Below are 56186 nucleotides of genomic sequence, written 5' to 3' on the forward strand. Positions count from 1 at the left end.
AGATGGCATCGCTCAACATGGGATCCATGAACTTTGGTATCTTTCCGATGCTGCAGAAATACACCGAGTTTCAGCACGACTGGGAACGGCCATTTTTGGAGATGACGGAAGACTTTATCTTTCCCAACACTTTCAAAACAATTCGTTACGCCATCGAAAAACTTGGTGGAGATCACGGCACCAAGTTCGAGTTCGAATGCTATGATCTTGGACATCTCTACAACGTCAAATGGTTCGTGGATCAGGGCCTGATCAAACCGCCATTTTTCATTCAGATGGTATTTGGCATCTTGGGTGGCGTTGGCGCAGATGCCGACCATCTGACCCACATGCACAACACAGCCGATAAGCTGTTCGGAGCAGAGAATTACGAATGGTCGGTCCTTGCCGCTGGTCGTCACCAAATGCCATTTGCGACCCAAAGCGCCATGCGGGGCGGTAACCTGCGTGTCGGTCTCGAAGACAGCCTGTTCATCGGCAAGGGTGAGTTGGCAAAATCTAACGCGGAACAGGTCACGCGCATCCGATCAATCGTTGAAAACCTTGGCCTTACGGTCGCGACGCCAGCAGAAGCGCGCATGCGGCTCGCACTAAAAGGCGGCGATCAGGTTGGCTTCTGAGGAGACGCATATGCAGACGAACATGTTGATCAACGGTGAAATGGTTGAAGGCACCGGCGATGCCTTGAACATCCTGAACCCTGCAACAGGAGAGGTTATTGGTACCGCAAAAGAAGCCAGCGATGCACAGATCGAGGCGGCGGTGCGCGGCTCAGCAGAGGCATTTGAGACCTTTTCGGTTACGACCCCTGCAGAACGCGCTACAATCTTGCTTCAGATAGCTGATGTTATCGAGGCGAACAGCCATGAGTTGGCAGAACTTGAGAGCCTAGATGTGGGAAAACCCTGGCCATCGGCTCATGATGATGAAATGCCGCTTACGATTGATGTCTTTCGCTTTTTCGCCGGGGCTGCGCGCACCATGATGGGGTCTGCCTCTGGAGAGTATGTCGCGGGTCATACGTCGATGATCCGGCGCGACCCCATTGGCCCTGTCGCCGCCATCGCCCCTTGGAACTACCCGCTGATGATGGCGTCCTGGAAGATTGCTGCACCAATTGCGGCAGGATGTTCGGTGGTGTTGAAACCGTCCGAGATCACGCCGCTATCTACTCTGCGACTTGCAGAACTGTTACAAGATGTTCTGCCAAAAGGCGTGCTAAACGTGATCCATGGTCGCGGGCCCGGCGTGGGGAATACCCTGATGAACAGCCCACAGGTGGAAGGGATCAGTGTTACGGGTTCTCCGGCGACAGGCATGGCTGCAATGCGGGCTGCTTCCCAGAAAATTAAACACGTTCATCTGGAATTGGGCGGCAAGGCGCCAGTCATTGTCTTTGATGATGCTGATCTCGATGCTGTGGCCGAGACGATCCGATATGGCAGCTACTTCAATGCCGGTCAGGACTGCGCACAGCCTTGCCGCGTGATGGTTGCAGACAGAGTTTACGACAAACTTGTGGCCGCGATTGCCGATCAGGTTGGCCAGATCCAGATCGGTGCACCGAAAGCTCAAGGAACGGAAATGGGCCCGCTTGTCTCTGCGACACAGCGGGATCGTGTAGCGGGTTTTGTGGATCGCGCACGCAGCAGCTCTGAAATCGTTTCCGGTGGGGCGTCTGGCGAAGAAGACGGCTTTTTCTACCAGCCGACAGTCATCGCCAATGTCGACAACACTGCAGAGATTGCCTGCAATGAGGTTTTTGGACCCGTTGTAACTGTCTCTCGGTTTTCTGAGGCAGAAGATGCGTTGAAGATCGCCAACACCGGAGCTTACGGTTTGGCCTCTTCGGTCTGGACACGAGATGTTGGGAGAGCAATGCAAATGACGTCCAAGTTGCGCTATGGATTCACCTGGGTAAACACGCATGGGGTTGCGACCCCCGAGATGCCATGGGCCGCGATGAAGGGCTCGGGCACGGGCAGCGATATGTCGGTCTATGCGCTGGATGCTTACACCGCAGTCCGTCACGTTATGGTGGCACACTGATGCGGTTAGCTGAGAAACGCGCCTTTGTTACAGGCGGCAAACAGGGCATTGGTCGCGGCATCGTTGAGGCCTTCGCAGCCGAAGGTGCGGCTGTCGCCACCTGCGGGCGCGGCCCTCAACCAGATGATCTACCTGATCAAGTAACCTGGTACACGCTGGATGTATCCAATCCCGAAGCGGTTGCACGTACTGCCCGAACAATCGGCCTGGTAGATATCCTGGTAAACAACGCCGGCGTTCAGGTCGAAAAAACAGTGACCGAAAGCACAGACGCGGATTGGGATTTGGTGATGGGAGTAAACGCACGAGGCGTTTTTAACTGTTGCCGCGCCTTTATTCCGAAAATGTCTCAGGGTGGTTCGATCATCAACATTGGTTCTATCTCGGGCAATGCCGCTGACCCATCGATGGCGCTCTACAATGCTTCAAAAGCGTTTGTGCATGGGCTTACACGCTCTATCGCGGTGGACCATGGACCTGCGGTGCGCTGCAATGCAATCTGCCCGGGATGGATTGAGACGGGCATGCTGGACGCAGCATTCGAACTCGCCCATGACCCGGAAAAGGCTAGAACAGACGCGCTGGCACGCCATGCGGTCAAACGCTTTGGTAAGCCCGCAGACATTGCTGCGATGGCTGTTTGGCTAGCTTCTGACGAGTCGTCTTTTGCGACTGGCCAACTGTTCACTGTAGACGGTGGTATGACTGCGGCCTCCCCCCTGAATCCGGGACTGTTCTGATGTCGGAAATCGAAAGAACCGCCATTCTCGGAGCCGGTGTCATCGGGGCAAGCTGGGCAGCGCTGTTCCTCGCGTCGGGTCGCAGTGTGACCGTATTTGATCCCGATCCGAACGCTGAGGCATCCGTCCGTAAATACATTGAAATGGCGTGGCCTGCGTTGGAAGAATTGGGCCAAGTTGGCCACGCCACCCGAGATGCGATCACCTTTGCACCGACCGCAGCTGAGGCCGTGCGAAACGCGCAGTTCATTCAGGAGAATGTGCCCGAGCGGTTGCCGATCAAACATTCCACCTATGCGGAAGTTGAGCCAGAGTTGAGCGCTGATGCAATAGTTTCAAGCTCAACATCCGGCCTAACACTCGAGGCTCTCCAACAGGGATGGCGCGATCCGAGTAAGCTCATCTTAGGTCATCCGTTCAACCCGCCACATCTCATTCCGCTGGTCGAGTTGACGGCGAACGACGCCACCGGTTCAGATGTTCTGAACCGAACAGAGACGTTCTACGAAGACCTGGGCAAAGTCACGATCCGGATCAAGAAGGGCATGCCCGGACACGTCGCAAACCGCTTACAAGCTGCAGTATGGCGCGAGGCCGTCCATATGGCGATTGAAGGCGTTGCCAGTGTCGAAGACATCGATAAAGCGATGTGGGCCGGCCCCGGATTGCGGTGGGCCGCGATGGGTCCGACGACGCTTTTCCACCTGGGTGCAGGCGACGGCGGTCTGCGGGCCTTCTGTGACCATTTCAAGGATACATTCAATGGCTGGTGGGACGACCTGGGCAACCCTCGTCTTGATGAGGATGTCATCAATAAACTGGTCGATGGCATTAACGATCAAACTCAGGGGCAAAGTACCGAAGAGTTATCAGCGCAACGCGACAAGATGCTTACCGCGATGCAAAAAGCTACCCAACACCTTCGGACTTAATATCAGGCTTGAACATTGGCCAAGCGCGGAACTCGAATGGAGTACGGCCTTCAATACGGTCTGCAGTTGGTGTGAGGCCAAAACGGCTTCGATATGCCCGGCTGAAATGAACTTGCCCGTTAAATCCTGATGCTTCTGCAATCTCGCTGAATTTCAACTCTGTTTGGGTTACTAGTCCACGCGCGCGATCAAGGCGTATGTCACGGTAGTACTCGATCGGCGACTTCTGGACATATTGCTGAAACAATCTGCTAAGTTGTCGTTGCGAAATCTTCAACCTCGCTGATATTTCAGGGATCGACAAAGTGGCTTCCAAATGTGCCTCCATCAAGTCGATCGCGTCCCTTACCACCCCAGAGGTGACATACCCCAGTGGCTCCACGTCTTTGGGGTTCTGTGATTGGCCCTCACCGCGTACATTGTGATGAAAAAGATATCGCGCAGATGCATTGGCGATACTCTCACCATCGACAGAGTGCACAAACCGCAAACCCAGATCAGTCGCTGCGGAACCCCCGCAACAAGTGAACATCTTTCCATCCATAACAATCATGTTCTCTGACACTGTGGTATCATGGGCCATTTCAGCAAAGGCATCGATGTGCTCATAGTGTACCGTCGCTGTCTTGCCTTTAAGCAGTCCAGCAGCCGCAAGAACAATCGCACCAGTATCCAAGCCGCCAACGATTGCTCCGCACGCCTCCCACTTCTGAAGGGCCACCTTAAACTGAGATGTTCCGTGACGTTCAGGTGACCAACTTGTACTCACCAGAACCAGCCAGGGCTTGCGCCCCGTCACGGCCGCCAATGGGGCAGTATCAACGACTAGGCCGCTACTAGACTCAACTGGTCCACCGAGGTCCGAGACATAGGTCCAAGAAAATCGAGCCGAACCTGTCAGGTAATTGGCTATTCTGAAAGGATCCACGAAAGACGTAGTCGCCGAAACATTGAAATGCGGACTCACCAGGACAACGATATCTAGCTTGCGATCAATTGGATGGATCATGGCCGATTCTGTAAAATGGAGTCCAAAATTGTCAATTGTGTTTCGCAGGAGTGCAAAAGTTACCAATTCACGGGCTCAGTGTCGTGATGCACACCATGACGGAATGCCTCAAATACATTGATGACGTGAAAGCGTTTGCTTGCACGCAACCCGCGTCCATCAATGTCATGTCAAAGGTATCGATGGACGCGATGGGGCTGGCTGCGTTTCATAACGTTCTGGCCGAAGAGATTGAAAAGATTAGAGGCTTGCCCTTGGACAAAATGACCCCTCATCTTCACGCCAAAAACGTCACCATGCCGACATACACTTTGCAGAATAAGGATGATGTCTGGACGATCCCCGAAGACTTTCAGACCACTTATGATCTGATCCCGGGCGAAGACAAGAAGCTACACTGGATTGAAAGCGGCGATACGCGACGCTTCATTGGATACAATTTCTTCGATGAACATCCTGAAACAATGATCGAGTTTTTCGACAAGTACATGCAGTGACGTCAAGGTTCTTTCGGAACCGGCCAAGCGATCCCGAAATTCATCATTCAAAATGGCAGAGGTCACGTAGTGACCTCTGCCTTATCAGTTTATCTGCCAAAGAACTCGGCAACTGCATCGGTCGACGCTTTCACAGCCTCCGGCTTGTAGTAAAAGTCCACGTGGCTGAATTCATCGAAAGCCAACTCCTCATGTTCATTCGTCAACTTCGCGACAAATTGGGTGGAGCACGGCGCTGTAAAGGCCGTGCTGCTGTAAATTGTCAGGGACGGCTGCACGATCTTATCGGCATAAGCCTCTCCAATGGAAATCAGAGACTGCATGCCCTGATCGCCGATATGCATGTTGGTATAGGTCGGAACCGCAACCGGGCCTTTGACTCCATCGCGCCCGTAGTAGTCATAGGATTCTCCGGCCATCGGGTTGACACCCGATCCAACAAATTCTTCTCGGGTTTGCTCATCATTCAGCCCAAATGGTGCGACATAATCCGGCTCGCCGGTTTCATACATCTTCTGCATCGAGGCGTTCGAGGCCGCGATTTGCTGATTAACCATGTTGCGGTCGGTCCACTGGAAAGCGTCCGCGGCCATCATGCCGGAAACCATGGCAATCTTCTTGATCCGGTGATCGGTCACGGCGGCGGATGCGATGATCGAGCCGCCTTGGCAAACACCCAGACCGTAAATCTCGTCAACGAACGGCAGAGTGCCGAGGTAAGACACGGCGTCCCAGGTGTTTTCGATCAGCCGGAACATGTAGCGGGATTGCTTGTACTCTCCGGGCAGTGCAGGGGACGAGCCCATGCCGAGGTAATCGAAACCGAGGTAAATGAAGCCCCGTGCTGCCATTTCCGGCCCGTAAGTAGCCGGGATCTGATCTTTGACCTGAGGGAACGGGCTGGCCCCCACGATGGCCTTGTAGGTCTTGGTCTCATCAAAGCCTTCGGGCAGGTAGAGATCGCCCGCCAAATCCACGCCAAAGGATTTGAAGGTGGCTTCGTTTTTACCCGCTGTGAGATTTTGGGTCGTCATGGTCTTGGTCCTTTCGGGATCAGGCAGCATTGCGCCTTGCTAAAGTAAATCGTTGTGTTTACTTATGGTGGCAAGCAGTGTTTTGTAAACACTTCTTTTTACTTTTGGAGCTGAATTCGTGAAACGCACTGAAAAGAAACGTAAAGATATCATCGATGCGGCCATCGATGAGTTCAAAGAGCAGGGGTTTCTGGGGGCAAAGACCACTTCAATCGCGAAAAAAGCGAACGTATCGAGTCGCACGCTCTACAATCACTTCGAGAGCAAGGAGGCTCTCTTTGAGGCGATCTCACAGATCATGCTGGAGCAGAACCGGAGCATGGAGCCAGTGCCTTATGATCCGGATCGAGAATTCGTTGAGCAACTGAAGAACGCCTTGTGGCGCTACATTGGGGTGATCACCGATGAGACCGCCATCGGATTGAACCGGATGGTCATCTCAGAATTGATCCGTGACCTTGACCGTTCCCGGCAATTCTTCACTGAAACAGCAACACATGATTACCCAATAACGAGGCTAATCAGCGAAGCCATGGATGCAGGCGTGATCCGAAAGGCTGATCCGGTTCTTGCGACCAACCAGCTTCTGGCGCTTGTAAAAAACTTCTTCTTCTGGCCAGAGTTCTTCCTTGGCGAGAACCCGACGCACAAAGATGTATTGGACGATTGCGTCGCGATGTTTCTGGCACACTACAAAGCAGACGTTTGATCGGTCATCACCGAAACAGATCTTGGATGGCGGGTTCTTGCACCCACCGGGTGAATGACGGCATAGTAATGAACCGAGTAGCTCGCCGGTCATAATGTTTGATGCGAGATCTAGTTGTACCTCAGGTAAAGAGCAAGGCATCTGAAAAGCACCCCCAGTTTGAACGCTTAGCGTTTAGTTTCAAAAGGGTTACACTCCCTTTTTGCGATGCGTGTCGTGCCGAGATCATCGTCCTCAGGCTTACCGGTACTTTCAACTGCGACAAATGCGAGACCCTTTGGGATCAAACACTTGATCGATGAACATTTGACTGGATTTCGATCAAACGACTGATAACTTGCCTCGCAGCGGTTTTTGGTTGCAACAGCGTTGCACAGAAAATCTATTGGAGCGCGCTATTGGTAATTCCGTTTCATGTCCGGGAAATGCTTCAACGCATAAAAGCACGATTTGATGCTGACCAGATACCTCAGCAGATGGCGCCAAGCGATGCAGAGTTTTCAACCTTACGCCCATCTCGCAAGCCGACCAAGGAGATGGTCGCACGATTCTGGGAAAAGTTGAAACCAACGGCCAGCGACAAGGATCAGGCACAAATTGCAGATTCGGCGGCTATCGAAGATGCCGAGACCTATGGCGCCAATATCGAGAATTTCATCGGGACGGTTAAGCTTCCAGTCGGGGTTATTGGCCCCTTACGCCTGAACGGAATGAACGCCAACGGCGACTTTCATGTCCCCCTCGCAACAACCGAGGCAGCGCTGGTCGCATCTTATGCCCGGGGCGCCTACGCCGCCACTCGGTCGGGCGGTATCAGTACCGCTGTTTTATACGAAGGCGTGCTGCGGACCCCGGCCTTTGTGTTCGATAGCCTGCTAAGAGCGGGGCAATTTGTGGATTGGGTGGTGACCAATGTTGACAGGCTCAAATCTGCGGCCGAAGCGACGACCCGTCATGGCAAGCTTGTATCGCTGGAGCCATTCATTGACACCAACGTCGTTTTCCTGATTTGCCGCTATACCACTGGTGATGCTGCAGGTCAGAACATGGTGACCATCGCCACCGACGCCCTTTGCCACGCAATCGCGAATAGCTGTCCTGTTGCGATTGAGAACTGGTATGTCGAAGGTAATTTCTCGGGCGACAAAAAGGCCTCGGCTCTGGGGCTGGTGACGGGGCGCGGGCGGAAAGTCAGCGCCTCGGTTACGCTTCCGGCTGAGATTGTCGAAAAGACGCTGGGCACGACGGTCGAGGCGATGCTGGACTATGGCCGTGTCGCCAATCTGGGCGCACATTTGTCTGGCCAGTTTGGCGCACAGGCGCATTATGCCAACGGGCTGGCTGCGTTCTATATCGCAACCGGACAAGACGCGGCCTGCGTTGCCGAAAGTGCAATGGGCGTCACGCGTATGGAACCTAGGGGCGGCAATCTATTCTGCTCGGTCACGCTTCCGAACATCCTTGTCGGCTCGGTCGGCGGCGGAACCGGTTTGCCAAGCCAGGCAGCAGCGCTGAACATACTCGGTCTACGGGGCAGCGGGTGTGGCACGGCTTTGGCCGAAGTTGCTGCGGCCACGTGTTTATGCGGCGAAATCTCCATTGTCGCCGCGATTGCTGCCGGTCATTTCACCCGCGCCCATGAAAGTCTGGCCCGCCACAGATGAGCTTTCAGAACCGATTTTGGATTTACCAATCCGAGCGCTTTCCGCTTAAGAAAACCGTCCCCCTGCTGCTGGTGTTTTCCTCGGCCAGCATTTGTGTGTCTGCCCGTCTGGCAGATCGCCCCTTGCCCGAGTGGCCTGCCTTTGCCGCCGGTTTTGTGCTGGCCATGGCGCTGTTCTTCCAGATGCGGGTCTGTGACGAGTTCAAGGACGCCGAGGATGACCGACGTTACCGGCCCGACAGGCCGATCCCACGCGGATTGGTCTCACCAGGCGAAGTTTTGAGCTTGGGCTTACTGACCATTCCAGTTGCACTTGCGGCTTCCTGGTTCTGGCACCCGTCGGTTTTGTGGCTGTTGGGCGCGGTTTGGATCTGGCTCGCTGCGATGACAGTTGAATTCGGTGTCCCGGCCTGGCTGAAGGCCCGGCCGGTTCTGTACCTGCTAAGCCACATGGCAATCATGCCCTTGATCGATCTATTGCTGACTGGCCTCGAATGGCTGCCGGCAGGCGGCGCAGCACCCTCACTATGGCTGTTCCTGGCGTTGTCCTTTGTGAATGGCTGCGTCCTTGAGATCGGGCGGAAATTGTGGGCGCCCGAAAACGAGATTGAAGGGGTCGACACCTATTCCTCCCTATGGGGTCCGCGCCTAGCAGGACTTATCTGGATCGGCTGCGTTCTGCTATCCTACGCGCTTCTCGTCGGCACAGGACGCGCCACCGGAGTTGGCTGGCCAAGCGCCCTGATCGGCGCGCTGGCGCTGGTCTCCTGCGGGGTTGCTGCATTCCACTACAGTCAGACACCCACTGTGAAAGCACAAAACAGGATGGACACTGTTTCCGGTCTGTGGGTATTTTTCTGCTATGCCACGGCTGGTTTCCTACCCTACCTGATCGGAGCCGTAGCATGACTTTCATCGTCGACCAAATGGATGCCAACGACATCTCTGTGGTTGGAGGCAAAGCGGCAGCCCTGTCGCATCTGACACAGCACGGGTTTTCCCCGCCCGCATTCTTTGTCATCACAAATGACGCGTTTCGTATGGGGCAATCGGGCCCGATCGCGCAAAAAGGCCTGCGACTGGCTGTGTCCACCGCGCTTGAAACACTCGGGTCCGGGCCTTACGCGGTACGCAGTTCTGGCCAGTCCGAAGATGGCGTGGACCACAGCCATGCAGGACAATTCGCAACGGTCCTGAATGTTCCCGGCAGGAGTGTAATCGCGGCGGCCAAGCAGGTTTGGCAATCCGGTTTCTCATCAACGGTCGAAACCTACCGCGCGGTCAAATCCGGCGGCGAGGCCGAGGCCCCCGCGATCATCGTGCAACGCATGATCGATGCCAAAGCGGCCGGTGTCGCCTTTTCTGCCGATCCGGTCAGTGGACGGCGCGATGTGGTCGTGATCTCAGCGATTGACGGGCTTGCAGAGCAGCTTGTGTCGGGGGAAGCGGACGGAGAAGACTGGGTCATCGATGCAGATGGCGTACCGGAAAGCGCTCCTGACGCCCCTGCACATTTGACCGTCACGGAGGCGCGATCCATCGCGGCCCTCGCCCGAAAGGCCGAGGCGTTATTCGGTTCTCCTCAGGACATCGAATGGGCCATTGATGCGCAAGGGCTGCATATTCTGCAGGCCCGCCCGATCACCACGGCCCTGCGCCCTGCCCCGCTCGAAGATCAGACGCTTACCATTTTCGACAATTCCAATATCGTCGAAAGCTATCCGGGCATCATCAGCCCGCTGACTTATTCCTTTGCCCTGCACGTGTATTCTCAGGTATATCGAGCTTTCGTTAGGCTGCTGGGCGTGTCCCGGCACACGGTCGCGCGGAACCCCACTGTGTTTGACAATTTACTGGGGCGGGTGGACGGGCGCGCCTATTACAATCTGATCAACTGGTATCGCGCGCTGGCACTGTTGCCCGGGTTTTCGCTGAACCGCGACTATATGGAAACGATGATGGGCGTTTCTGAACCGATGCCGCCTGAGGTCACGGATGCTCTTGCCCCGCCCCCCACCACCGGCTGGCGCAAGATCGTGGAGTACGCGAAACTGGCCAAGGTTGCGGGCGGCCTGATCTGGCAGGCCATCCGCCTACCGCAGACCCGGCGTGAATTTTACCGCAGGCTGAACGACATATTACAGACGGGGCTGAACGTGGATGCCTCTAACGCGACCCAACTGGCTGCGGAATACCGGCGCATTGAAAGCACTCTGCTGGATCGGTGGGATGCCCCGCTGATCAACGATTTCCTGTGCATGATTGCCTTTGGCAGCTCGCGCAACCTGCTGCAAAAGTGGCTGGGCGAGGCCGGGTTGACCCTGCACAACGACCTCATGATCGGGCAAGGTGATATCGTTTCGGCGGAACCCGCGCAACGCATCGCCCGGATGGGAGAGTTGGTTCGGCAGGCAGGGCTTGCCGCTCCTTTGAAGACCAATGCACATCTGTCGGTTTTGTCAGGACACCGACAAATCGAAGCCGAGGTTGATGCGTATCTTGAGAAGTTCGGCGACCGGTGTACGGAAGAGCTCAAGCTGGAAAGCGTTCCGTTGCGCGATGACCCGACCAGTCTGTTGCTGGCCATTGCAGCCAGCGCTGAACGTCCACCTGCCGGGCGTAAGGACGGCGATGAACCGGACTGGAAGGCTCTGTTTCCGTCAAACCCACTCAAACGGTACTTCGCCAAATGGATTTTAGGCTGGACCAAGGCGCGGGTGCGCGACCGAGAAAACCTGCGCTTTGAACGCACGCGCATATTTGGTTATGCGCGGCGCGTGTTTCTGGGCATCGGCCGCGAATTCGCTGCGCGTGACCTGCTTTCATCGCCAAAGGATGTATTCTTCCTGACAACACATGAAGTTCTCGGAGCAGTCGAAGGTTATAGCCTGTCACCTGATCTGAAAGGCATCGTTGCGCAGCGCAAACTGGAAGACGAAGCCTCGTCCCGACGCCCAGATCCGCCGGAACGCATCGAAATCCGTGGCCCCGCCATCGCCCCGGTTTGGTCCGAGAACGCAGAAGCGGAGGCGGACACTGCACGGATGAAGCAGGGCACGGGCTGTTCCGCAGGTCAGATCAAGGCGCGGGCGCGCGTGATCCGCGACCCGCGCACCGAGGCCTTAAACCCCGGAGATATACTCGTGGCGCGCCACACCGATCCGGGCTGGATCGCCGTATTCTCGAACGCATCCGCCATCGTCGTCGAACGGGGATCTCTGTTGTCACATTCTGCGATTGTCGCACGCGAACTAGGTATCCCCTGCGTGGTTGGCCTGAAAGGCGCCACCAACTGGATCGAAGATGGTGAGATGATCCGGGTCGACGGGGCAAGCGGTGCGGTGGAACGCTGCGATGGGTAGCAGTGAGATTGAGAAAAAGGCGGATTTCGACCATATCCGCTATGCCCAACTGTGGGAAGACGCGGATGTTCTTACCTCCGCCTTGGGCGATTGTGCGGGCAAGACATTGGTCTCCATCTGCTCTGCCGGGGATAATGCGCTGGCAATGCTGACACTCGATCCCGCGCGCATTGTCGTTCTGGATCTTTCACCGGCCCAGATCGCCTGCCTTAAGCTCAGGATCGCGGCCTATAAAGTGCTGACCCATCCCGAATTCATTGAACTCACCGGCTCGCGGCGAAGTACCCGACGGGGCGCATTGCTGAACCAGGTTTTGGAAGCCACAGATGCCGAAACGCGCGCTTTCTGGCGGACTCTGATCACGGAAGTCGAAAAACACGGCATCGGTGGCGTCGGCAAGTTCGAGCGCTATTTTCGCATCTTTCGAACTTGGCTACTGCCTCTTGTGCATTCACGCCGAACGATTGACGCAGTGTTTGTACCCCGCTCGCCCGCAGAGCGACAGTCGTTCTTCGACACACGGTTCAACACGGTGCGATGGCGTCTTTTGCTGAACATCTTCTTCTCTCGCCTCGTCATGGGCCGCATGGGCCGGGACAGTGCGTTTTTCGACCATGTAGAGGGTAGCCCGGCCCAACATGTCGCCCGCCGCATCCGTCATGCGGGAGTCACCACCGATCCCTCGCAAAATCCCTATCTGCACTGGATTCTCAAAGGCGATCATGGCGACGCGCTGCCGATGGCGTGGCGTTCCGAGCATTATGAGACAATCCGATCCCGGTTGGATCGTCTCGACATCCGCCTTGGATCGCTTGAGGCTTTTGTGTCAACCGACGAAAAAGCCAGAGGATTCAACCTGTCCGACATCTTCGAGTACATGTCGCCCGAGACCTTCCATCAGGTTTACGGGTCGATCCTGACCGCTGCGGAGCCAAATGCCCGACTAGTCTATTGGAACATGATGGCACCCCGGAGGGTTCCGCCGGAATTCAGAAACAAGGTTGAAACCCTGACCGAAATCGAAACACAGCAGAAGGCCCGCGACATGGCATTCTTCTATTCGGATTTCGTCGTCGAAGAGTTTCAACCGTGACTGTTATTGGGCAGATTCTGCTGGCGGCGGGGTCGGTGCTGGCTCTGGTCGGCGTAATGATGATTATACGCAATCTGGCTAATACGGCGGGCCTGAAACCCGAAGTGCAGCGCAAGCTTATGCATGTCAGCACCGGCCTCTTTGCGTTGCTGCTGCCCTGGTTGTTTCCCGATCGCTGGCCGGTTTACATGCTGATTGCGGCCACAATCCTGGTGATGCTGGTGCTACGCCTGCCTCGTTTTTCGTCGGGTCTGGGTGCAACTTTGCATGGTGTGGATCGTACGTCCTACGGCGACTTTCTGCTCGCCCTGTCAGTTGGGCTTTGCTTTCTGCTAGCCGGGGAAAACACGCTGTTCTACATACTGCCAATCGCCGTTCTGACACTCGCGGATGCAGCCGCTGCGCTTGCCGGGACCACGTATGGAACCAAACGCTACGTGGTAGAAGATGGCGATAAGAGCTTAGAAGGATCAGTGGTGTTTTTTGTCGTAACACTATTGGTTGCGATCATCTGCTTCTTGTTCTTATCGAAACTCCCGCCATCTAACATCATGATGTTGTGCCTTATGGTTGCGGCTTTTGGCACATTGGTCGAGGCACAAAGCTGGCGCGGGTTTGACAACCTGTTCCTGCCGCTTGGCTTGTTGATTTTCCTAAACGGCCACTATTTCAGCTCTTTGGCAGAGCTCGCCCTGTTGGCCGCCATGTTCTTTGCCGCCCTTGCCAGTTTCGGCGTAGTGGGAACCAAACTGGGCCTGACCAAACATGCGACCCGTGTCTATGTTGTCGCGGTTTTTTTGCTGCTGGCCGCCGCAAAGCTGCAGAACACAGTACTGCCGATCATGGTTCTTGCCGCACATGGCTGGGCGCGTACCGCTTCTCCTTGTGACAGTAAGTACCCCGATCTGGATATCATAGCCGCCTTGGGGCTTTTGGGGTTCGGTTGGCTTGCGGCTGGAAATGCAACGGGATGGGATGCGGTTTCCTTCTTTGGGCTCAGCGCGATGGGGCTGGCTATGGGCCTCGCTGCTGTGGCGCTGCGTCCCATTCCTATTGTGATACCACTTGCTGCGGCTGTCCTGTTTCTTATTCGGACATGGGCTGTTTCCCAGAATTCTGAACAGTCGAACTGGGCCGAGCCGCTGACGGTACTGGTCCTGTTCTCATTAGCTTGTTCAGTCGCTGCGCCGTTGCTCCGACCACATTGGTTCGAAAAAGATAGGGTGCTCAGGCTGACGCTATTGGCCCTCGCGCCGCCGTTGCTTTACTACGTTTGGATCGTTGCTGGATCGCTAAGTGCTGGGTTCTTTGCCGGAGTTTTTTCATGACCAAAGAGATCATCAGAACGGCGGATGCAAAGCTGACCGTTTATCTGAACGGTCCGAACTGGGAAGGCGCGCGCGCCGCGACCTTCGGCGATTTTTCCTGCAAAACGTCCGAAGCCGGTGCCGAAATCCTGCGCAAAGGGATCGAGAGGGTGCAAGACGCAGGCCTGGATCGCATCATCGGGCCGATGTCAGGCGATACCTGGCACAGTTACCGGTTCGTCTCGGACAGCGACGGGTCCGCTCCGTTCCTGATGGAGCCCACCAACAAACCGCATGAGCTTGAGGTGTTCCGATCCGCAGGATTCACCGAGATCAGCCGCTATTTCTCGGCTCGGGTGTCGCTGCAAGCCGCAACCGGGTCAGCACCGCCGGAAAGCGACGGGTTCGTGGTGGAAGAGTGGGACGGAACAGACCCCGAGGCGCTGTTTCGTCAGGTCTTCGACCTGTCAACTCGCGCATTTTCCGGCAACGCGTTCTACAAACCGATATCCGAGGCAGATTTCCTGGCCATGTATATGCCGGTTGTGCCGATGATGAAGCGCGAGCTGATCCTTTTTGCGCGCCGCCATGACGGGACATTGGCCGGGTTTCTGTTTGGCATTCCCAATTATGCCGAAGGCCCCAATCCGGCATCCGTAATCCTCAAGACCTATGCAAGTCTCGAACCGGGCGCCGGACGGCATCTGGCTCACCGGTTTCACAAGGCGGCGCTCAGGATGGGGTACGAAACCGCCATTCATGCGCTGATCCATGATGACAACACCTCCGCCGAGCGCAGTGCAGCGGAAGGTGCGACAATATTCCGGCGCTATACTTTGCTTGGACGGAAACTGAATGGCTGACCTGCTGTCCCAATTCGCCGCGGCGGTTAAACGGGTTCCTGACCGGACAGCCATAGTGGACGGCAAGGGCCGCGAGATCACCTTTCAAACCCTGCGCACGCGCGTTCAGCACTTGGCAGGTCGGTGGCAGGACAAGGGTATCCAGTCAGGTGATCGCGTGTTGTTGGCCATGCCTGTCAACGCGGACCTATATGCGAGTCTGGCTGCGCTTTGGACCCTTGGCGCAACCGTTGTCTTACCAGAGCCAGCCTTGGGGCTGGCCGGTCTGCGCCACGCCGCCCGAACAACGAAGCCAAAAGCGTTCTGTGCAGCGGGTGCGTATTCTTTGCTGAAGTTTCTGGTTCCGGATCTCTGGGCCATGCCCCTGCTGACGCCTGGTAAAAGCCGCAGTAACCCGGTGGCGCAAAAGGTACAACCGGACGATATCGCCCTTATTTCCTTTACCTCTGGTACAACCGGCCTGCCCAAGGCCATTCCGCGCTCACATGCGTTTCTGATGGCGCAGCACGATGCCATCGCACCCCTCCTCGACAGCCGCAAGGCCGAGCGCGATCTGGTGGCCTTTCCGGTGTTCACCCTGATCAATCTGGCGGCCGGGCGCACAAGTGTTCTGCCCAACTGGAGGTTCAGCAAGCCGGACCGCCTGTCGACAGTGCAGTTGGAAAGCTGGCTCCAAACGCAACAGATCACCCGGGCCCTCATCCCACCATCGCTATGTGAAAAACTGGTTCAATCCGACGATACCGGTCCGTTGCACACGGTGTTCACCGGCGGCGGTCCGGTGTTTCCGAGTCTTGTCGAGGCGTTGAGAACCCGGCACAGTCTGTCGGTTGTGTGCGTCTACGGGTCGACTGAGGCTGAACCGATTGCCCATCTTGACGCCGCGGATATCACGGTGAAGGATCACCACGACATGGCTGTTGGAAGGGGTCTACTTGTGGGATACCCGGTGCCCGAAATCACGCTCCGCATCCGCGACAATGAAATTCAGGTCGCCGGCGCACATGTGAATGACGGGTATTTGGACCCGACCCAATCAAAGAACAACAAAATCGCAGAAGGTGGTGTCATATGGCATCGGACCGGTGACGCTGGCACGCTGGATGATGACGGGCGTTTATGGTTATGGGGGCACGTCGGGTCCGAAATTGAAGTCTTTTCAGGTACGCTCTTCCCCTTTGCTATCGAAGTCGCGGCACAGCGATGGCCAGGCGTAGATCGATGCGCGCTCGTCAATACCAAAGCAGGCCCCACACTTTGCGTCCAAGGTTCCGCGGATCACATCGACGATTGGAGTGAATCTGCGCTTGGTTTTGGCGTTCCAAATGTGATTTCGATTAAGAACATCCCTATGGACAAGCGTCATGCCTCCAAAGTCGATCGTACGAAACTTGCACGCATCATAGAAACCTGACGCAATATGGCTCGTAGGCCACTGAGCCTGCACGCCACTACCCAAATTGCGATACAAATTGGGAGAAAGGCCAAGCATAACCTCAGTACGATATGAAGTCCTTCACTTGATCAAAACTATTCTCCGCTCAAGGCAGGGGTCAGAGAACGACGGTATCTCAAAAGGAAAAACTGTTAGTACTTAACATGTTCGTAGGGTCAAACTATATCCCGAACTAAATCTGGATTTCATCCTTCAATTCCGAAACCAATTTCAAGTATCAGCACTAGACTGTTACAGCCTGCAGCAACTCACCGCGTGTCACGTCTTCCCTGGTGCCGTTGCTTATGACTTCTCCTCGTCGCAACGCAATAAATCTGTCGGCAAGTTCATAGGCGAAGTCAAAGTATTGCTCCACTAGAATGATTGCCATTCCTCTCGTGGTTCTGAGGTGTCGGATGACTTCGCCTATCTGTTGGATGATGTTGGGCTGAATACCTTCGGTCGGCTCGTCCAACAGAAGCAATCGCGGTCGTGTTATCAATGCCCGTGCGATCGCCAGCTGTTGCTGCTGACCGCCAGAAAGGTCACCTCCGCGACGGTTTTGCATCTGTTTGAGGACCGGGAACATATCAAATATATCACCTGGAATGAAATGTTCGCTGGCAGGCAGACAGGCATACCCCGTTTCAAGATTTTCGCGAACTGTGAGCAAAGGAAATATCTCACGACCTTGTGGGACATAGGCCACACCTTTCCACGCCATTTGATGAGCAGGCAGGACGCCCAGAATTTCCCCGTCCAGTTCCAGACTGCCGCCCGATCGCGGATGCGTACCTGATATTGCTTTCATCAGGCTGGTTTTCCCGACACCATTGGTCCCCATCACGCAAGTCACTTCACCTTGTCTGGCTTCCATGGAAATCCCGTTGAGGATTTGCGAATGCCCATAATGCAAAGTCAGATCTGTTAGCTTCAGCATTATTTAGCGCCCTAGATATACGTCGATGACGTCCTGGTTAGATGTCACGTGATCAAGACTGCCTTCAGCCAAGGCGGACCCTTCGTGTAAAACGGTGACTTTGCAATTCAGGCGTCGGACAAATTCCATATCGTGTTCCACCACAACAACGGCACGGGTTCTGGCGGCTTGTACTAGCAAGTCGGTGGTGTGTTCGCGCTCCTGCGGTGTCATGCCAGCGGCAGGCTCGTCCACCAGCAAAAGTCGTGGCTCCTGAGCCAGCAGCATGCCAATTTCCAGCCACTGCTTTTGACCGTGGCTCAGTTCACCAGCTTTGCGGCTTAAACTCTGATTCAGACCGATTTCGACAGCCAGATCTTCAACTTTTTGCAAATCGTCAGTGGAGGTTCGATAGAAAAGCACGTGAAGCCAGCCACGTTTGTTCTGAAGCGCCATCAACAGGTTTTCCTGCACGGTCTGGTCTTCGAAAACCGTAGGTTTCTGGAACTTCCTTCCGATCCCAGCCTGCGCGATCTTTGCCTCGGACAGCCCCAACAAAGATACCGATTTCTCCCCCCAGATGACACGTCCTTCATCGGGCCGGGTTTTACCTGTAATGATGTCCATGAACGTGGTCTTGCCTGCCCCGTTTGGGCCGATCACGGCGCGAAGCTCGGCCTCGCCGATCTGAAACGACAAGTTGTTGATAGCACGGAAACCATCGAAAGTGACCGAAACGCCGCTAACCTCAAGCAAAGTGCTCATTCGATGGCCTCCTTCTCGCGCAGAGCGCCGTCATCCGGTCCCAGATTTGCCCCATGCCTGTCCGGGTGGCGGCTGTCGGTCCACAAGTCGAACAATCCTCCGATGCCCTGCGGGGCGAACAACGTAACCAACACAAAAGTTATGCCCAATAGCACCTGCCACCAGTCGACCCATTTGATCGTGTAAAATCCAAGCGGAATATCCGGGGCCTGCCCGCCCGTGAACCACGTGCTCAGAAGACTGACAAAAGCTGCACCAATTACCGCACCATACAATCGGCCTCGTCCACCGATGGCGACCCAGACGGCCAAATAGATCGAGGCGATGGGGGCCATTTCCTCGGGATTGATGATGCCTGCTTGCGGGTAATAAAGCGCGCCGGCAATGGCCGCGATACAAGCAGTCAGGGTGAAGACGGCCAGCTTGAATACCTCGACTGAATAGCCAAGGAAGCGCACCCGTGCCTCGTTATCGCGAATGCCGCGGATGACCGAGCCGAACTTGCCTGACACGATCCAGGCTGCCAGCATATAGCCCAGACCCAAGGCCAGCGCCGAGGCCCAGAGGAACCAGATCGACACCACGTCCTGCGAGGCGGTGACACCCGGCAGGTTCTGCAGGCCGGACAAGCCGTTGTTCCCACGCAACCCGCTGTCGTTCTGAAACAGATACAGTGCCAGTGCCAACGTCATCGCCTGTGTCAGGATCGATAGGTATACACCGGTGACACGGCTCCGGAAAGCCAACCATCCGAAGACCAGCGCCAACAGACCCGGGACCAGCACAACCAGGATCAGTTGCAGGGTCAGGCTGTGGGAGAACGACCAGATCAACGGAAACTCCGACGATCCGACAACGCCAAAGACTTGTGTTCCAATCGCGTCCACCACTTCGGACGACGTCGGTGGAATTTCGGCCTGTGCCAGCGAGTCGACCACGATCAGGCGGGTGCGTTCGTACATCAGCCACATGCCGATCATGTAGCCCCCCAGCCCGAAGAAGGCGAAGTGACCCAGTGACAGGATGCCGGTGAAGCCCCAGACCAGATCCATCGCCACTGCGATCAGGCAAAGGCACAGGGTTTTGCCCAGCGTTTTGACGAAACTGGTCGAGATTACACCGATCCCGAATCCCTCGGACAGGATGGTTACGCTCAGGGTGAACAGGGACAGGATGGCAAGAAAGACCAGCACGGATGGGTTCTTGGCGATAAAGCTGCGTTCCATGGCTCAATCCCCCGCCGCGCGACCCTTGAGGGCGATAATGCCCCGCGGCCGAAACTGGATGAAAATGATGATGAAGATGATCATGTAGGTTTGGGCCGCGAGGGTGTTCGACGGGTTCATCCACTCGATCCCCTTCTGCAAGAAGCCGATCATGCCCGCACCTGCAAGCGCGCCCCAGATGTTACCAACACCACCCACAACCACTGTCATGAAACTTTGCACGATATAGTCGCTGCCCAGATCGGACGTGACCTTGGCGAATAGGCCAATCGCGACCCCGGCGATGCCGGCAATGCCGGAGCCAAGCCCAAAGGTCAGCATATTCACTCGCCCGGGATTAATCCCCATTGACGCCGCCATGCGCGAGTTCTGCGTTACTGCACGCATCTCAAGCCCTAGCCTCGTCCGCTTGATGATGTAGAGGAAAAGTCCCAGAAAAATAAGCGCCAGAACGAAGATCGCAATGCGGATGTAGCTGATTGAAACCACGTCATTCAGCATCCACGAACCATCCAACCAATCGGGAGCAGTCAGCGGGCGCGCCTGCGTGCCAAAGATGTTCTTGGCCAGTTGCTGTAGGGCAATTGAGATGCCGAACGTCGCCAGCAACGTCTCTAACGGGCGAGCGTAAAGCCAGCGGATCACCAACCGCTCCATAGCGACGCCCATCGCGAAGGTGACGGCAAAAGCCATTGGAATAGCAACCATGATCGAAAGCGTATGATCAGGGATAATCTGCTGCACCACGTAGCCGGTATAAGCACCCATCATGATGAACTCGCCATGGGCCATGTTGATCACGCCCATCACGCCGAAGGTGATGGCCAGACCGATGGCGGCGAGGAAATAGATCGACGCCAGTGAGATCGCGTCCAGCGTCAGGTCGAGTGTTTGGCTCAGGCCGACCTTCAGTTCGATCTGTTGCAGGGCTTTCTCTGCTGCTTCAGTGACCTCGGCAGACGGCTCACTGTAGGTTTCGAAGAATACATGCGTGTTAACTGCAGCGTTGACATCCGCGTTCGTGACCAAGGCTGGCACAGTCCCCGCCTCTGCCAGAGAGGTATACGCACGCGCGCGCATTGCATCTGAATTCAGCTGTGCGACGGGAGTACCACCTACACGACCACCTTCTATATTGGCCGCCAGTGCCGATCTGATATCTTCCGCCGAAACACGCGGTGCGGCCAGGTTTCCTGCAACGAGCAAGTCATATGCTTCGTCAGACGTTAAGGCGTCTGACCCCGCTTCAAGAATAACGGCGACGTTCAGGTCCTGGGGCAATTCGGTAGCGGCTTGGCGGGCAGTGACGAGCAACGGGTTCAGAGCCGCACGAACGTCTACGCCCAGATCGCCGGACATTTCTTTGATCGCCGCCACGCGGGCTGCGGTATCTTCGTCAAAACCAATCGTCAGCAACCGTTCCAGCCGCTGCTTTTGCGCCTTCAACTCTGCTTCGGGTTCATCCCCTATCGAAGCGCGAAGTGGCTCCAAGAGTGCACTTTCGGGATCACGTTGGATGGATTGCAATGCGGCCAGACGTTTTGCGCGATCCGGATCGGTCAATTGAAACTGGACCAGAGCGGTCCCGATCATCGCGCGGATACCGCTGTTGGGCTTCAGCTGCCTAAGCTCGGATTTCTCAAACGTACCGACGACTTCTCCGGTATCGAAGTCGGTCAATTCATACGACCGCCCCTCTCCTTTCTGGCCAGAAAAGAACAGACCGTCCGACTTGCGCATCCACATGTTCTTGGCCGCCCATGTCTCAAGCATCACTTGCGCCTGAGGCAAGCCGCTTGACGCAATCGCATCAATCGCCGGTTTGATCGTCTTGCGCGAGCTTTTGGCGATGATCTCCTGATGCTCTTGCAGGATCGGTTGCAGACCGACCTCTTGTGCGTTGGCAGTCAGGCAGGCGCACAGGATTGCGAGGCCCGCAAGGAAAAGTCGTACCATGTGGTGAAACCCGAGTGTATTTTGTGGCAAGGCGGGCAAACAAACCCGCCTTGCGTGGTCTGTTAGTAGTTCGACAGGGTCTGAACGCAGGTCTTGGTCTCGGTGTTGTACATACCGCAACCCAGCTCTTTCCAATCCGAGACGAGCACAGCCGACTCCGGCAGGAAGTCGGTCCAGGCGTCACCCGGCACGACATCAGTCTCACTGATGATATCGAACTGGCCGTCTTCCTGAATCTCGCCGATCAGAACCGGTTTCGCGAGGTGATGGTTCGGCAGCATCACAGCGGTGCCTCCGGTCAGGTTCGGGAATTCCTGCCCATACATCGCGGCGCGCACGGCATCGACCTCGGTCGAACCGGCCTCGGTCGCGGCGTTTACCCACATGTTGAAGCCGATGTAATGCGCCTCCATCGGGTCATTGGTCACACGTTCATCACCCATGGTGGCTTTCCAGGTGTCCACAAATTCCGCGTTGGCCTCAGTATCCGCCGACTGGAAGTAGTTCCAAGCGGCGAGGTGACCGACGAGGTTGGTGGTGTCCAAACCGGACAGTTCTTCCTCACCGACCGAGAAGGCCACGACCGGAATGTCATCTGCCGAAACACCAGCCGCTGCCAATTCCTTGTAAAAACCAATATTGGCGTCACCATTGATGGTCGAGATCACACCGACTTTTTTACCATCCGCGCCCAGCGCGACCACGTCCGCCACGATCTTGGACCAGTCGGAATGGCCGAAAGGCGTGTAATTAACGAAGATATCTGCTTCCGCGATACCTTTTTGCTTCAGATAGCTTTCCAAGATATTGTTGGTGGTCCTGGGGTAGACATAGTCTGTGCCGAGCAGAGCGAATTTCTCGACCCCCAGTTCCTCCAGGAAATAGTCCGTGGCGGGGATGGCCTGTTGGTTCGGAGCAGCACCGGTATAAAAGACGTTTTTAGAGCTTTCTTCGCCCTCATACTGGACCGGATAGAACAGAAGACCGTTTAGCTCCTCGATCACTGGCAGAACCGACTTGCGGCTCACCGAAGTCCAATTGCCAAAGATTACATCCACCTCGTGGACGGTTAGCAGCTCACGCGCTTTTTCGGCAAACAGAGGCCAGTCAGAGGCCGGGTCGACCACGACAGCTTCAAGCTGTTTACCCAGCAGACCGCCCTTGGCGTTTTGCTGGTCAATCAGCATCAGCATGGTGTCTTTCAACGTCGTTTCCGAGATCGCCATCGTACCGGAAAGCGAATGCAGCACTCCAACCTTGATCGTGTCTTCGGTCGACAAGGCGGCGGTGGCCATGACAGCAAATACTGCCGATCCGGCGAGTGTGGATTTGAGCGATTTCATGTGATCCTCCTGGCGGGGCCGGGAGAGAGGGCTTGCACAAAGGCACACTCTTCTTCTACCTGATCCCCGCAACTGTTGTTGCGTTCCGTGTGGCGGTTGTGTTCGAGGTCCAATTCGCGCAGCCGTCACACACCCCCGGGTCATCTCCGCGGTGGCACCCATACGGTTTCTGCATCGCAGCAAGCTTGGCAACTTACCTTTAACCCAATTCGGAAAATCGGCGCGATCCGCCTATTTTTTCATCCAAGACCGAGGTCGCTGTCTAAAATTTAGCCGCGCGATGTCGAATTAAGCAGATTTCGACTCTGTAGATTAGTGTTCCGCCCCTTCAACAGAGAAACAAGTGGCACCAATCAAAGCTCCAAAGGTGCCCTATTACCCACGTTGCAGCCATATTGCCCACGCACAGTGCTATTCCACCGCGCGCTGCAGGTGCCGTCAGTTTGAGTACCAAGCAATTGGGTGACAGGACGGTGCTGAACAAGTTTCGCCAGTCCGGGTCTTATAAATGTCTGTTCCCCAGAACCAACACACCTGATCTTGACGCGGTTCTTCTTAACACGGCAGGCGGCGTAACCGGAGGCGACTCATTTCGACTTTCCGGTAAGGCAGCAAAAGGAACGGCGCTGACTTTGACAACACAAGCCTGCGAGCGCGCCTACAAGGCCAAGCCGCAAGAATGTGGCCAGATTACCAATCATCTGACTGTTGAGACTGAAGCCCGGCTGAACTGGTTGCCGCAAGAGACTATTCTGTTCAATGGCAGCGCTCTGGAGCGACGCCTGAAAATCGAGATGGCGCCAGATGCCGAGATGCTGATGGTAGAGCCGCTGGTCTTCGGCCGCATTGCGATGGGCGAGACGCTGATCGATATCCGTCTAAACGATCGGATCGAGATACGGTACCAAGGAAAAAAGGTGTTCCTTGACGCGATCCAGTTCTCGGGTGATTGGCACAAACATCTGTCCAAACCGCATATTGCAAACGGCGCGGGTGCGATGGCGTTGATCGTCTTTGTATCGGGGTCAGCCGAAGGTCATCTGAATGCCATTCGTCAGATGCTGCCCGACACCGCAGGTGCGACTATGATCCGCAATAACCTGTTGGTTGCTCGTGTTCTTGCCGAAAACAGCTTTGCCCTCCGTGGCACATTGATGCCGATCTTACGTCGGTTGAACAAAGACACGCTGCCTCGATGCTGGATGCTTTGACATGAACCTGACCCCTCGCGAAAAAGACAAACTGTTGGTCGCCATGGCCGCCGAAGTCGCCCGCAAACGGCTGGACCGCGGCGTCAAACTGAACCACCCCGAGGCGATCGCCCTGATCACCGATGCCGTGGTCGAAGGTGCACGCGATGGGCGTTCAGTTGCTGACATGATGCAAGCCGGGGCCGAGGTGATCACCCGAGAGCAATGCATGGAAGGTGTGCCCGAAATGATCCACGAAGTTCAGGTCGAAGCCACCTTTCCAGATGGCACCAAGTTGGTGACCGTCCACCACCCCATTCGCTGAAAAAGGAAACCAATATGACACGCATGCTTTTCCCCGCCCTGATCTTCGCTGGCCCGGCAGCCGCCCATAATGGAACGCATATCCACGCGCACGGCACCGATTATGCGGCGATGGGCGTTGGGCTGGCGGTTGTTGCGCTGGCTGCTGTCGCGCTGATCACAAAGCTGAACAAATGATCCCCGGGGAGCTGTTCCCGGCTGATGGTGAAATTACCCTGAACCCCGACACTGATGCGATCACTTTGATGGTCGCCAATACCGGCGACCGCCCGGTTCAGGTCGGCTCACACTACCATTTCGCCGAAACCAACCCGGCGCTCGACTTTGACCGAACTGCCGCGCGTGGCCTGCGCCTGGACATTGCGCCAGGCACCGCTGTGCGGTTCGAACCGGGGCAGGCCCGCGAAGTTTCGCTGATCCCGATCAGTGGTGCGCGCAGGGTCTACGGCTTCAATCAAAAGGTCATGGGGGCACTCTGATGCCAGCAAAAATCAAGCGCTCAGACTACGCCGCGATGTTCGGTCCCACCACCGGGGATAAGCTGCGGCTGGCCGACACCGATCTTGTGATCGAGGTCGAACGTGATCTGACCAGCTATGGCGAAGAGGTCAAGTTTGGTGGCGGAAAGGTAATCCGCGACGGGATGGGGCAATCTCAGACCACGCGCGCCGAAGGCGCTGTGGATACGGTCATCACCAATGCTCTGATCGTTGATCACTCGGGCATCTACAAGGCCGACGTTGGCCTGAAAGACGGGCGGATCGCCAAGATCGGCAAGGCGGGAAACCCCGATACACAACCCGGTGTCGACATCATCATAGGACCCGGAACCGAGGCCATTGCTGGCGAGGGTCGTATCCTGACGGCAGGTGGGTTCGACAGTCATATCCACTTTATCTGCCCGCAACAGATTGAAGACGCACTACATTCCGGCCTGACCACCATGCTGGGCGGTGGCACAGGTCCTGCGCATGGGACATTGGCCACCACTTGCACCCCCGGTCCATGGCATATCGGGCGGATGTTGCAAGCGGCGGATGCTTTCCCAATGAATCTGGCCTTTGCGGGTAAGGGCAACGCTTCGCTGCCTGCCGCGCTCGAAGAACAGGTCAAAGCCGGAGCCTGTGCCCTGAAACTGCACGAGGACTGGGGAACCACCCCGGCCGCTATTGATTGCTGCCTGTCGGTGGCCGACGCGATGGACGTGCAGGTGATGATTCACACCGACACGCTCAATGAATCAGGCTTTGTTGAAAATACCGTGGCGGCCATGAAGGGTCGCACTATTCACGCTTTCCACACCGAAGGCGCAGGCGGAGGCCATGCTCCGGATATCATCAAGATCTGCGGCGAGAACCACGTTCTGCCGTCCTCGACCAATCCCACGCGGCCCTTCACCGTGAACACGGTTGAGGAACATTTGGATATGCTGATGGTCTGTCACCACCTCGACAAATCCATCCCCGAGGACGTGGCCTTTGCCGAAAGCCGCATCCGGCGTGAGACAATCGCAGCCGAGGATATACTGCACGACATGGGCGCATTCAGCATCATTGCGTCTGACAGTCAGGCCATGGGTCGGGTCGGAGAGGTTTTGATCCGCACGTGGCAAACCGCTGACAAGATGAAGAAACAGCGCGGGCGCCTGCCCGAAGAAACCGGTGAGAACGACAACCTTCGCGTCCGTCGCTATATCGCCAAATATACGATCAACCCTGCTATTGCCCATGGGCTCAGCCACGAGATCGGGAGCATCGAGGAAGGCAAACGCGCTGACCTCGCCCTTTGGAACCCGGCCTTTTTCGGCGTGAAGCCCGAGATGGTTCTGCTAGGCGGCACCATAGCCTGCGCGCAAATGGGCGATCCCAACGCGTCGATCCCTACACCGCAGCCGGTTTATAGTCGCCCAATGTTTGGCGCTTACGGACGGTCGGTGGAAAACTCGGCGATCACATTTGTCTCGCAGGCGGCCCATGCAGATGGGATCGGTGATACACTGGGATTGGCAAAGCAAACCGTCGCCGTCCAAAACACACGAGAAATTGGCAAGCAGGACCTTCTGTTGAACAACGCGACACCGCATGTCGAGGTCGACCCGGAAACCTACGAGGTGCGTGCGGATGGCGAATTGCTGACTTGCCAACCCGCCGAAACGCTGCCGATGGCGCAACGATATTTTTTATTCTGATCAAAAAATGTGCTGCGTTGCGGCGGGTGCAAGGCAGCAATGACCAAATACGCACTTCTAAGTGAGGCCAATATGACAGATATAAAAACCCATGGGAGGACCAACGTTTACGAGGGTCCAAATGGCACACTCAGCAACACATACAAACACGCGCTTTTCGCTAGCCGGTTTAATCGTATCCATCGGGTCGTCAATTTACTCGGCCCTGATCAGCTTAGCCGAAGCTCAATCTCGCGTCCGGCAAGTCGAATTCCTGCAATCGCTCAGCGACGAAGAGCTGAAAAACCGCGGTCTGACGCGCGAACGGATCGTGCACCGAGTGTTCTCGGACTCAATCTGGCTCTGACTATTCCCGCTGCAGAGGAGGTGATGGAATGACCGCCCTGCTCTGTACTGCGCGCCAGTATTCGGATCACACGCATGGCGATCCGGCAGACTGTCTCTCGTTGACCTACGACGACCGTTTTTTGCGGCGTAAGGTTCTTACCTGCGAAAGCGGCGAACAGATTCTCATCGATCTCGCGCAAACGACCTCACTGAACCACGGTGGCGCGTTGGTTTTGGACGACGGTCGCGAAGTGGAAATACAGGCAGCACCGGAAGTGTTGCTGGAGGTAAAAGCACCGGACCTGACACGTATCGCCTGGCATATCGGCAATCGGCACACGCCTTGTCAGATAGAAAAGACCCGCCTGTTGATCCAGGTCGATCACGTCATCCGTGATATGCTTCTTAAAATCGGAGCAAAAGTGCGAGAGGTGAATGAACCATTCACCCCCGAAGGCGGGGCCTATGGCCACGGCAGGACCCATGGCCACACTCACTGACGCCGACATCCTGACGCTGACACAATGGTTGTCCCCTGCCTATCCTGTTGGGGGGTTTGCCTACTCTCACGGGCTTGAAGCTGCGATTGACGGGGGAACTGTCGCGAATTCTCGGGATACTGAAGCCTGGATTTCAGATGTGCTGGAACATGGCTCTGGGTGGAATGATGCTGGGTTCGTTGTGGCGGCCTTCAACGCGCATGACAAAGAAGAACTGATCAACGTCGATATCGCGGCGCGCGCCTTTTGTGCGACATCCGAAAGGCTCATGGAAACCGAGTTGCTGGGACAGGCCTTCGGAAACGTCACCAAAGGTGTCTGGGAATTGGACCTTGGGCAATTCACCTACCCCGTCTCGATTGGACGGGCTGCAAGACTTCAAAACCTTCCCTTGCTGCTGACGACCAAGATGTTTCTGCAAGCTTTCGCAAGCAACCTTGTCGCCTGTGCGACGCGCCTGGTACCACTGGGACAGACCGAGGCGCAGCGGTTGATCCGCCAGCTGACACCGTTGTGCGCCCAGATTGCTGAAAGGGCAAAAAAGGCGAGCCTGGATGAGTTAAGCTCTACCGCGTTCTTGGGGGACATTGCGGCCATGAAGCACGAAACACAATATTCGAGGATTTTCCGCACATGACCAGTATGAACGGCCCGCTTCGCGTAGGTATTGGAGGCCCAGTAGGAGCCGGAAAAACCACTTTGACCGCCGCCTTGTCTGAAGCGCTGCGCGATGTCTGTTCGGTGGGAGTTATTACTAACGACATATATACGCAGGAAGATGCCGAAGCGCTGATGCGCATGCAGGTCCTGCCGCGGGACAGGATCATCGGCGTCGAAACTGGCGGTTGCCCGCATACAGCAATTCGCGAAGACGCCTCGATCAATTTGGCCGCCGTCGCCGAGATGCAGACACGTCATCCGGATCTCGATATTGTTTTGATTGAAAGCGGAGGCGACAATCTATCAGCCACATTCAGCCCGGAACTGGCGGATCTGACCATCTACGTGATCGATGTCGCTGCAGGCGAAGAAATACCCAGGAAAGGCGGGCCGGCGATTACGAAATCAGACATCCTCGTAATCAACAAGACCGACCTTGCACCGCATGTTGGCGCTTCGCTGCAGGTTATGGAACGTGATGCGAAAATGATGCGTAAAGGAAGGCCATTCTTGTTTTCGTCACTTCGTCACAGAAGCGGGGTCGACGCAATTGTGGATCTGCTTGTGAAAGGCGGAGGTTTAAGAATTTCGGAAGCGAATTAGTCCCAGAGACGAAGAGGCTAAGATAGCTCGCCAATTAGCCCATTCCCAAGCCCTTTACACCAGTGCTTTATTAAGAATCCTTGGAGAGCGTGACCAAAAACGCAACTAAGTCTGCAATCTCCTGCTCAGACAAATTCAATTCCGAAAGAATGGCTTCACCGTCGGCGTGCAGCCTTTCAGTATCAATTTTGCTGTAATGCCGTATCACAGATTTCAGATCATCTAAGCTGCCGTCATGCATGTAAGGAGCGGTTTCAGCCACTCCCCGCAGGCTGGGCGTCCGAAAGGTTCCAAAATCAGAATGGCTCCTGCGTACATTTCGCACGGCCCAGGCACCTTTCTTTTCTGGATCGTCGTTCCAATTGCCGTCCAGTGTGTAGGGGCTTGAGACTAAAATGTTCAATCCTCCGAACCGACCTTGGTCAACCTCGGTTTCATTCAGAAAATATGGCACACCAGCGTCATGGAACTCGTTGTTGGAAAACCTCGGACCGTTGTGGCAAAATACGCATTTCCCGCGCCCCAAAAAGAGCTGAAGACCTCGCTGAGCTGCTTCGGGGTATTCCTTAGCCGCTGCAATATCTCGGCGCTCCAAAGCATCGCGAAAATCGTCAAATACCGTCCGGTCGGTGGCTAAGGTCTCCAAGTAAGCAGAAAGAGCTTTTGCGGTATTCACCAGAAAAAGTTCAGGGCTTTGATCCTGGAGGTGACCAAATATGGCTTCAAAATCATCAATGTAGGTACTTTCAGAGATAGCTATCTTTAGGCTTTCGGCACTATGCGCCATCTCTTGTTCTTCGATGATCGGATGCAGGCTGGCTGCCCAAAGACTATCGCTTTTGCCGCCCCAACCATACCAGCGCAGCCCGGCAAGGTTTCGCAGTGATGGTGTGTTTCGATTTAACAAATCACGACCGAGTGCCCGCGCCTCCGGCGTCGTAAATGCCTGATCAGGATCATGACAACTTGCACAGGAAAATGCACCATCGACTGATAACACCGGATCGTTGAATAAAGCCTGTCCGAGCTTGATTGCTCTGGCGTCTTTGGAAAACCTATTGCTTGGATCCGACTGGAAGGATGGTGGCCACGGCCCAAAGGACAACGTTTGTTCAATTTCGTCTTCTGTCAACAAGACATCTGCACGTACTGCCCCGGTCAGAAAAATTAGCGCAGCTGTCATCCACAGCTTCATTTCAGCGCAATTTCTGACGTGTAGAAAACCGATTGGCCACTGACGTCGACATCGATTTGCAGCTCCCACAAACCCGGCATGTGAAACAACATATCATCAATTCGGAACACTCCGCCGTCCAATGCGGTAACCTTGGGAGTATAGTTCATACCATGTTGATGAGCCGGCATGATTGCATCCACACGCATTTGGCCCACAGCAGTTTCACTACAAACTGAAACCGACACCGAAAACGGTTGGGCCAACGGAATTTCGTCGACCGTCAGATAAACCTTGGGTGCGTTTTGAACTTCCGAATTCATGCGTTGCCCCGTCGCTTCACAAGCAACCGCCGCGCTGGACCATATAAGAAACCAAGCAGCGCAGTGGGTCATTCTGATGCCAGCAAACGTTCTGCGTTAGCATAGGCAATGTTGTCTGCGATCTGGTCCGGCAGCAAATCCAACCATTCACGCGAAAAATCGGCATGAGGGCCTACGTAGTACCAACGTTCAGGTGCGAACGTATCCGTACCGACCATGAACCTATCGGGATGGGCTTGGAACGCAGCCCTCCAATCCGGGTCGACACGGCCTCGCGAAACCATGTCCGAACGAAATGCCAGATCGGCCCATAGCCCGGGATAGATGTCTAGCGCATCGACCACACTGGCTGGATCGTCAAACCCAGAATGGGCCCACAATACCCGAGCTTCCGGCCATGTTTCGAAGATCAAATCAACGGCCTCGCGATCACCATGGTGGTGCAGGATTAGGTTCCGCTCTTTCGCCAGTGCAATCATACGTTGGATGACCGGCGTTTTGATGTCATCTCCGTAAGCGTGAAACTCGCCGATGGCCTCGTAGTTGTTTTTTGCCAGGTTTGTTTCCAGATACTCGATTACAGTTTCATCGTGCATCCAGGTGTTGATCTCACCGCGACGACGATAAGGGCGAAGCGCCGGAACAACGATGTCCGGTGCCACGGCCAACAATAGCTGAGTGCCATTGTCATCCGAGCTGGAAATCAGCGCTTTACGCACGCCTGCATCTCGAAGGATTTCGGCCACCTGTTCAGGCGGAACCAGTTTGACGGCATCGTGGCTGTAGTGAATATGTGCGTCAAAGATCGGTCGCTGTTCTGCGACGGCGGTATTGTAAAATAACGCTGCACTTAAAATGGAGATATGTTTCAGCACCTCAAGCCTCCTCAATATCATTCAGACCCTGGCAAGCGTCACGTCGAAATTCACGTGCAAGAAAGGTTCGGCAATCTTACCAGAAAGCTCCATGCCATCGGGAAATTCTGATGCAGGTCGTTCAACATATGTCATTACCAGATCGTCCCGAACGCCAAAGACAGTATCCTGATCTAAATAGGGATCATTGTCCGGAAAAATCTCCGTCACGAGTGAGCGATACCCGGGGGCTTTGACGATAAAGTGCAAGTGTGAGGGCCTCCATGGATGGCGACCACAAGCGCGCAGAATATCACCGACTGGCCCGTCAGACGGCACGGTGTATTCAACTGGTTTAACTGTGGTGAACGCATATCTGCCATCATCGCCAACTGACATCAGCCCGTGGAAAGAATAGGTGTCCTGTTCTTCATCTTGACTGGCGTAGAGGCCGTTGGGTGCCGTTTGCCAGATATCCAGTTCTGCCCCGGCAATAGGGTTACCTTCGGTATCGCGGATCACGCCCTCTGCAAGTAGAACCGGCCCGCCGTAGTGACGCTTCATATCGCCTCCGATTGGCAGCGGGGGGGCGCCCGAGACGTGAAATGGACCTAAAACGGACGAACTGGTCGCATCGGCACTGGAATGCAGCATATCAACCAATGACGACAGGCCCAACACGTCCGAGGCTAGCACGAATTCATGCCTATCCTCGGTTTCCACCGCAGCGCAGCCTTCCAGAAACGCAATCCCGGCCCGCCACTCGTCATGCGTCAGGTTGGTTTCCCGCGCAAAGTCGTGGAGGTGTTTGACCAGGGAGCCCATGATTTCACGCATCCGTGGATCAGTATCTTTGGACAGGTACCCCATGAAGACGTCGGTGATATTGTCTTTGGTGACAGAGCGCATCTTGTCCTCCTTAAATCAGGGCAAGGCTGAGGATCGGGAACTCGATCAGAATGAACAGAACGATCAGCATCACGAACGCAAAGGGAAGTGCGCCCATGAACACGTCCTTAAGTGATATGCGGTCATCGTTAATCGTGGATTTGATAACGAAGCAGGATATACCCAAAGGTGGTGTCAAGAGACCAATTTCAGCCCCGACCACGGTGATAATGCCAAACCATATCAGCGACATATCAAGCGCTTCGGCCATGGGCAGGAACAGCGGTACCACAATCAGAATGATCGACGCGGTGTCGAGCAATGTTCCCAGAAACAGCATCAACAGAACATAGAGCAGCATGATCGACCAGAAAGATGCGGAATTCCCCGCAAGCAGATCCTGTAGTTGATTGGGCAGCCCGGCCAGCCCCAGCATGCGGCTGTAGATTGAAGCGGCCGTGATCAGGAACAGGATCGCGGCTGTGATGTGACCGGTTTCCAGCAACGCGTCCCAGAATGCGCGTGGAGACATCGACTTACGGGCAACCGCGATGATTAGCGCAACGAGAGCTCCGGCGGCCCCTGCTTCTACGGCAGTCAACCAACCTGTGTAGATACCACCAAGGACGATGGTAATGATGAACAGTGTCGGCAGTGTTTTGGAGGCTATCTCGCGCCCTGACATCCACTCGGTGTCTTCGACAACGCGGCCACCGACGAATGCTGGGGTGAAACGACCCATAACCCAAATCGCGCCTACATAAGCGATCGCCAGCATGATCCCCGGAATAACCCCCGCAAGGAACATGTCCCCAACAGATTGCTCGGCGACAAAGGAATAGATGATCAGCATCGCCGAGGGCGGGATGATCATCCCCAAAACCGAAGACCCGGCGACCACGCCAACAGCAAACCGTGGGTTATAAGCCTGCGCCATCATCTGCGGGACCGAGACCTTGGTGAACACGGATGCGGAGGCTATTGACGACCCAGTCACTGCGGCAAAGACGGCGTTGGCTCCAACGGTTGCCATACCGATACCGCCTTTGACCTTGCGAAATCGCATGGTCATGACCTCGTAGATGTCCCTGCCCAACCCGGCTTTTGAGACAATGAGCCCCATGAAAGTAAACAACGGGATGGTTGCGAAGCTGTATTCCATCGCGCTGTCGCCGACCGCCACTTTCAGCAGGTTGAGCGCAAGCGTGAAATTGTCCCGCATCAGCCAGATCGACACAAGCGAGACCACGCCCAATGCGATGGGAATGTAAACGCCTGCGTAAATCAGAAAGACGATGGCTATGACCGAGATCAGGCCAATCTCAATCGGCGTCATTCTGCGGCCTCGTCATGTTCAGGTGCGCGAATTAGATGCGGGCGGTCCTGCGCCGTGACAACCTTGAGCAGGAAGATCACGCAGGCAAGCGCAGTACCGCACGCGATGACCAGTTTGACCGGCCACCATGGCAGAGTAAAAAGACCCGGAACTCCGAAGTAGTCCTGTGTCTCCCACATATGCAGGAACTCGGGAAAGGTTACATAAGCAATCAGACCCATGAAGATTGCGGAGATGGCATTGATAATGCGCCTCAGGTTGGCCGTTAGCCCAGGACGGCGGTGGTGTAGCAGGTTCAGAAACCCGTCCGAGCGCGTCAGCCGATCCACTCTGACTACGTCGGCCAGCTGCAAAAAAACGATCATCACGACCGAAAACTGCACCATTTCATAGGTGCCACGCAGAGGTGCCGAAAACAGACCGCGCGCAATGACGTCGACATTCAGAATGACCACCAACGCAAGGACGACAAGCGTACCCAATGCGTTGGCGGCGATAGCAAGCGAATTGGCGACCCGCGACAAGCCAGCAACTGCGGTCTTCAGCATGAAAGGCCCCTTTCGTGGATCGTCAGACTGTTACTCGGCCGTCCAGTCACGCACTCCGGTAAAACCGGCGTCCTGCAGCTTGCCGAGATAAGCGGCCAGTATCGCGTCGCCTTGTTCACCGTTCTCATTCAGCGTGGCTGCCCATTCCTGTGCTACATTTGGCATTGCGTTGGCCCAGGCCGCTCGGTCTTCGTCCGAAACTTCGACAATCGTCCCGCCGGCTTCGGTGTATGCGTCCCTTGAGGCCGCAGCCCGGTCCATAGCGATGCCAGCCACATGATCACGGTAGTCAATTGCGACGGCCTGCAGAACGCCTTTGACTTCATCCGGCAACTTTGCCCAATAGTCAGAATTCACTGTGATCGTCTTGGAGTTCACGGCACCCAAGTCAGCTTTGAGCATGTAGGGAGCCACTTCGGCGATCTTGAAGGTCTTGGCTGCTTCAGGCCACAGCATCGCACAATCAACAAGGCCGGTTTGCAGCATATTGTAGAAATCGGTCAGGCCACCACGAACCCCCGCTGCATCTTTGATACCTTCGAGATATCGGAGGTTCAGTCCCGCCCCTGCCACTTTTCGGCCTTCCAGATCAGAAACAGCCGAGACCGGCTCTGTACAAAAAACCTGATACGTATCGAGTACTACACCGGTCGCCAGATAGACTTGGTTCTGCGCAGCGAACTCATTTTGCATCGCTGGGTATTCGCGCGCGATCTCATCCACGGCTTTGGCTACCGCGCGAGAGTCCGATGACACGAACGGGGTCGACCCCGATATCCCCTGACTGGGCAACTTGGACGAATGGAAGATAGTTGTGACAATGCCGATGTCGCCAAGGCCAAGCTGGATCCCTTCCAGCACGCCCTTCGGCTTTACGATCGAACCGCCATAGTTCTCTTGCCAGTTCATCTTGTAGTTGCCGGAGTCGGCCAGCCGCTTGTCCACTTCTGGAATGAAGAAGTTGGTGAATTCTTTCACCCACAAGGCCCGATCGGGATAGCCATCAATCACGACGGCGGAAATGGTCTCTTCTGCTGCAAGAGGCAACGCCATGGTGCCTGCCAGAGCAAATCCCATTAGGCTGCGTTTAGTCCAGTTTTTCATTTCTCTCCTCCCAGAAAGTCGGGTCCTGTCGATTTTTATTGGTTGGTTTTGACCCAGTTGACGGTCAGGTCTGTGCCTGCCGCTTGAAACAGTTTTGCGATGGCGCAATACTTGGCTGTCTCCTCGCCCACGCGTGTCAGATCCTCCTGACTGGCGGGCGTATCGCACTTCACAGTGAGTTCGATTTCGGGAAACGGAACATCGATCTCCTCTTCCATCAGGACACCGCGCCGATCCAGCCTGCATTTCGCGTCGATTGTCACGGTGCCAAGATCAATTCCCAAGCGGTGCGCATTCTTGTGCCCGATGACATTCGTGCAGGCGATCAGGGCTGCCATTGCGGCTTCAGTCGGAGACGGACCAAGATTTGTTCCGCCTCGTTCGACAGGCTCGTCGATAATCACGTCCAGATCGCGAATTGGGATCTCGGTGCGCGCGTGTGTCGGGCATTGAGCTGTCGTACGGTAGGTCACGACAGGTTTCACTTTCATCGCCACAGCGTCACCTCCTCATGCATAAGAGCAAACCTTTTCGAATGAGAAGCGAGGCAGCTTGTGAAACAATCCTGTTTCGTCTGCGTAGCCCAGATTGCAAAGAAAGTTCGACTTGAGCGTCGTGCCCGCGAAGAATTCCTCGTCGACGATCTTGTTTGAAAAGCCAGACATGGCGCCGACGTCCAACCCAACCGCACGCGCGGCGATCATGAAGTAAGCGCCCTGAAGCGTTCCATTGCGAAACGCTGTATCGGCTACATATTCGGGATTGTTTTCGAAAAGTGGCCGTCGATCTTCGTGCGGGAAAAGAAAAGGTAATTCCTTCCAGAAGTCCATGTCATAAGCAATGATCGCAGTGACCGGCGCACCCATCATCTTTGGCACGTTCTTCGGCTTTAACGACTTAGCTAAGCGCTGTTTACCTTCCGCACTTTTAACGAAAACGAAGCGGGCGGGCAGCGTGTTCATGCTGGTCGCGCCGTTGATCGTGATGTCGTAGATCTCTTCAAGCAATTCGTTAGAAACAGCCTTGTCGGTCCAGGCGTAATGAGATCTGGATTCGCGGAGGATCAGGGCAATTGCGTCGTCCGAAAGACGTGGAATGCGCTCGCGCAGATCGCGATGATCTTGCTGCGCCTTTGCGCGAAGTGCCTCCAGCTCTGCCCCGGTTGGTGCGCTCATGCTGCGGCCACCTTAGTCTCGGCGTCCTTTTCGTCGATGACGGGGCTGGCGCATATGCCGATGCCCTCAATCTCGACCTCGACGGTTTCACCGGGCTTCAACCAACGTGGATTGGGCTTTTTGGCGTGACCAACACCCGGCGGCGTACCCAACGCAATCAGATCACCGGGTTCGAGAGTGGTATATTCCGAGATCGTGGCGATGACTTGAGGGACTCCCCAGATCATGTTGGCGGTGTTCGAGCTTTGCAGGATTTCGTCCCCCACTCGGCTTTCGATTTTCAGACCTGATGCCCCTTCGGGCAACTCATCCGGCGTTACGGTGAAAGGGCCGATCGCGCCTGTGTCATCGAAGTTTTTGCCGGGCGTCCATTGAACGGTTTTACGCTGATAATCCCGCAGCGACCCGTCGTTAAACACGGTGTAGCCAAAGACATAATCCAGTGCGTCCTCTTCCGAGATATGACGGCCGCGTTTTCCAACGATCAGCATAAGCTCGGCTTCGTAGTCGAGTTTCTCGGAACAGGTAGGCCGCACCATAGGTTGCCCTGCCGCCATGATCGAATTCTTCCCACGCATAAACAGCGTCGGATACTCCGGGATATCATACCCGCCTTCCTTGATGTGGTCCGTGTAGTTCAACCCCATGCAAATGATCGTTCCGGGAGCGGCAACGGGCAATGCCGGAGTGATGGAAGACACGGGCACACTGTCTGCCGCGTCAATTTTGGGGGCAAGTGAGTCGGCCAGTTCAGGCTTGGCTATCAAACCCATCAAATCCGAACCGATTGCAGGATGCAAAGCCGTTAGATTCACTGCATTTTCGCCGTTTACAGCAAAAACCGCTGTGCCATCCAAAGTCTCTCCCACCAGGTATTTCATTTTCACCATCCATGTCAGTTCACTTGATTTTTGCCGACTATTTTGCAATATGTCAAATAATATCGATATTTTTGGAGGACGCAAATGGTTGCCTGGGCGAACTACAAATCAGAAGCAAAAAGCCGTGGTGCACTTGCTTTGGAACTCTACGTAGTACTCAGCACGCCTGCCAAAAAACCCGAAGATGTAAAGGCGTCGCTACCTGACCACCTGGCCTATCAGGCACAGCTTGAACGCGCGGGACAGCTGGCTTTTGCAGGGCCAATGTCGGATGAGACTGGTGAGCACATGCAAGGAATGGGCCTGATTATCTATCGTGCTGACAGTCTTGAGGCTGCCCGAAAACTGGCCGAGGACGATCCGATGCACCAAAGCGGTGCGCGCGAATTTGAACTTCGGCGCTGGATGATCAACGAAGGCTCGCTGAGCCTTTCAGTTGGCCTATCGACTGGAACGAGTGCCCTCAGTTAAGAGCAATCAAAAGTTTTGCCTCGAACAAAGGAACGGTCGGATATGGACGCCATGCTTGATACTGAGGGTAAAGAGACATCAGCCACGCATGGCGCGTATCGAAGGCTGCGCGACATGATCTTGACCGGAGAATTACCTCCGGGACAAAAACTCAAGATCGAGCAGCTTCGGGGGCTTTTGGACACCGGCGCTAGTCCGGTTCGCGAAGCGCTTAGCCTTTTGACATCGGATATGTTGGTCGAGCGGATTGATCAGCGCGGATTTCGGGCAGCACCAGTCAGCAAGTGTAACTTCGAAGAAATACTCCTGTTGCGATGCAACCTCGAGGAAACAGCGCTGCGCGCTTCCATCGTCAATGCAGACGGAGCTTGGGAGGACAGGCTAGTCTTGCGTCACCATCATATGAAAAAGGCCAGTCAAAAAGGCGCGCCTGACTTCGAAGACGCCCACAAAGCGTTTCATATGGCCTTGTTGGAAAATGCAAAACTGCCATTGCTGCTACGGTATTGCTCGCAGCTATACGACCTGAACATTCGCTATCGCTATCTGGCGGCTGGCGGTTCGAGCTACAAGAAGCGGGACATTGCCGCTGAGCATCAGCAAATCTTGGACGCCGCACTAAATCACGACGCGGACAGCGCAACTCGGCACCTAGTTGATCACTATCGTCGAACAGGCGAATACCTGAGTAGTCAGATGGAGCCCTGAAATGCAGCGGAATTGGTTTCTGGGTGATCAATTGAACCAATTTCTGGAGCGTACTGAAATAGGCGTGGCCAAGATGACAAACGGTCCATTGCCGAACTATGTGAAGCGCTATTGTCTGCCGAAGGTGAAGTATCAGGTTTCACGCTAGCGTCTACGATCCTTGAGCGCTACCACACCCTGAATGATGCGGAAAAACTAGACTTTTTTGTCTATTTGAATGACCAACTTGAGTTGGACGCAAATCAGCTTTCTGAAGCAGCCCGCCTCTACGCCAATGATCGAAGTGTCGCGCTTTATCAAAAGCTTAATGAAGTTGCAGAGCCACGGCGGCAAGAGTTATTGCGACGGCTCAACCAGCCGTCTGGTGCGACGCAGGAACTTGTAGCCATGCGCGTTGATCTGCTGTGCTTTCTCAAATCCAAACCGGAGCTCAAGCGAACGGATATTGATTTCGTACATTTATTGCGCAGCTGGTTCAACCGGGGCTTTCTTGTCCTCAAGCAAATCAGCTGGGACACCCCTGCCCGCGTTCTGGATAAGATCGTCGCCTATGAAGCGGTGCACCAGATCAACGATCTGGACGATTTGCGGCGAAGGCTCTATCCTGTACAATCACCAAGTCCTGTATGATTTTATCCATTGCCTATGCGCGCAATGAATCCCTGCTAGGAGCCAGCAGGCCGCGCTACTATTGTCAAATCGCAACTGCTCGCAGCCTAAAACCCGCAGCGTGTCCACCGTTGCGGTGATCAAGGACGTGCCCGCTGGCCCGCGCATTCCCCCTAAGTGCAAGCCTTGGGCGATTGTCACCACAATCGTGCAACCGGACACCCGAAATACCTTGTTTGGTGCCCACAAAATGACGATCACACTGTTGTTTATGATCGGCAACCCTTTGGCGGAAGTGCCGTTCTTCAATCAGTGCCATGATCGTAGGTGCGCGAAAATCTGACATTCGACGTTCGTCAACTTGGCGGCCAAACTTTTTACTCAAGGGTCTTTGGAAACTAGTGCGACCCTATCAACACCACAATACTCGACTTTGTTGTAGCGTCGTCAGATGACCGATTTGTTGCGCGACCCGGCCCTACCCCCTGTGATACTACCGCGCTCTGCATGAATGGTCGCAATGAGAACGCTAGGGTACGGCGGCCGGTTTTGCGATGAATGGCCGGTATGGGCCTCTTTTTTTCTAAATGGGGCGGGTTTTTCTACAAGATGCTGAAGTTACTCCGAGGTCAGCTGAGAGCTCATCTCACGTATGATGCATTTCAAATGAACAACCGCAAAATGGCCCTAAGCCAACATCCTGTTTAGTCCGCGAGCGCTACGACTTCGGCACTAATTTCGAATTCAAGTAACTATGCCCCGAAAGCTTCATGTTTGATCCGGTCAGTCGGGACCCCAGCGGTCTCCAAACCGCTTTTTAGATTCGTCATAAACTCCAGAGGGCCGCAGATCATATAGTGCGCGTCCGGCCCCGCCCTGATCGCCAACAAGTCCTTAGTAGTGATCCGGCCATGGACGTCAAACGTTTCGCCTAGAAGATCGGTCCTTTCCGGTGAACTGAAGAATATCAATCGGGTGGCATTCGGGTTTCCCGCAATCAGCTGATCAACCTCACGGCCAAACGCATGGGCGCGCCCACTTCGAGCTCCATGGACATACCACACTGGCCGATGGTTTTCTTCTGCTGAGGCTTCGTAAAGCATTGCAAGCATCGGAGTCAGGCCGACACCAGCGCTGATGAGAACTAATGGATTGTCATCTTTGGGGAGTACAAAGTTACCAGCGGGCGGCTTTGCCTCGATCACATCGCCCACGTGCACCTCGTCATGTAGGAATTGCGACCCGATACCGCCTGCCTCGCGTTTTACGCTTATCCTGTAGTTCTGAATCGCGACCGAGCCAGATAGTGTGTATGTCCGACGTACCTTCGCCCCATGACCTGGGATATCCAAGGCAATCGGCAAATGCTGTCCTGCAAGAAAAGGTGTCACCGCCTCGCCGTTCGTGGGTGCCAGATGGAAAGAGGTGATGTGCTCGGCTTCTAAGACCTTGTCGATCACGGTCAGTTTTGTCATCGTCGCAGGGTCTGCAGACCACCTCAGAGAAAGCGCGGCTGGTCTGTCGATGACAGATTCTATCTCTACATCAATCACACGAAGGATGCTTGGATCGCGCGCTTCCTCCGGGTCCCACTCGACCGAAGCCCGACCCGTCAAATGCAAAAGCCCGCCGGTTGAGAAGTCGACAAAGAGCAACCCAACACGCGGATCTTCGAGCAGGTTCCCGATCGTGTTGAAGAAGTTATTGCCGGTATAGTCGGGGATGCGCAGGCGCTTCGGCCCAACTACCCGGACGAATCCAGGGTCACCGCCACGATGGGAAGCGTCATAGCCGTCTGAGTGCGCTTCGTTAGAGCTTTGTCGCCCCGATCCGATGAATAGAGTGTCAGCGGCGCCTATGTGTTTGATTTGTTCGGAGCTGAGTTGAGTAGACGTCGTCGCTTCAATCGTCATCGCCCTATCGGCTCGCCACCAATTCCGCTCGTTGATATACTTCGGACAATTCCCAAAGGTCTGATGGATATCGACTGCAAAGCCATCCTTGGTTGGACGCGACTTACCGCTGAAGCGGTTGCGGCGGCGCGTAGCGAGTTCGATGCCAACCACGCCGATATCGGTGCCAGCCATAATCGATTCGCTCAGCGGATCTTGTGGATCAATCCGTGTTGCAAGCGTCAGCGTCTGAGAGTCTGGTGACCCAATAAATCCTTCCTCGCCTTCGATGATCGTCGCCCACACTCGTCCCTGGTTATCGCTGGAGGCAGCAACCAGAAACGGTTGTGCTTGATAAAAAGCGCGGTGTTGATCTGGCATGTGATTTCGGATGAAGGGCGACACGCGTTTGGAAAGCCCCCTAACACCCGCGCGTTCTTGTGCAGCCAGTTCGCCCGGATGAAATGGGGTTTCTTCGTCCAACATCGTTTTGTCCTTCTTTCTCAATCTTGTCATCAAAGTCGCTGTACGCTCAGGTCCGGGTTATCGTCCGCAAGCAACCCCATGACCCAACAGTCCAAGCGACTTTCGGGGTGCTCTGCACGGTTGCGTCAGTTGCCGCCTCGCGTTTATGCGGGCGCGACCTTAGCTACGTTGCGTCCGTTCATGCCGACTTAGTCAAGGCGCGCGTTTTCAATCACGGTTTCCCGAGTCGATGATGAGACGGCGCTTCGTTCGCCTTCGCAAATGTCCATTGAACTACTCGGCAGCAAGACCAACGGCGGTGGCTGGCATCGCTTGAAAACCGGTCAGCGCTTCGAACCTTGCAATCCAGGCACGGACATTCGGGTACGGCGCGAGTGAAATATTCCCTTCTGGCGCATGGGCTGTGTAGGAATAGGCCGCAACATCAGCGATGGTCGGTTGATCGCCAACAAGCCAGTCGCGACCGTCCAGCCCAAATTCCAGTTTTTGCATTGCTTTCGCCGCGGTTGCAGCTGCAAAGTTCTCGTCCAGAGGTGCGCCAAACACCGTAATCAACCTTGCAGCACATGAGCCAAATGCAATTTCACCTGCAGCGAGTGTCAGCCATTGCTGAACGTTCGCTTCTCCTACGGCATCACTTGGTATCCAGTCGGGTGCGTATTTGCGGGCTAAGTAAACTAATATTGCGTTTGAGTCAGAAATGACGGCGTCGCCATCTTCCAGCACGGGCACCTGTCCATTCGGGTTCATGGCAAGGAAGTCAGGCGTTTTGTGCTCACCAGCGGCGAGATCTACAAAGACAGCTTCATGGGCAATCCCTGCGAGCTTAGCAAAAACCAAAGCGCGATGCGCGTGACCTGATTTGGGGAAGTGATGAATACGAACCGGGTTTGACATTTAAGGGCTCCTGCTGGGGTTGGTCATTTACCAAAACAGATACGACTTGCACAATTGCGCGATAATCGTCAATTTTTGAGAAAGTTTAGGCCCTGAGGGGGCGGAATAAGCTATGGATAAGATTGACCGCATGCGAGCCTTTGCGCTTGTCGCAAAGAACGCCTCTTTCACACTTGCCGCACAGCGTATGGGACGATCCGCGCGGCAGGTTAGCAAATACGTCGCGGATCTGGAAGAAGCGCTAGGCGTTCAGCTTCTGAACAGAACCACACGCAGTGTATCCCTGACGGATGTCGGCGCCACGTATCTGGCGATGTGTGAACCACTTCTTGACGGGTTCGACGAGTTGGAAGAAACCGTCAGGAACCAACAAACGGCTTTACGCGGTGTCATCCATATCTCGGCTCCGACGGGATTTGGATCGGTGCGGCTCGCGCCTTCTCTTGCGGTATTCGCCGCACAGCATCCGGAAGTTGAAATCGACCTTCGTCTCTCGGATCGAAGGGTGTCAATTATTGACGAAGGTCTGGATCTCGCGATCCGCATCGGACCGATGAGAGACAGTTCACTTAGAGTACGCCAGCTTGGCCCAATGCCTTTGCTAGTCTGTGCATCTCCAGACTATTTGAAGCGCACAGGTATACCGGCGCATCCACGTGCACTGGAGACGTATGAGTGCATTTTAGACGGCAACATGACGGATCCTACGATCTGGCGCTTCGATTTAGAAGGTCGGGAAATTGCGGTCCATGTTAACGGTCGGCTTCGCGCCAATGCACCGGCAGCATCAGCACGGCTGGCAGCCACGGGAATAGGGGTTGCCCGTTGTCCGGCCTACACCGTTTCAGAAGCTCTAAAGACAGGAGAATTGGTCGAGCTCTTCGCCGAGAATCGCGTTACACCCTATGTGGTCGCCGCACTTTTTCCGCAGAATCGCCGACTGACGACCCGCGTGCGCGCCCTTATTGATCATCTTGCAAGCGACACGTCGCTTTGCTCTGACTTAAAGGGGTGATGAAGCAAAACCGGTTAATAAAAACCGTTACGGTATGCGGCTTCCTTTGAAGCTCCTGCTTCCAGTATATCTTGAACAACTTACGCTTTAGGTTGAGACTTGCCGCCAATGCGACTTTTTGGGACGTCGACAGTAAGCCCATACTGGAAGCATCCAAAGAACTGCGCGTGCGCTCGCAGAAATCCCTTCACCGCGAAGCAGATATAATTCAAGCCGTTTCACAGTGGGAATAGGGGGAGATGTGTCGTTCAATGCGGTTCACGTCATTAGTGACAGGGTCGCGGATCAATTGGTCCTCCGATTCAAAGGCATTTACGGTGCTTCCCGTTTTGGCGCCAGCTGAATCAGGTTCCGCCTACGGACAATCTCCAGTGTTATTGAATAACAATTCACAGAGAAACTATTCTCGGATTTGGATGTAAGTGTATCGAAGATTGCGATCTCTATTTCGGTATTCTCGTTCATTGGAATTTTGTATTTATGAAGCGAACTGTATTGGTACTAGTTATTTTGATGCTGGCGGGATGCGTGTCATCCGCGCCTCATCCCTCTGCACCCGTCCCAATATCAAGTCGCGTAAGCACCCCAGTCAATTCACAGCAGGCACAAGTAAGATTCCGTCAAGTCGCCTCTCGAGTTGAGCCCGTGGCAGAGCGAGAATGTCGCCGCCGTACAAAGGGTGCGAACTGCGATTTTCTGATCCGAATACATCCTAACAAGCAAGCACCCTCTAACGCGTATCAGAGTTTGAGCAAGTCGGGGCGCCCGGTAATAACAATGACGCAAGCTCTGATAAAAGATGTGAACAACACCGATGAACTTTCATTTGTTATGTCACACTAAGCTGCCCACCATATCCAAGGGCATTTGGCACGCCGTGCTCAAAATGCGGCAGCTGGTGCGATTATTTTTGCTGGTCTAGCAACAATCGCCGGGACTGGACCAAATGACATCGCCGCAGCACAAGACCTTGGAGCCTTTATTGGTGGTCGCAGCTATTCGAAGGACTTCGAATTGGAAGCTGATCGGCTAGGCACGGAGATAACTTACAAAGCAGGCTATGATCCACTCAAAGGTGCGCTCTATTTCGTACAAGTCCCTGATCCTGGTGATCGTTTTCTAGGGACGCATCCTCCCAATGCTCAACGATACTATGCAGTGCAAAACACAGTGGCTCAGATCGGTCGTTGACTAATTTGAGATCAGGTTCTGCACGACCGCAAAGCTTGAGATCGAGCATGCCATGATTCCGCGGCTGCAGAGAATGATCAACCTGACGCACCATGACGCAGCATCGTCATCGCCAATTCACCACAGCTGCCGGCCCTTCACGTGGTCGGACTCCTGAAATTGAAGAAACGGGTGCGCTATTACGGATATCGCACTTGGCTGTGGCGAACGGGCTGTTTCAAACGTAAGTAAACAAGGTGCTTTGAATGAGGGCTCTACTGACACACGCGATACTTCCGCGATGGCAGCGTTGTCTCCGCGAGCGAATACTGAGTCAGCAACAGCCGCTCCTGCATAGGGCAGCTTTGGTGCGCGTATCGCCACTTCAATCAATCCATGATCTCGCACAAGCACCGAGTGGAAGGTTCGACGGGCCGCGCTGCAGCATTCACATGTCGCGTTAAACGGCAGAATTGGGTCGGCTGTCATTTTTGCAGTTTAGCAATATGTAACAATCGAATTTGGTGGCGTTCATCCTCTCCGTCGCTTCCCTTTCTTGGACCAGCAGGGATTATGCAAACCAAACGCCCTAGACCGTCACGGGGAGGGCACTGCCCTCTCACTCGGGCAACCCTATCGGGCAGGGCCGAGGCCGCACCACCCCCATCGAATAGCCTCACCTCGCCCCGGCGTTCACCACATTGCAGATTAGCTGCGACAAGCTGCATCGCTGTCTGAACTGCAATTCAGCTCTGATTATCCGAAAGGGAAGCCGGATCAAACGAAACTGCCTGCGGTAGTCCTAAATGGTGGGTTTGGATTGAAGTATAATACTAAGGGTCATATTTAGTAGATGTCCGACTTCGAAGTTTCATCTGATTTCGAACATTCATTACAGTGTAGTCCGACTATGACGGTTGGGTAAGATAAGTGTGACCTTCAACAGGAAACTGTTCAACGTCACTGGCCTTAAACTCGATCGATGCCAAAACATAAACAAATCAGTGAATCGCGTCATCCAAATCCGCCACAAACCTCAAGCGTTTCCAACCCAGAACTACTAGTCGGCATTCTTATATGCCGCTGCAAGAATCTCAATTAAGCTCACCCATGCAATCACGACTTAAAACTGCGCGCTCGCGAACTTTGCTGCTCTGCATTTTAAATTGAATAAGCTGTTGTAATGCGTCGATGAACATAAAAGATTGAAATAGAGTTCTCTTGGCTCGGTAGCTTCAGATACCCAGGAGAAACGAGTATGGGGAAAGCAGATATGACAAAACCTACTTCCGCTCAGAAAAAAATCTCGGAAAGGTTACCAGTTTATCTATCGTTGGCCTGTATCATATGCAGCTACCTTGTCTCCGCCGCTTCATTGCAAGCTTCTGAGCTTCCCTGGATCAAACTAGATAGAGAGGTTCAGGCGCCATCGGGTGCCAAATCACTCTGCAAAGATTATTCGTGGGCGTGCGCGAATACTCGTACTTCTGGTCTGCCAGAAGCGCGGGAGAAACAGATCGTTAAAGCGATTAACTTGCGCGTCAATCGGAGGATCCGCGCCGTTTCGGATCAAAACCAATACGGGACAAAGGAATACTGGACACTACCAATGCAGGGGTCAGGGGATTGCGAAGATTTCGCTTTGCAAAAGAAGTTTGAACTAATGCAGAACGGCTTGGATCCTACGAAGCTACTTATTGCAACTGTCTTAGACACCAATCGCAGTGGCCATGCAGTTTTAGTTTATCGCTCGAGTGAAGGCGATTTGATTCTGGACAACGTCACCAACAGGATCAAATCTTGGAAGGAAACGAGGTATCTTTTCCTACGAATACAGGACCCAAATCACCCTGATCGTTGGGTGCAGGTTTCCAGCGGCTAAAAACAATGTGGCGCGCCTTCGAGACGCGCCACAATAAAATTTTGGTCCTGCGACTACTGGTTGTTTCGCGGCAACCCAAGTTTAGGACACCGCTTCAAACTTTGGTCAAGCTTTCGCAGCGTTGTACAAACGCGGAGTCACCAGACCTGTACTGTTCAAACCGCGCATTGCCTTGGCTGCCGCAAGTACTGCCAGATCAGCAATCGGCTCAATGACAATTACCAGCATATAAGCGCCGCCAAAGGACAGAACCGACGCCATGGTTTCTGCGCCGAAACCCTGGCCGTAGAAGGCCCAGAACCCAACCCATGCGACTACTCCTCCCTGATACGTCGCACTCAGCGCAAGAGCTTGGCCATATTTGAGGTCAACATATGCTGTGCCGGGTGCGATGATGCGGCTGGCCAGTGCTTGTAGCGCAAACAGCGGCACCAGCAGGGTGGTCAGGTTGATGAAGTATTGCGGAAGATCGAACGGGGCAAAAAACACACCCTGAATCAGGAGACCAGCTGCCAATCCAAAAGCCGCGGGTGCAGCACCGAGAAGCAGAAACAGCGTCGACCCCAGGATGAAGTGGACTTCAGAGACACCAACCGGGAAATGCGGCAGGACTTCGAAGAAAAGGAAAACCCCAACGGTGGCGAGCACCGAGCGCATAACAAAAGATGCAGGTCCATTCGCACGCAATGTGGAAAACGTTTCTTTCGCTGCGTAAGTAGCCGCACCTGCGGCGGTAACATAGGAAAGCGCGATTTTGGCACCATTCACGATGCCCGGTTCGATATGCATGTTCTTTCTCCCTACCGCCTCACCCGGCGGCTTGTCAGGTTGAATCGACCGTAAGGCCGACAGGTTCAGTCTGGGCATAGCCCGGCGCTTTACGGCAGGTCTCCTGACTCGCGGGTGCTCGCTCCGCCAACCTTCCCGGTTCCATTACGAACCAGTGGTGTCTTGGCATCGCTCTCCGCTCACAGTTGCGGGGGCAGTTACGGAATTGGCGCCATTGAAAACACCGAACCGTATTCCCTTTTAATCCTTTTGGCTTCCGCCATCAGGAACCGAAAACAATTCACCGCTACAATGGCGGCTTCGCCTGTGTCAATTGTCTTTGCGACCTATTCCAATGTAAACTCGACCGAAGCAGGATTCACGCAACCGGTCACTTGATCGACAGGGTAAACCAAGCGTTACCTGAAACCTCTTGAAGCTCTAGCTGCTAGAGGCTTTAAGATTCGGATTAATTCGCGATAGTGCGATCCAAATACGTTAAACTTGTGAACCAGGACGAGACCTATGCTTACAAGGCGCCATTTCATTCAATCCACCACAGCGCTGTTCTCGGCGTCTGCGGCCAGTCCATTGATCGCCAAAACCTGGCCAACCGCATCGCAGAAGACCTATTGGGACAGTCAGGTCACGCCAATTGGTTACGATCCAATGACCTCAAATCCGTGGGGTGTTCATGACCGTTTTTTACCAAGACGCGTCGCGGCAAATGATGGTTTGGTTCCAGGTGACATCCATGTGGATGCCGTCGCGCGCTATCTCTATCATATCGAAGAAGGCGGGACCGCAATGCGCTATGGCGTAGCGATCGCGCGCGGGAACCTTTACGAGCCCGGCACCTATGTTATCCGCCGAAAGGTCGAATGGCCACACTGGACACCAACCGCTTCAATGATCGAGCGCAACCCCGAATACGCGGAATTCCGGAATGGCATGGAGCCCGGGCCGAATAATGCTCTCGGCTCTCGTGCCCTTTATCTATACGTTGGAGACCGAGACACATATCTCAGAATTCACGGCACGCCTGAGCCAAGAAGCATCGGCGGTCGCGCAAGTTCTGGATGTGTGCGAATGATCATGGCTCATATCAATGACCTCTACCCAAACGTGAAAACCGGCTCGACCGCTTTCCTATACTCTGCCGAAGATAGCGTCACAGCCCGCTCATGAATATTGGGCAGCGTACATGGACGTCGCTGCCCTCATTTCGATCAGGCGTCGCGCGCAATGCAGATCGGAGCGCCATTCGTCGCGCGCAATGGTACCAATGTCGTCTCGACGGGTCCGCTGTGCTCATACCAAAAGCAATTGTCTTCGGGCAGGAGGCGCGCTGTGGTCAAATCCTGCGCCGGCCCTGCCAGCGCTACGACCGAATCTGGCACGTTGCCTGGTTCAAATGCTTTGCTTTTGGCCCCAGTGAACTGGGCTGAGCAACCAGCCGTAATCGAGACTAACGTGATGGTAATTGCGATCCGTTTCTGCATTGATCTATTCCAAATTTTTTGCGTCATCTGCAATTAGATTGCATCCACACGGCCGGCCCGCAAGACGAAATGAACTAACAATATCGCAGGCCAAGAACCCGGATGAAAAAAATATAAAAGGTATTGAAGCTCTAGTTACTGTAGGAACTATTTACAAAGGACCATAGAGATTCTTGAGGTCCAATCATGTCATCCGATACCCATAGCCACGACCATGGCCACGAAAACAAACATGGTCACCACGCATGCGGTAGTGGCGGGTGTGGCGACATCGCCCCCGCCGGTCCAATTCCTGAAGGTGGTAGAAGCTTTCAGGTCTCTGGCCTTGATTGCGCCGAAGAGGTGGCGATCCTGAACCGTGTCGTCGGCCCGAAAGCAGGTGGTGAAGAGCATCTCGCATTTGATGTGATCAACGGTCGGATGACGCTTCTTGAAAGTGCTTCCAAGTTATCTGACGAAGATGTCATGATGCTGGTTGCCAGTACTGGTATGACCGCCAAACCATGGGATGACGGAAATGCCGCCCAGGACCAGGCGGCGCATATTGCACGTCAGCGGCGGTTCACCACTCTTAGCGGAGGGTTTTGGGCAGCGGGTTTTGGCTGGCACATTTTCGAAACCGGCATGGGCGGTGCGCTCGGGCTGTTCTCGGGACATGGTGAGGTTCCGATGCCTTTGCCCGAGGCAGCTTTGTTCGCGGTCGCGATCTTGTTTGGCGTCTGGCTGGTGGCCCCTAAGGCCTGGTCTTCGGCGCGTCGACTTTCGCCGGATATGAACCTTCTGATGGTTGTTGCCGTCGCTGGTGCCATCGCTCTGGGTGAGTTTTTTGAAGCGGCAACTGTAGCATTTTTCTTCTCGCTCTCTCTTTATCTGGAAAGCTGGAGTGTCGGACGCGCTCGGAACGCGGTATCCGCACTGCTTGATCTGGCCCCCCCGACGGTTCGGCTGGTTCGTGCTGACGGTTCTGAGGCAACGGTCCCGGCGGCGGATGTCTTTGTCGGTGACAGCTTCATCGTTCGGGGTGGGGATCGCATTCCACTTGACGGGGAAGTCATCGAAGGGGCTGGTGCCGTTGACCAGGCTCCAATCACAGGTGAAAGCGCGCTGATTCCCAAAGAGCTGGGTGATGAGGTCTATGCCGGCACAATCAATGGTGAGGGCACCCTCAAAATATGTGCGACGAAAACAGCGTCAGACACCGTGCTTGCCAAGATCATCCGGATGGTCGGTGATGCTCATGCTCGCCGCGCGCCGGTTGAACAGTGGGTTACAAAATTTGCGCGGATTTATACGCCCATCGTTATGGTCGTCGCAGTGGCCATCGCCCTGATCCCGCCGCTTGCATTTGGCGCATCGTGGGGCTTCTGGTTTTACAATGCACTTGTTCTGCTGGTTATCGCCTGCCCCTGTGCGCTCGTCATTTCCACACCGGTTTCAATCGTTGCGGCTTTGACCGCTTCGGCCCGGGCTGGGGTTCTGATTAAGGGCGGCGCATATATCGAGGCCCCCGGGCGCACCACCGCACTGGCCATGGACAAGACAGGCACGATCACCATGGGTGAGCCTGAAGTGGCCAATGTCTATCCGCTGGGCGCCGCATCCGAGCAGGAGCTGTTGGCGAGCGCTGCCAGCCTTGAGGTTCGGTCTTCACACCCGCTGGCCCGCGCCATTTTGACCAAGGCAGAACAGACCGACATTTCGATATCCGCGGCTGAAGACATCCGAACTGTTCCCGGTCGGGGTCTGGAAGGCCGTACCGAGCGTGGAGATATCTGGCTTGGCTCCGACCGCTTCGCTGTAGAGAAAGGCTTTGGCGTGTCCATCCCTGCCGAGTTGCGCAACCAAATCGAAAGCTCGGGAAGCACACTTGTTGTTGTCGGGGATGAGAACGGGTTAACCGGTTTGCTTGAGCTGCGGGACCGCATTCGCCCCGAAGCCCGAAGCATCGTTGCCCGGCTTCATGCGCAGGGCGTGAAGTCAATCATCATGCTGACTGGTGACAACGAACAAACAGCGAGAGCGGTAGCAGCCGAAGTCGGCATCGACGAAATCCGGGCCCAGCTTCTGCCGGAAGACAAGGTCGCTGCGATCGAGGAGCTGGCAAAACAGCACGAGATGGTTGCGATGATCGGCGATGGCGTCAACGACGCGCCTGCGATGGCTCGGGCACATTATGCAGTTGCGATGGGTGCAGTTGGATCTGATGCTGCTATTGAGACTGCAGACATTGCTCTGATGACTGATGACATCGGCAAAGTACCCTGGCTGATCGATCATTCACGTCGAACCATGTCGATCATCCGTCAGAACATCGGCTTCTCACTTGCGACCAAAGCATTGTTTGTGACCCTTACCGGTTTTGGATTGGCATCAATGTGGGGTGCAATCGCGGCAGATGTCGGAGTGTCCTTGCTGGTTGTGGCTAACGCCTTGCGGCTTCTGAAAGCCTCCGAGGGTAACAAACACTCAACAGGAACAGAAACCGTTGGAACGCCAGGTGAAAATGCTGAATTGGCGCATGGGCAGTAATCAGGCGCGCGGAACCTAAGATCGCGTGTGCTGTGGGATGCCCACTGAAATCAGCATCCCACAGCCGATTTTCGCAATTTATCACAGTGGCGTGGTGCCCGATATATCAATCAGTCCTGGGCTTTGTGTGGCATTTCATCCTGAAGATGAGGGACATTGACACTGATCTGGTTTCCCGGCGCCGCACTTTAATCAGTCAACTTCATCCTGAATGTAGGGGGTTAGTTTGGATCGCCCCACAGCCCCACCCTCTGCTACTGCCAGATCCATTGTCATCATCCTATAATCACCGCGCATCCATGAAGAAAACAAATTCTTGTAGAACCGCGAAAGCGGGTGTCCCGACTGCCCGGATGGTGACAGGAAAAAGAAGCCTTTGTCTTCTGAAACAGACATGACGGCCTGAAAATTCGTGCCGATATTTGTTGCAAACGGTTTTTCGTCAGACATCCCGAATTGAGACGAGAGCAATGAATAAGGTCCTCCGGACTTCGGTTCCCGCACAGATAACAACCCATTGAGGAATCCGGCTGGGCTAACCGCAGACCAATCCAGATTCACAACGTGTTCAGATCCCCAGCTCCACGAAGAAAGGTCGAGACCGTAGCGCACGGTTATCCAGACGAGCGCATCGTCGAGTGCGAGAACGATCCACTCGTCGCAGGTTTCGACACGAGTTGAGGTGCGATTGTCACACCACATCGCGGCCTCGTCTCTATTTGAAAGAACCGCGGCAAGAAAATATGGATTCGGATTGGTCCACAAATCACGCGCCGCAGGAAATTCATCCTGTAGAAATCGGCGTTGCAAAGCACGCGTCCATGCCCAGAATATCAATGGCTCCGGCGAAAAACGATCCATTTCACCGTTCCATTCAGCTAAGCGGTTCAAGGCATCCTCTCGGATTCCATCGAGCGGGTCGTCGGTTGCGGGGATCATGGGTTCAGAACGCCACAAGTCCGCTGCCATCAGAGGCAACAAGCTACGCGCTGCTGAACTAACGGTATCTTGTTGTACCGCCATAACACCATCAACTGAAAAAACGCGTTGGCGCGCATCAAGTTCTTTGAGCCTTTGCTGCCGAAGCAGGATTGCATCTTCATCGGAGATGCCCGGCCAGGTCATGACGTCTTCTTTGTCAATAACGACGGTCTCCAACCCGAACAGAGGCATTTCAGAGATCAACTTCACGGCGTCTTTTGCGGTGACTACCTGTGTCAGTCGGTAAAGAGTTTTCAAAAAGATATCGCTATCTACCCATTCGGATGTGCCGTTTTGCAATTCAGGTTGCCCGGCATTTGAGTCCAAGGCCCAAGCAACGTCATTTGAACGACCCAGAACAACGAACGGAACGCCGGGCAAAGTCACCCCTGCTACTGCCCCCGAGGGAAATTGAAGATCAGCCATGTACCAGGTTGATGGGAGCGAAAGCGGCCCGCTAGCCTCGACCGCGAGAATTGGGGAATTGGAAACCGTTCGTTCACTGGTCAATGCCCAGGCTCCCAGCCGAGCTTTTGGCGTGTTCATGATCAATCCAGGTGTTTTCGGTCTGTCGCCTGGAATTGACGCGCCGCCACTCTCTGTCTCCCGCAGATTGTCTAGAAACTGTTGAGTTATTCTGAGACTATCCTCTGGCCGCCAGGCCATGATTTTCTTTTCATCGTACAACAACAGTTCTGGTGCCCCCCGGCCACGCCGGCCTTTTGACACCTCCCCGATCCAGGCATTGACACCGGCTGCATAGGCAATCAGCATTTCAAACAAAACTGGATCTATATCGCGATATCGCGGAACTGGTACTTTACCCGAAGCGGACCGTCGTTCCCTTAACATCTGACCCAATCTATCCTGCGCATGAACGAAACCAAGTGCGAAATAGGCATCGGACGGGGATGAAGCCGAGATATGTGGGATCGCCATTGAGTCCCTCAGGACGTCCACAGAATCTTTCAAACCCTCTAACCTAAAATCTTCCTCATAGTCCGGAAGAGAAGCCAGCATGAGATATGTAGCCGTGCCGAAACAGACGGTAGCGATGAACAGGGCTGCAAGAACCAACCCAAGCACAATCCTGAGCAGCGCTTTCAATTTCAACCACCATTCGGATCAGCCTAGGAAATCAGACGCACAACTGCGATCGACAGAAAGAACGCAATCAGGCCACAAACGATGGCGTATCCTGCAGCATACTGAAGAATATCAAGGCTGTTGCCATTCCGGCGCTTTGCCAGGACCCCACCCCAAACGGCGCCAACCAAGGCACCCGCGATTGCCATCATCTTACATCCTCTGATTTTGTTCATTTGCGGTGCAGTTCACTTCAGGCGTTCAAATCGTCAAACTGATAGCCGCGCGTCTGGAGGCGTTCTGAAAGAACTCTCACGAGTTAGCTTCGCGTTTCTTGGCAGTGAGATCGCCCAGCTGCTTCTCAAGCTGTGCCCGTGCACTACTTAATCGCTTTTGCGCTGCTTCGTTTTCTACCTTGTCATTCGCAGCGGCAGCAAGTCGATCGTCAGAAAGCGGGTCTGTCGGGCGCCCGTCGACCAATACTTCATAATGAAGATTTGGGCCGGTCGCGGTGCCGGTCGACCCGACACGACCAACCACCTGGCCCGCCTCCACGCGCTGACCTTTGGTCAGACCATCGGCGGTTGCGCTAAGATGCGTGTATCGCGTGACCGTGTCCGATCCATGAGCGATTTCGACCACACGCCCATACCCCCCGCGCCAACCAATATAAGACACGCGGCCCGGGGCCGTCGCATGCACCGGAGTACCACGTGCGGCAGCAAAATCGACACCTGTATGCATCCGAACATTTCCGTAGACCGGGTGCTTCCGCCGACCAAAGACTGAACTCAGGCGCGCGCCCTCGACTGGCTGCGAGAAGACGCGAAGAAGCTCACCATCGACATAGATTGTGGCGCGGCCATTTTCGGCGTCTGGCCATGCTATTTCGTAAAGTTGGTCATCCACTTCCAGCGCTGCAAAAATGAGCTCGGACTGGCCTACCTTCTCGCCATCAATGCTCTTTTCACGCCAGAGAAGGCGGAGAGCTTCACCACCTGTCAGGTCCCTCCGAAAATCCACTGTCCCGCTCAGCATCTGAGCGAGATCCACCGCAAAACGAACCGGGATATTTGCGCTGCCCAGAGCATTTGAGATCGAAGTTTCGATCTCTGTTTTGCGGGCCAGAATGACAGTGTCGGGTTCCGGTGAGACCACGCGCGTGGACAACGTCTCGCTAAGTGTCACTTCAATTCTCACGCCATCTTCCACGGCGAGCTCCACACTCCGCAGTTGATCTGCTGCCGTTGCAACGACTGTTATCGAGTGACCCGGCCGCAAGCGCCGCAAGTCGTATTCAGCGCCAAGTGCAAGTGCGATTTCGGCGCGATCGGTTGCGTTGATCCCCGCGTCAGACAGCATACTGTCGAGTGTGTCACCCGATGCAAGCTCGCGCGTCCATGTTCGTGAAGGCGGTTCAACAGGTGGCAAAGGTTCCTCTGCCTGAATGGGTACCGGCTGAGCAGGTCGAAACGAAACGGGGCTTAGAACGAGTTCTGCCGATGGTACGTTCAGCAACGGAGCCGATGTGATCTGCGGTTCCGCAGGAAGTTTGGGCACCTGAAAGACCGTGGGCGCAGGCGTCGTCATTTCAGACCTGTTCGAGGCAATGAACATGATCGAAGCAATCGAGACGCTGCTGATCGTGATCGCCGAGGTTGCTAGAAACCGTGCGTTCATGATGTTGTATCCGCTCCACTTTTCAAAGCGCGACGGATCTTGGGCACAGCGAACTCTCTCTGCTCATGATAGTCGATGGTGCTGACAAATTCGCCTGTGGGGTTAAACAGAAAAACACTTGCGGTGTGGTTCATTGTGTAGTCGCCATCTTCCATGGGAACTTTTTCATAAGTGGCGCGAAAGTCGTCTGCGGCTTGCGCGATTTGGTCCGAAACACCGACCCAACCGCGAATAGCCGGATGAAAGTAGCTGACATAATCGGCCATGGCTTCGACTATGTCCCTTTCAGAGTCTACGGTTATGAACACGACGTTCAACTCGTCCGCGTCATTGCCCAGATCATCCAGCCAGAGGGAAATATCCGAAAGAGTCGTCGGGCAAACATCCGGGCAGTAGGTAAAGCCGAAGAACACCATTGTTGCACGTCCGACCAGCGATTGCGGGGTGACGGTAGTCCCTTCGTGATCGACCATGCGAAAACTCATGCCCGACAACGCAAGGGGACGAAGGCGATCAGATTGAGCCGCTCCCGGCCCATCCACTTGCCACCATCCAGCAAAGAGTGTCAGGCCGATTACACCAAGTCCAGCAGCCCCGAATTTGAGAACGCGTCGCCGCTGCATCAGTTCCCAGGGCCTCGCGCAGCAATGCCAAATATCGGCACGTTGACAGTCTTTTCTGCCCCATCGGCAAAGATAAGAGTCAGCGTAAAGCTCTCGCCTTCGGTCATAGGGCGTTGCAGCCGCATGAGCATTGCGTGGAGCCCGCCCGGCTCAAGCGCTACGGAACCACCCGGCGCAATTTCCAGCTCGCCAGCTGGTGCCATGGAACTGACGCCCTCTGCATTGGTCGATGTCTGATGGATCTCGGGCATCATCGCAAGATCGGTGCGGATAGACGTCAGCGTGACGGCCTCATTGCCGGTGTTGCTGATCGTCATGTAAGCGGCGCCAGGTCGGTTGGTGCCAATTGAAGCGCGCGACCAGGCATCTTCAACGACAACATCGCCGCCCCCTGCCAGTACAGGTGCCGATAGAATGGCAGTGGTGCCGAATGCGGCAAGCACACCTGCCAGAAGTGTATTTTTTGCAGTGAGTCTCATAGTACCTCTCGCTACTGCTCAGCTTTGCAGTGCTGCTACTTCTGCAGCGACCAGGCGTCTCAATTCAGCCTCACCAAACGGATCCAGAGATTTGCCATTGACGAAGAATGTCGGAGTTTGCCTTATACCGACCGCTTCGACATCAGCGCGATCCTGATTGAGCACACCGACTGTCTGGGGTGCGAGCATTTGTGCCTGCGCGGCCTCGGCATCCAGTCCCGCTGCTGCTGCAATTCGAATAATAAGACCAGGCTCAGGCGCACCATGCGCGGCCCATTTGGGCTGCTCTCGCAACACGGCTTCCAGCACTGGTTCAAAGACCCCCTGCATGCGTGCCGCTTCAAGCACGCGGATCGCCTCCTCTGAGCCTTCGCCATGGAAAGGGGTGTACCGGATCACAACGCGCACGGCGTCTCCATGCTGAGCCATTA

58 protein-coding genes and 1 riboswitch (2 of these 59 running past the window's edge) are annotated in these 56186 nt (G+C 54.9%); of the genes, 31 read left to right on the top strand and 27 right to left on the bottom strand.

The annotated features are described in order from the left end of the window. The 4 genes in view from kce to AC2TEM_RS15910 are tightly spaced (at most 10 nt apart) and all read left to right on the top strand, a layout consistent with a single transcriptional unit that may run on beyond the window. On the top strand, positions 1-620 hold the 3' portion of the coding sequence (kce, locus tag AC2TEM_RS15895; protein ID WP_170395496.1) for a 3,5-dioxohexanoate:acetyl-CoA acetone transferase. 313 nt of this gene lie to the left of the window's left edge; the window shows 620 of its 933 coding nt (coding positions 314-933); the start codon falls outside the window, past its left edge; it ends in the stop codon at positions 618-620. 10 nt (positions 621-630) lie between these two features. Continuing rightward, the gene (locus tag AC2TEM_RS15900) at positions 631-2049 is read left to right on the top strand and encodes a gamma-aminobutyraldehyde dehydrogenase (RefSeq protein WP_170424955.1); all 1419 of its coding nucleotides are present in this window, start codon (positions 631-633) and stop codon (positions 2047-2049) included. Further along, positions 2049-2789, top strand: a complete 741-nt coding sequence (locus AC2TEM_RS15905; protein ID WP_170424952.1) for an SDR family oxidoreductase — start codon at positions 2049-2051, stop codon at positions 2787-2789. The genes AC2TEM_RS15900 and AC2TEM_RS15905 overlap by 1 nt, the downstream gene beginning before the upstream one ends. Beyond that, positions 2789-3721 carry a 3-hydroxyacyl-CoA dehydrogenase NAD-binding domain-containing protein gene (locus AC2TEM_RS15910; protein WP_170424949.1) on the top strand — a complete coding sequence of 311 codons (933 nt, stop codon included), beginning with the start codon at positions 2789-2791 and terminating at the stop codon, positions 3719-3721. The genes AC2TEM_RS15905 and AC2TEM_RS15910 overlap by 1 nt, the downstream gene beginning before the upstream one ends. Here the strand turns inward: AC2TEM_RS15910 and AC2TEM_RS15915 are convergent. Continuing rightward, positions 3699-4730: a GlxA family transcriptional regulator gene (locus AC2TEM_RS15915; RefSeq protein WP_170424946.1), complete on the bottom strand. Its 1032-nt coding sequence runs from the start codon at positions 4728-4730 to the stop codon at positions 3699-3701. The two genes, AC2TEM_RS15910 and AC2TEM_RS15915, sit on opposite strands and share 23 nt — an antisense overlap. Before the next feature lie 167 nt (positions 4731-4897). Between AC2TEM_RS15915 and AC2TEM_RS15920 the strand changes: the two genes are divergently transcribed. Then, on the top strand, positions 4898-5227 hold the full coding sequence (locus AC2TEM_RS15920; protein ID WP_170424943.1) for a hypothetical protein: 330 nt from the start codon (positions 4898-4900) through the stop codon (positions 5225-5227). A gap of 89 nt (positions 5228-5316) precedes the next feature. On the opposite strand, the gene AC2TEM_RS15925 is transcribed toward AC2TEM_RS15920, so the two are convergent. Beyond that, a complete protein-coding gene (locus AC2TEM_RS15925; protein ID WP_170424940.1) occupies positions 5317-6261 on the bottom strand; it encodes an alpha/beta hydrolase in 945 nt (314 codons plus the stop codon). 118 nt (positions 6262-6379) lie between these two features. On the opposite strand from AC2TEM_RS15925, the gene AC2TEM_RS15930 reads away from it, so the two are divergent. The 8 genes from AC2TEM_RS15930 (at position 6380) to AC2TEM_RS15965 (ending at position 16672) form a co-directional block, all read left to right on the top strand. Continuing rightward, on the top strand, positions 6380-6970 hold the full coding sequence (locus tag AC2TEM_RS15930; RefSeq protein ID WP_170424937.1) for a TetR/AcrR family transcriptional regulator: 591 nt from the start codon (positions 6380-6382) through the stop codon (positions 6968-6970). A 425-nt stretch (positions 6971-7395) separates the two neighbouring features. After that, positions 7396-8634, top strand: coding sequence for a hydroxymethylglutaryl-CoA reductase (locus AC2TEM_RS15935; protein WP_480790562.1), 1239 nt, complete (start codon positions 7396-7398; stop codon positions 8632-8634). Beyond that, the gene (locus AC2TEM_RS15940; RefSeq protein WP_170424931.1) at positions 8631-9542 is read left to right on the top strand and encodes a UbiA family prenyltransferase; all 912 of its coding nucleotides are present in this window, start codon (positions 8631-8633) and stop codon (positions 9540-9542) included. The genes AC2TEM_RS15935 and AC2TEM_RS15940 overlap by 4 nt, the downstream gene beginning before the upstream one ends. Beyond that, positions 9539-11995, top strand: a complete 2457-nt coding sequence (locus AC2TEM_RS15945; protein ID WP_170424928.1) for a PEP/pyruvate-binding domain-containing protein — start codon at positions 9539-9541, stop codon at positions 11993-11995. Before AC2TEM_RS15940 ends, AC2TEM_RS15945 begins: the two co-directional genes overlap by 4 nt. Next, positions 11988-13088, top strand: coding sequence for a DUF3419 family protein (locus AC2TEM_RS15950; RefSeq protein ID WP_170424925.1), 1101 nt, complete (start codon positions 11988-11990; stop codon positions 13086-13088). The genes AC2TEM_RS15945 and AC2TEM_RS15950 overlap by 8 nt, the downstream gene beginning before the upstream one ends. Continuing rightward, entirely contained in the window at positions 13085-14416 is a 1332-nt protein-coding gene (locus AC2TEM_RS15955; RefSeq protein ID WP_170424922.1) for a hypothetical protein, read from the top strand. Before AC2TEM_RS15950 ends, AC2TEM_RS15955 begins: the two co-directional genes overlap by 4 nt. Continuing rightward, complete coding sequence (locus AC2TEM_RS15960) at positions 14413-15258, top strand: hypothetical protein (protein WP_170424919.1); 846 nt, start codon at positions 14413-14415, stop codon at positions 15256-15258. The genes AC2TEM_RS15955 and AC2TEM_RS15960 overlap by 4 nt, the downstream gene beginning before the upstream one ends. After that, on the top strand, positions 15251-16672 hold the full coding sequence (locus AC2TEM_RS15965; protein WP_170424916.1) for an AMP-binding protein: 1422 nt from the start codon (positions 15251-15253) through the stop codon (positions 16670-16672). The genes AC2TEM_RS15960 and AC2TEM_RS15965 overlap by 8 nt, the downstream gene beginning before the upstream one ends. 265 nt (positions 16673-16937) lie before the next feature. On the opposite strand, the gene urtE is transcribed toward AC2TEM_RS15965, so the two are convergent. From urtE to urtA, 5 genes are all read right to left on the bottom strand, one after another. Beyond that, positions 16938-17633: an urea ABC transporter ATP-binding subunit UrtE gene (gene urtE / locus AC2TEM_RS15970; protein ID WP_170424913.1), complete on the bottom strand. Its 696-nt coding sequence runs from the start codon at positions 17631-17633 to the stop codon at positions 16938-16940. A 3-nt stretch (positions 17634-17636) separates the two neighbouring features. After that, entirely contained in the window at positions 17637-18377 is a 741-nt protein-coding gene (gene urtD, locus AC2TEM_RS15975; RefSeq protein WP_170424910.1) for an urea ABC transporter ATP-binding protein UrtD, read from the bottom strand. Then, positions 18374-19603: an urea ABC transporter permease subunit UrtC gene (gene urtC / locus AC2TEM_RS15980; protein ID WP_480856303.1), complete on the bottom strand. Its 1230-nt coding sequence runs from the start codon at positions 19601-19603 to the stop codon at positions 18374-18376. Before urtC ends, urtD begins: the two co-directional genes overlap by 4 nt. A 3-nt stretch (positions 19604-19606) precedes the next feature. Next, entirely contained in the window at positions 19607-21559 is a 1953-nt protein-coding gene (gene urtB / locus AC2TEM_RS15985) for an urea ABC transporter permease subunit UrtB (protein ID WP_170424905.1), read from the bottom strand. A 62-nt stretch (positions 21560-21621) separates the two neighbouring features. Beyond that, the gene (gene urtA / locus AC2TEM_RS15990) at positions 21622-22902 is read right to left on the bottom strand and encodes an urea ABC transporter substrate-binding protein (RefSeq protein WP_170392782.1); all 1281 of its coding nucleotides are present in this window, start codon (positions 22900-22902) and stop codon (positions 21622-21624) included. Between the two features lie 443 nt (positions 22903-23345). Between urtA and AC2TEM_RS15995 the strand changes: the two genes are divergently transcribed. The 9 genes from AC2TEM_RS15995 (at position 23346) to ureG (ending at position 28694) form a co-directional block, all read left to right on the top strand. Next, positions 23346-24113 carry an urease accessory protein UreD gene (locus AC2TEM_RS15995; protein WP_480790561.1) on the top strand — a complete coding sequence of 256 codons (768 nt, stop codon included), beginning with the start codon at positions 23346-23348 and terminating at the stop codon, positions 24111-24113. A gap of 1 nt (position 24114) precedes the next feature. Then, the gene (locus AC2TEM_RS16000; protein WP_170424902.1) at positions 24115-24417 is read left to right on the top strand and encodes an urease subunit gamma; all 303 of its coding nucleotides are present in this window, start codon (positions 24115-24117) and stop codon (positions 24415-24417) included. A 14-nt stretch (positions 24418-24431) separates the two neighbouring features. Further along, positions 24432-24593, top strand: a complete 162-nt coding sequence (locus AC2TEM_RS16005) for a peptidase M23 (protein ID WP_170392785.1) — start codon at positions 24432-24434, stop codon at positions 24591-24593. Continuing rightward, positions 24590-24895 carry an urease subunit beta gene (locus tag AC2TEM_RS16010; protein WP_170402578.1) on the top strand — a complete coding sequence of 102 codons (306 nt, stop codon included), beginning with the start codon at positions 24590-24592 and terminating at the stop codon, positions 24893-24895. Before AC2TEM_RS16005 ends, AC2TEM_RS16010 begins: the two co-directional genes overlap by 4 nt. Continuing rightward, positions 24895-26604, top strand: a complete 1710-nt coding sequence (ureC, locus tag AC2TEM_RS16015; RefSeq protein ID WP_170424899.1) for an urease subunit alpha — start codon at positions 24895-24897, stop codon at positions 26602-26604. The genes AC2TEM_RS16010 and ureC overlap by 1 nt, the downstream gene beginning before the upstream one ends. A 121-nt stretch (positions 26605-26725) precedes the next feature. Continuing rightward, positions 26726-26950, top strand: a complete 225-nt coding sequence (locus tag AC2TEM_RS16020) for a DUF1127 domain-containing protein (RefSeq protein ID WP_170424894.1) — start codon at positions 26726-26728, stop codon at positions 26948-26950. A 28-nt stretch (positions 26951-26978) separates the two neighbouring features. Continuing rightward, complete coding sequence (ureE, locus tag AC2TEM_RS16025; RefSeq protein WP_170424891.1) at positions 26979-27431, top strand: urease accessory protein UreE; 453 nt, start codon at positions 26979-26981, stop codon at positions 27429-27431. Next, positions 27415-28068: an urease accessory UreF family protein gene (locus tag AC2TEM_RS16030; protein ID WP_170424890.1), complete on the top strand. Its 654-nt coding sequence runs from the start codon at positions 27415-27417 to the stop codon at positions 28066-28068. Before ureE ends, AC2TEM_RS16030 begins: the two co-directional genes overlap by 17 nt. After that, the gene (gene ureG / locus AC2TEM_RS16035; protein WP_170392791.1) at positions 28065-28694 is read left to right on the top strand and encodes an urease accessory protein UreG; all 630 of its coding nucleotides are present in this window, start codon (positions 28065-28067) and stop codon (positions 28692-28694) included. Before AC2TEM_RS16030 ends, ureG begins: the two co-directional genes overlap by 4 nt. Before the next feature lie 70 nt (positions 28695-28764). On the opposite strand, the gene AC2TEM_RS16040 is transcribed toward ureG, so the two are convergent. The 10 genes from AC2TEM_RS16040 to AC2TEM_RS16085 form a co-directional block, all read right to left on the bottom strand. Continuing rightward, a complete protein-coding gene (locus AC2TEM_RS16040; protein WP_170424887.1) occupies positions 28765-29889 on the bottom strand; it encodes a cytochrome c peroxidase in 1125 nt (374 codons plus the stop codon). After that, positions 29886-30191: a hypothetical protein gene (locus AC2TEM_RS16045; protein ID WP_170424884.1), complete on the bottom strand. Its 306-nt coding sequence runs from the start codon at positions 30189-30191 to the stop codon at positions 29886-29888. Before AC2TEM_RS16045 ends, AC2TEM_RS16040 begins: the two co-directional genes overlap by 4 nt. Before the next feature lie 68 nt (positions 30192-30259). Beyond that, a complete protein-coding gene (locus AC2TEM_RS16050; RefSeq protein WP_170424881.1) occupies positions 30260-31066 on the bottom strand; it encodes an amidohydrolase family protein in 807 nt (268 codons plus the stop codon). A 21-nt stretch (positions 31067-31087) separates the two neighbouring features. After that, positions 31088-31954, bottom strand: coding sequence for a dioxygenase family protein (locus AC2TEM_RS16055; RefSeq protein ID WP_170392795.1), 867 nt, complete (start codon positions 31952-31954; stop codon positions 31088-31090). A gap of 10 nt (positions 31955-31964) precedes the next feature. Next, positions 31965-33269 carry a TRAP transporter large permease subunit gene (locus AC2TEM_RS16060; protein ID WP_170392796.1) on the bottom strand — a complete coding sequence of 435 codons (1305 nt, stop codon included), beginning with the start codon at positions 33267-33269 and terminating at the stop codon, positions 31965-31967. Beyond that, on the bottom strand, positions 33266-33817 hold the full coding sequence (locus tag AC2TEM_RS16065) for a TRAP transporter small permease subunit (RefSeq protein WP_170392797.1): 552 nt from the start codon (positions 33815-33817) through the stop codon (positions 33266-33268). The genes AC2TEM_RS16060 and AC2TEM_RS16065 overlap by 4 nt, the downstream gene beginning before the upstream one ends. A gap of 30 nt (positions 33818-33847) precedes the next feature. After that, the gene (locus AC2TEM_RS16070; protein ID WP_170392798.1) at positions 33848-34921 is read right to left on the bottom strand and encodes a C4-dicarboxylate TRAP transporter substrate-binding protein; all 1074 of its coding nucleotides are present in this window, start codon (positions 34919-34921) and stop codon (positions 33848-33850) included. Between the two features lie 35 nt (positions 34922-34956). Next, positions 34957-35412, bottom strand: a complete 456-nt coding sequence (locus AC2TEM_RS16075) for an OsmC family protein (RefSeq protein ID WP_170424878.1) — start codon at positions 35410-35412, stop codon at positions 34957-34959. An 18-nt stretch (positions 35413-35430) separates the two neighbouring features. Continuing rightward, on the bottom strand, positions 35431-36096 hold the full coding sequence (locus tag AC2TEM_RS16080; RefSeq protein WP_170424876.1) for a malonic semialdehyde reductase: 666 nt from the start codon (positions 36094-36096) through the stop codon (positions 35431-35433). Beyond that, the gene (locus AC2TEM_RS16085; protein WP_170424873.1) at positions 36093-36977 is read right to left on the bottom strand and encodes a fumarylacetoacetate hydrolase family protein; all 885 of its coding nucleotides are present in this window, start codon (positions 36975-36977) and stop codon (positions 36093-36095) included. Before AC2TEM_RS16085 ends, AC2TEM_RS16080 begins: the two co-directional genes overlap by 4 nt. A gap of 84 nt (positions 36978-37061) precedes the next feature. Here AC2TEM_RS16085 and AC2TEM_RS16090 point away from each other — a divergent pair, with 84 nt between their 5' ends. The 4 genes from AC2TEM_RS16090 to AC2TEM_RS16105 all read left to right on the top strand — a co-directional run bounded on the left by AC2TEM_RS16090 (position 37062) and on the right by AC2TEM_RS16105 (position 39108). Beyond that, positions 37062-37448 carry a YciI family protein gene (locus tag AC2TEM_RS16090; protein ID WP_480615703.1) on the top strand — a complete coding sequence of 129 codons (387 nt, stop codon included), beginning with the start codon at positions 37062-37064 and terminating at the stop codon, positions 37446-37448. A 51-nt stretch (positions 37449-37499) separates the two neighbouring features. Continuing rightward, positions 37500-38156, top strand: coding sequence for a GntR family transcriptional regulator (locus AC2TEM_RS16095; RefSeq protein ID WP_480615705.1), 657 nt, complete (start codon positions 37500-37502; stop codon positions 38154-38156). A gap of 111 nt (positions 38157-38267) precedes the next feature. Next, positions 38268-38786 (top strand): malonyl-CoA decarboxylase N-terminal domain-containing protein, encoded by a 519-nt coding sequence (locus tag AC2TEM_RS16100; RefSeq protein ID WP_170424864.1) that lies wholly within the window; start codon positions 38268-38270, stop codon positions 38784-38786. A gap of 100 nt (positions 38787-38886) precedes the next feature. Beyond that, positions 38887-39108, top strand: a complete 222-nt coding sequence (locus AC2TEM_RS16105) for a hypothetical protein (protein WP_170803348.1) — start codon at positions 38887-38889, stop codon at positions 39106-39108. Positions 39109-39517: 409 nt separating this feature from the next. Here AC2TEM_RS16105 and AC2TEM_RS16110 read toward each other — a convergent pair whose 3' ends face one another. Next, the gene (locus AC2TEM_RS16110) at positions 39518-41143 is read right to left on the bottom strand and encodes an FAD-binding oxidoreductase (RefSeq protein WP_170424861.1); all 1626 of its coding nucleotides are present in this window, start codon (positions 41141-41143) and stop codon (positions 39518-39520) included. 273 nt (positions 41144-41416) lie between these two features. Next, positions 41417-42040 (bottom strand): glutathione S-transferase, encoded by a 624-nt coding sequence (locus AC2TEM_RS16115; protein ID WP_170424858.1) that lies wholly within the window; start codon positions 42038-42040, stop codon positions 41417-41419. Positions 42041-42152: 112 nt separating this feature from the next. On the opposite strand from AC2TEM_RS16115, the gene AC2TEM_RS16120 reads away from it, so the two are divergent. From AC2TEM_RS16120 to AC2TEM_RS16130, 3 genes are all read left to right on the top strand, one after another. Beyond that, a complete protein-coding gene (locus AC2TEM_RS16120; RefSeq protein WP_170424855.1) occupies positions 42153-43055 on the top strand; it encodes a LysR substrate-binding domain-containing protein in 903 nt (300 codons plus the stop codon). Positions 43056-43910: 855 nt separating this feature from the next. Further along, positions 43911-44246, top strand: coding sequence for a M48 family metalloprotease (locus AC2TEM_RS16125; protein WP_480790574.1), 336 nt, complete (start codon positions 43911-43913; stop codon positions 44244-44246). A gap of 1237 nt (positions 44247-45483) precedes the next feature. Next, positions 45484-46107, top strand: a complete 624-nt coding sequence (locus tag AC2TEM_RS16130; RefSeq protein ID WP_480790560.1) for a transglutaminase-like cysteine peptidase — start codon at positions 45484-45486, stop codon at positions 46105-46107. A gap of 105 nt (positions 46108-46212) precedes the next feature. Here the strand turns inward: AC2TEM_RS16130 and AC2TEM_RS16135 are convergent, their stop codons facing one another. Continuing rightward, entirely contained in the window at positions 46213-46896 is a 684-nt protein-coding gene (locus AC2TEM_RS16135) for an energy-coupling factor ABC transporter permease (protein ID WP_170392744.1), read from the bottom strand. 76 nt (positions 46897-46972) lie between these two features. Continuing rightward, positions 46973-47185: riboswitch (cobalamin riboswitch) on the bottom strand. 215 nt (positions 47186-47400) lie between these two features. Between AC2TEM_RS16135 and AC2TEM_RS16140 the strand changes: the two genes are divergently transcribed. Further along, complete coding sequence (locus tag AC2TEM_RS16140; RefSeq protein ID WP_170402530.1) at positions 47401-48063, top strand: L,D-transpeptidase; 663 nt, start codon at positions 47401-47403, stop codon at positions 48061-48063. Between the two features lie 41 nt (positions 48064-48104). Here AC2TEM_RS16140 and AC2TEM_RS16145 read toward each other — a convergent pair whose 3' ends face one another. Further along, positions 48105-48377 (bottom strand): hypothetical protein, encoded by a 273-nt coding sequence (locus AC2TEM_RS16145; RefSeq protein ID WP_170424852.1) that lies wholly within the window; start codon positions 48375-48377, stop codon positions 48105-48107. A gap of 186 nt (positions 48378-48563) precedes the next feature. On the opposite strand from AC2TEM_RS16145, the gene AC2TEM_RS16150 reads away from it, so the two are divergent. Continuing rightward, the gene (locus tag AC2TEM_RS16150; protein WP_170424849.1) at positions 48564-50906 is read left to right on the top strand and encodes a heavy metal translocating P-type ATPase; all 2343 of its coding nucleotides are present in this window, start codon (positions 48564-48566) and stop codon (positions 50904-50906) included. Between the two features lie 192 nt (positions 50907-51098). Here the strand turns inward: AC2TEM_RS16150 and AC2TEM_RS16155 are convergent, their stop codons facing one another. From AC2TEM_RS16155 to AC2TEM_RS16180, 6 genes are all read right to left on the bottom strand, one after another. After that, entirely contained in the window at positions 51099-52994 is a 1896-nt protein-coding gene (locus AC2TEM_RS16155) for a penicillin acylase family protein (protein ID WP_480790559.1), read from the bottom strand. Between the two features lie 23 nt (positions 52995-53017). Then, entirely contained in the window at positions 53018-53209 is a 192-nt protein-coding gene (locus tag AC2TEM_RS16160; RefSeq protein ID WP_170391782.1) for a hypothetical protein, read from the bottom strand. 76 nt (positions 53210-53285) lie between these two features. After that, positions 53286-54653, bottom strand: coding sequence for a peptidoglycan DD-metalloendopeptidase family protein (locus tag AC2TEM_RS16165; RefSeq protein ID WP_480856305.1), 1368 nt, complete (start codon positions 54651-54653; stop codon positions 53286-53288). Then, the gene (locus tag AC2TEM_RS16170) at positions 54650-55276 is read right to left on the bottom strand and encodes an SCO family protein (protein WP_480856306.1); all 627 of its coding nucleotides are present in this window, start codon (positions 55274-55276) and stop codon (positions 54650-54652) included. Before AC2TEM_RS16170 ends, AC2TEM_RS16165 begins: the two co-directional genes overlap by 4 nt. Then, a complete protein-coding gene (locus AC2TEM_RS16175) occupies positions 55276-55755 on the bottom strand; it encodes a copper chaperone PCu(A)C (RefSeq protein WP_480856307.1) in 480 nt (159 codons plus the stop codon). Before AC2TEM_RS16175 ends, AC2TEM_RS16170 begins: the two co-directional genes overlap by 1 nt. Before the next feature lie 18 nt (positions 55756-55773). After that, positions 55774-56186, bottom strand: partial view of a thioredoxin domain-containing protein gene (locus AC2TEM_RS16180; protein ID WP_170424838.1) — the 3' portion only. Its footprint extends 247 nt past the window's final position; the window shows 413 of its 660 coding nt (coding positions 248-660); the start codon falls outside the window, past its right edge; the stop codon is at positions 55774-55776.

It is taken from the genome of Ruegeria sp. HKCCD3925 (assembly GCF_057221175.1).

Excerpts from the sequence above, each read along its gene's own strand:
- AC2TEM_RS15900 (WP_170424955.1), top strand. The coding sequence starts at position 631 with ATGCAGACGAACATGTTGATCAACGGTGAAATGGTTGAAGGCACCGGC.
- AC2TEM_RS15905 (WP_170424952.1), top strand. The coding sequence starts at position 2,049 with ATGCGGTTAGCTGAGAAACGCGCCTTTGTTACAGGCGGCAAACAGGGC.
- AC2TEM_RS15910 (WP_170424949.1), top strand. The coding sequence starts at position 2,789 with ATGTCGGAAATCGAAAGAACCGCCATTCTCGGAGCCGGTGTCATCGGG.
- AC2TEM_RS15915 (WP_170424946.1), bottom strand. The coding sequence starts at position 4,730 with ATGATCCATCCAATTGATCGCAAGCTAGATATCGTTGTCCTGGTGAGT.
- AC2TEM_RS15920 (WP_170424943.1), top strand. The coding sequence starts at position 4,898 with ATGTCAAAGGTATCGATGGACGCGATGGGGCTGGCTGCGTTTCATAAC.
- AC2TEM_RS15925 (WP_170424940.1), bottom strand. The coding sequence starts at position 6,261 with ATGACGACCCAAAATCTCACAGCGGGTAAAAACGAAGCCACCTTCAAA.
- AC2TEM_RS15935 (WP_480790562.1), top strand. The coding sequence starts at position 7,396 with ATGCTTCAACGCATAAAAGCACGATTTGATGCTGACCAGATACCTCAG.
- AC2TEM_RS15940 (WP_170424931.1), top strand. The coding sequence starts at position 8,631 with ATGAGCTTTCAGAACCGATTTTGGATTTACCAATCCGAGCGCTTTCCG.
- AC2TEM_RS15945 (WP_170424928.1), top strand. The coding sequence starts at position 9,539 with ATGACTTTCATCGTCGACCAAATGGATGCCAACGACATCTCTGTGGTT.
- AC2TEM_RS15950 (WP_170424925.1), top strand. The coding sequence starts at position 11,988 with ATGGGTAGCAGTGAGATTGAGAAAAAGGCGGATTTCGACCATATCCGC.
- AC2TEM_RS15960 (WP_170424919.1), top strand. The coding sequence starts at position 14,413 with ATGACCAAAGAGATCATCAGAACGGCGGATGCAAAGCTGACCGTTTAT.
- AC2TEM_RS15965 (WP_170424916.1), top strand. The coding sequence starts at position 15,251 with ATGGCTGACCTGCTGTCCCAATTCGCCGCGGCGGTTAAACGGGTTCCT.
- urtE (WP_170424913.1), bottom strand. The coding sequence starts at position 17,633 with ATGCTGAAGCTAACAGATCTGACTTTGCATTATGGGCATTCGCAAATC.
- urtD (WP_170424910.1), bottom strand. The coding sequence starts at position 18,377 with ATGAGCACTTTGCTTGAGGTTAGCGGCGTTTCGGTCACTTTCGATGGT.
- urtC (WP_480856303.1), bottom strand. The coding sequence starts at position 19,603 with ATGGAACGCAGCTTTATCGCCAAGAACCCATCCGTGCTGGTCTTTCTT.
- urtB (WP_170424905.1), bottom strand. The coding sequence starts at position 21,559 with ATGGTACGACTTTTCCTTGCGGGCCTCGCAATCCTGTGCGCCTGCCTG.
- urtA (WP_170392782.1), bottom strand. The coding sequence starts at position 22,902 with ATGAAATCGCTCAAATCCACACTCGCCGGATCGGCAGTATTTGCTGTC.
- AC2TEM_RS16000 (WP_170424902.1), top strand. The coding sequence starts at position 24,115 with ATGAACCTGACCCCTCGCGAAAAAGACAAACTGTTGGTCGCCATGGCC.
- AC2TEM_RS16005 (WP_170392785.1), top strand. The coding sequence starts at position 24,432 with ATGACACGCATGCTTTTCCCCGCCCTGATCTTCGCTGGCCCGGCAGCC.
- AC2TEM_RS16010 (WP_170402578.1), top strand. The coding sequence starts at position 24,590 with ATGATCCCCGGGGAGCTGTTCCCGGCTGATGGTGAAATTACCCTGAAC.
- ureC (WP_170424899.1), top strand. The coding sequence starts at position 24,895 with ATGCCAGCAAAAATCAAGCGCTCAGACTACGCCGCGATGTTCGGTCCC.
- AC2TEM_RS16020 (WP_170424894.1), top strand. The coding sequence starts at position 26,726 with ATGGCACACTCAGCAACACATACAAACACGCGCTTTTCGCTAGCCGGT.
- ureE (WP_170424891.1), top strand. The coding sequence starts at position 26,979 with ATGACCGCCCTGCTCTGTACTGCGCGCCAGTATTCGGATCACACGCAT.
- AC2TEM_RS16030 (WP_170424890.1), top strand. The coding sequence starts at position 27,415 with ATGGCCACACTCACTGACGCCGACATCCTGACGCTGACACAATGGTTG.
- ureG (WP_170392791.1), top strand. The coding sequence starts at position 28,065 with ATGACCAGTATGAACGGCCCGCTTCGCGTAGGTATTGGAGGCCCAGTA.
- AC2TEM_RS16040 (WP_170424887.1), bottom strand. The coding sequence starts at position 29,889 with ATGAAGCTGTGGATGACAGCTGCGCTAATTTTTCTGACCGGGGCAGTA.
- AC2TEM_RS16045 (WP_170424884.1), bottom strand. The coding sequence starts at position 30,191 with ATGAATTCGGAAGTTCAAAACGCACCCAAGGTTTATCTGACGGTCGAC.
- AC2TEM_RS16055 (WP_170392795.1), bottom strand. The coding sequence starts at position 31,954 with ATGCGCTCTGTCACCAAAGACAATATCACCGACGTCTTCATGGGGTAC.
- AC2TEM_RS16060 (WP_170392796.1), bottom strand. The coding sequence starts at position 33,269 with ATGACGCCGATTGAGATTGGCCTGATCTCGGTCATAGCCATCGTCTTT.
- AC2TEM_RS16065 (WP_170392797.1), bottom strand. The coding sequence starts at position 33,817 with ATGCTGAAGACCGCAGTTGCTGGCTTGTCGCGGGTCGCCAATTCGCTT.
- AC2TEM_RS16070 (WP_170392798.1), bottom strand. The coding sequence starts at position 34,921 with ATGAAAAACTGGACTAAACGCAGCCTAATGGGATTTGCTCTGGCAGGC.
- AC2TEM_RS16075 (WP_170424878.1), bottom strand. The coding sequence starts at position 35,412 with ATGAAAGTGAAACCTGTCGTGACCTACCGTACGACAGCTCAATGCCCG.
- AC2TEM_RS16080 (WP_170424876.1), bottom strand. The coding sequence starts at position 36,096 with ATGAGCGCACCAACCGGGGCAGAGCTGGAGGCACTTCGCGCAAAGGCG.
- AC2TEM_RS16085 (WP_170424873.1), bottom strand. The coding sequence starts at position 36,977 with ATGAAATACCTGGTGGGAGAGACTTTGGATGGCACAGCGGTTTTTGCT.
- AC2TEM_RS16090 (WP_480615703.1), top strand. The coding sequence starts at position 37,062 with ATGGTTGCCTGGGCGAACTACAAATCAGAAGCAAAAAGCCGTGGTGCA.
- AC2TEM_RS16095 (WP_480615705.1), top strand. The coding sequence starts at position 37,500 with ATGCTTGATACTGAGGGTAAAGAGACATCAGCCACGCATGGCGCGTAT.
- AC2TEM_RS16110 (WP_170424861.1), bottom strand. The coding sequence starts at position 41,143 with ATGTTGGACGAAGAAACCCCATTTCATCCGGGCGAACTGGCTGCACAA.
- AC2TEM_RS16115 (WP_170424858.1), bottom strand. The coding sequence starts at position 42,040 with ATGTCAAACCCGGTTCGTATTCATCACTTCCCCAAATCAGGTCACGCG.
- AC2TEM_RS16120 (WP_170424855.1), top strand. The coding sequence starts at position 42,153 with ATGGATAAGATTGACCGCATGCGAGCCTTTGCGCTTGTCGCAAAGAAC.
- AC2TEM_RS16130 (WP_480790560.1), top strand. The coding sequence starts at position 45,484 with ATGGGGAAAGCAGATATGACAAAACCTACTTCCGCTCAGAAAAAAATC.
- AC2TEM_RS16135 (WP_170392744.1), bottom strand. The coding sequence starts at position 46,896 with ATGCATATCGAACCGGGCATCGTGAATGGTGCCAAAATCGCGCTTTCC.
- AC2TEM_RS16140 (WP_170402530.1), top strand. The coding sequence starts at position 47,401 with ATGCTTACAAGGCGCCATTTCATTCAATCCACCACAGCGCTGTTCTCG.
- AC2TEM_RS16145 (WP_170424852.1), bottom strand. The coding sequence starts at position 48,377 with ATGCAGAAACGGATCGCAATTACCATCACGTTAGTCTCGATTACGGCT.
- AC2TEM_RS16150 (WP_170424849.1), top strand. The coding sequence starts at position 48,564 with ATGTCATCCGATACCCATAGCCACGACCATGGCCACGAAAACAAACAT.
- AC2TEM_RS16160 (WP_170391782.1), bottom strand. The coding sequence starts at position 53,209 with ATGAACAAAATCAGAGGATGTAAGATGATGGCAATCGCGGGTGCCTTG.
- AC2TEM_RS16165 (WP_480856305.1), bottom strand. The coding sequence starts at position 54,653 with ATGAACGCACGGTTTCTAGCAACCTCGGCGATCACGATCAGCAGCGTC.
- AC2TEM_RS16170 (WP_480856306.1), bottom strand. The coding sequence starts at position 55,276 with ATGCAGCGGCGACGCGTTCTCAAATTCGGGGCTGCTGGACTTGGTGTA.
- AC2TEM_RS16175 (WP_480856307.1), bottom strand. The coding sequence starts at position 55,755 with ATGAGACTCACTGCAAAAAATACACTTCTGGCAGGTGTGCTTGCCGCA.